This window comes from Cytobacillus spongiae (genome assembly GCF_021390075.1).
In genome coordinates this window covers 864042-921712 of sequence record NZ_CP089997.1, presented here as the reverse complement: position 1 = coordinate 921712, position 57671 = coordinate 864042, and the positions used below count along the sequence as shown (strand labels likewise).

Genomic DNA, 57671 nt, shown 5'->3' with positions numbered 1-57671 from the left:
AGACAGACAGCATTCGTTCCACTTTCACTCCTTCTGTATCTAATGGTACTAGGATCATAGATTGCTGTTCATAGCGTCCTACCTCTGTACTTGTTTTCCCCATGAATATGGAAACTTTACATCGAGGGTCGCCGGCTCCAGAAGACCACCATTTTCTCCCATTGATGATATAGTCATCCCCATCTATTTCTATACTCGCTTCTATATTTGTGGCATCAGCTGAAGCAACATTCGGTTCAGTCATTGAGAAACAGGAACGAATTTCTCCTTTTAGAAGAGGCTTTAGCCAGCGCTCTTTTTGCTCTTCTGTACCATAGCGAACGAGCACCTCCATATTGCCTGTATCAGGTGCATTGCAATTAAATACCTCTGGCCCGATTAGTGATCGTCCCATTATTTCACAAAGAGGCGCATACTCAACATTCGAAAGCCCCGCTCCATACTCACTCTCAGGTAAAAAAAGATTCCATAATCCTTCTGCCTTCGCTTTCTCCTTCAACTCTTCCAAAATTGGAGGAACGGTAGTCCAACGATTTTCTTGCTCGTTTAATTGTTGTTCATATAGTTTTTCATTGGGATACACTTGCTCTTCCATAAAGCTAGTCAGCTTTGTTTGCAGCTCCATAACCTTCGAAGAATACGAAAAGTTCAAATTGATCATCCCTTTCTCACTAACTAACCGGTTGGTATGTTACTTGTAATCTATTATACGATTAATTTTAGAATATTCAAATATTTACCTAATCATTCCGATTATTTTATGCGATTTACTATTTTTATAGAACTGGGTAGTCCTTAGGAGCGAACGCTCCTTTTTTGAGCGTTCGCTCCTAATCCTTGTGAATACGCTCGCTTCTTCCATTATTCGCTCGTATTGGACAAGAAATCGCTCATATTCGACAAAGTTTCGCTCCAATGGCCACGAATTTCGCTCATATTCAATTTATTTGATCCAATTCGTCACTAATAAGTTGAAATTATATGAAAATTCTAGTTAAAGATAAGTTAAAATGGTATTCAAAGGGATTATCTTTTTAACTGAAGGGAGCATGGACAATGAAGGAAAAAATATTAGTACCTATCGATGGTTCAGATTATTCTATGAAAGCTCTACAACATGCAATTGAGATAGCAAAAAAATTGAATGCAGAGCTACTTTTAATCAATGTCCAACCTAGTTTAGACACTCATAATGTAAAGCGTTTTTTATCAGCTGCTCAGGTGAGAGATTATCAAGAGGAAATGGCAGAGGAAGCTTTCAAACCTGCTGATCAATTACTAGAACGCAGTCAAGAAATAAATGTATCTAAAAAAATCTTAATTGGAGCTCCTTCTACCGAAATATGCACAGCTGCAAAAGAGGATTCTGCGACAAGTATCATCATGGGTTCAAGAGGATTAGGTGCTATAAAAAGAACTCTTCTTGGAAGTGTAAGCTACGGTGTTCTTCATGATTCACCTTGCCCAGTAACGATTGTTCCGTAAAAACCTACCAAAACGATACCAGCGAAACCTAGATGTATTCCGTGGATAAAACGCAAATCCCTTCCCGGCTCGCTCAAGGTCACTTGCATTTCGATAGGAGGTTAAGCTAAATGGATGTTGAACATTCCTCTTCCCTTCGTAATCAAGTGACTTACACTTATCTGCATTAGTAGGTACGGAACCAATAAAAAAACCAATTCAAAAGAATTGGCCTTTAGATAAGTGACATTAGGGTTCCACCTAAAGCTCCTGCGACTACGATTACCCATGGTGGGAGCTTCCAATAGACAAGCATGCTAAACAAAATAGCTGCAAATGCAAAGTCAATTGGTGCTAGAATAGAACTCGTCCATATCGGTTGATAAAAGGCGGAAATCAAAATTCCGACAACAGCTGCATTTACTCCTATTAATGCTCCTTTAATTTTAGGATTACGGCGTAATGAATCCCAAAATGGAAGTGTACCTAAAATTAATAGAAATGCCGGTAAGAAAATAGCAAATGTAGCTAATAAGCCGCCTTTCCATCCGTTAATGACTGCACCTAAATAGGCTGCAAATGTAAACAATGGTCCAGGAACAGCCTGAGCAGCTCCGTAACCGGCTAAAAATGCTTCCTCGCTCATCCACCCTGTAGGAACAAACTCACGTTCTAACAATGGAAGAACGACATGCCCCCCACCAAAAACAAGTGAGCCAGATCGATAAAAGCTATCCACCATCGCTACCCAGCTTAATGATGTCATCTCACGAACAATGGGTAATGCAAACAGCAAACCAAAGAATAAGGTTAAGCAAATGACTCCTGCCCGCTTCGAAATCGGAAAATGACTTTTATTGTCATCCACATCCTGTCCATTTCGATATAAATAAAATCCAATGAGACCAGCGACAAGAATAACCCCTACCTGTGAATAGGCTGTTTGCCAAAGTAAGGTAGCCACTAGAGCAAATAAAGCAATTGTCTTACGTTGAATATCCGGTGTCAGCTTTTGCGCCATACCTAAAATGGCATGGGCAACAACGGCAACAGCAACAATCTTTAATCCATGAATCCAGCCTGCATCACTTACATCAAGCCCTTGCAATACGAGTGCAAATAGAATAAGAGCTAATACTGAAGGAAGCGTAAATCCAATAAAGGAGATGATTCCTCCTAATATGCCTGCTCGCATGATTCCAATCCCCATACCAACCTGACTACTCGCTGGACCTGGAAGGAATTGACAAAGAGCAACTAAATCCGCATAGCTTTTTTCATCCATCCATTTACGTCTTCTCACATATTCCTCATGAAAATAACCTAAATGGGCAACCGGTCCACCGAATGACGTGAATCCTAGTCTAGTGGATACGAGCAATAGCTCAAATAATGTGCGTACATCTTTCTTCTGTTGTGACATACAGTCCCTACCTTTCGTAAATTTATTACCCCATTAAAGGATACTTGAATGGCTAGTGACTTTGCAATCACCAAGTTTTCATACAGAATCCCTTCCGTTATCATGTCTCTTATTTATCTTCATTTCTTTGGTGGTGAATGGCTTCTAGTACCTGAAACAGGTAAGAAAATGATTTAGATACTTCATTGCAACACCCTTAGATCTCTGTATATCTTTCTTGTAATAAAAAAAGGCTGTAGGCACCCTCGAAATTTTCGAGGGTATCTACAGTCTTATGCACCCAACTAATGTTTGCATTTTAGTTTATTGAAATAGAGATGTCAGAACTGTTTATAAAGACAACGGCTTAGTGGAAAACATGTGCTTACATTTCGAGACGCTCACTTTCTCATGACGTTCATCAAGCCTTCAATTCTGCCTTCAAACAGAAAACGTTGGATCTTTTTTTCATATGTGAGAAGTTTCAATTATACGATATCTTTTACACCTTCACGCTTCACCGAAAGGGCGATCAATAATCCAGTTAAAACGGCCAATCCCATATAACTTACCGGTACAACCCACTTGGGAATTCCCAAATTGATGATTTGGTTGATTAAATAGCTCACCGCAATGGACGTCATTGCATAAAGGAACGGAACTTGGACTCCAATTAATGCAATATAATTCGGTACAACTGTTGATACACTCATAGCCAACATGGCAATCACAATTCCTAAAACATAGATCGCAAATACGGTAAGGATAATGTATTGAAAAAAAGTAAGGTCGTACCAGAAATTTGGGCCGATAAATGACTGAATTGGAACCGGAAAGAACGTTGCCGTATGATTCATGGAATATAAACTAAAGTAGACACCCAACAGAACAGTGACAACCATAACCGTACTAATAATCCCCGCAAGCACCTTCTTTAAATAAACCTTCCTTCCTTCTTTAGCCGTATATTGCAAGTCTCTAACTCTTAAGATTCGATCTCTAATCATAAGCGGTGATACCATTACAGCCGCACTAATCACAATTACAATTGTCACGTTCATGATGAAATCTTTAAAGTTGGTAAACGCCACTTCTGGATAAACATGATGGCTCCCACTTGCCTTAATCTCTTCTAATCTCTTCTTTTGCTCAGAAGTAGCAGCACTTATTGTATTATTTATAATTAATTGTTGCAGATTATGAAAATCTTTTAAACTTTCGCGTTCTTGTAGTTCCCAAAACAGATCGATACTTTCTTCAAAAAAAAGTTTCCCATGTAGGTCTGAGTACACTTGATCCTCAAAATCCATTTGCTTGAATTGTTCATAGGTTGTTATATCGGCCTTCTTAAAGTCTTCCCTTGATTGTAAAATATGATCTGCCTCTTCTACCTGTTGTTCGTAGGTTTTCTTAAAATCAGCTATCTCTGTCTCGTCCATTTTTGCACCATATTTTTCAATCATTTCTATCCCTATTCGGTAGGAGTCCAATGCAGGGCGGCCGTTCGGAAAGTACCGAATATGAAAATCAATTAACAGAAAATACAAGATGACATTTACGAACGTAAGAACAAAAAGCATCTTCCAATTTAAAAATTTTTTAACTTCATTTATGATTATTTGCATGCAAATCTCCTTATACGATTGACTGGTTTTTAAACGTTCTCAAGCAAAGTGTACAAAGCATAACTAAAATGATTGTCCATGCGGAAACTGTAATAAGTTCATAATATTTGAATAACAACAATCCCTTACTTCCAAGAAACCATGTTTGTGGGTTCAATAAGAGAGTGGAGAGGTTGAACCCCGTAATATAGAGCAAATTTGAGCTTGCCGGCATAAACCCTTGAAGCAGATAGAGAATAATAAATACTCCGCCAAAAAGAAGAAATGTATAATAACTATTTTTGACGAATACAGCTATGACGAACGTAATCATGGAGATTAGCAGCAATGCGATATACATTAAAGCAATTCCCACAAGTAAATACGTCATAAACGACATGCTCCACCATGAGACATTCGGAAAGTTTCCTTCCCAGTTAAATGCACTACTAATTGAGCTCTTAAATAAATGGGAATAATCATACACGATAAAATAGCTTCCAAGCGTAAGGAACAATAGGATTGTCATAACTGTCATCGTCACGATGAGGGAAGCTACCAATTTATCTCCTAATAACCTCCTACCTCTTTTCGCTGAGTAGGTAACTAGCTGTGTTCGATTTTCAAACTCATAATTCACTACAAGTGCTGTAGCTAGGACAACTAATATAATTAATTCAATAACTAATCCTCTAAACACATCCTTGAATAATAGACTGTGCATATAATATTGCTTTCCTGAAAAAAACCATTGTGTATGCTCCCCATTGCTTTGCAAGTCTGCAAATCTCTCTGCAAACTTCGCGAATTGATTTCTTAACGTAACAGCTGCTTGTCCTTCTAGCTTATATCTAACTATTTCCGATTCAGCTATTTTTTCAATATTAATTTTTTCATAGGAAGGCTTGATGGCTTTCGCCGTCTCTGCATACATCTCTTTTAAATACAGCTCATGCATGAACAGCAATTCATTATCAGCGTATCGTTGTTCATCTTCATAGCTCAGCTCCGAGAAAAAATCGAACGCGCTTTCATATGTTTGTCCTGATTTCTTCTCCGTCATTTCATTTAGAACATATAGTTCCTCTTTGATATCGATTTCTAATGTTGAAAGGGATTCGCTAGTAATATGGCTTCCATACTTACTAGCAAGCTGGTTTGCTACATGCAATTCCTCTTTGAAACTGGAAGAGGAATAAATATTAAAGATATTATAGGCACTAAACAAAAGCAGCAATGCCAGGATGATAGGTGCAGTGAGTGCTTTTTTACACTCGTAAAAAAGGATCGTCTTCTTCATTCCGATTCAGCCAACAATTCATCACGATATTCATAAAGGAAAACATCCTCCAAATGAGGCATAACTTTAGTCCATTCTTCTTTTGGCTCTCCTTTGTGAACAAATCGAACAATCATCCTTCCCTGTTCCTGCTTTTCGGATAAAAGAACATGTTGACGACGGAACGCTTCTAAATTTTCATAGTTGAAGCTCGTTTCATATACATCCCCTTCAAGGGTATTGCAAATAGCTTCAACCGTTTCTTTATAAAGTAGCTGTTTATTTTTGATCATGATAATTTCATTGGCAATCGATTCAATATCGGAAACAATATGGGTAGAAATGATCACTAGTCTATCATGAGCAAGCTCTGTCAGCAGTTGCCTAAACCGTGCACGTTCCTTAGGATCAAGGCCCGCTGTTGGCTCATCTAGAATTAATACGTGCGGGTCATTTAATAATGCCTGGGCAATTCCCACTCTTTGAATCATCCCTCCTGAAAATTTCTTCAATTTTTTATTTGCGACATCTGATAGCGCTACTTTTTCCAGTAATTCATCTATTCTTTCAATTGCCTGTTTTTTGGGGATTCCTTTCAATGCTGCTAAATATAATAAATATTTTTTGGGTGTATCATTCTTGTAAAAGCCAAATTGTTGTGGCAAATAGCCTAATCGATCTCGGTACTCTTCGTCTAAGTCAATAATATTCATTCCGTTATATATAATTTCTCCCTTTGATGGAGAAATGAGTGTCACAAGCATCTTTATTAAGGTCGTCTTTCCAGCGCCATTTGGAGCTAATAGCCCATAAATCCCCTGATGAAATTCTAGGCTTACATTCTCTAATGCTGAGAAATCTCCATAATTCTTACTTACGTCTTTGACAGTTAACATCTTATTGAACTCCTTCCGATGGTTTAACATACATGATTTTTTTTAAATAGCTGACATAAAAAGCAAAACTAACTATGAATACAAACACATATACAGCAATCGGTAGCTTCACTAGAAAATCTTGATAAAAATGGTTGTCAAAGAAGTGAAAACCAATATTCAAAGCTACCCATGTTCCTGCCGCCATTGCGACAAATGGGAGAGACTTTTTTTTCATACAAATAAACAGGAAGAAAATCGAAAACAGGAATAGCGAAGTGAGAGAAATCATCAAGGCTCTTACAAAGCTTAAATCTGCATACATTCCAACAAGAAAAGTAATATAAATGATGTTGATTAATATGGATACTACGCTAAACATAAGCATGCGAAAGGCTGCGATTTGAAATATATGATATTTGCAAACCATCTCTACTTCATACGTACCAGCCTGAAATTTTTGGGCAAAAAAATAAACAGAAAGAGACAAATAAAGCAAGGGTGAAAACAAAAAGGTAAAGGCATATAGATCCTGTTCACGTACCACTTCCGTTTCCGAAATTCCGCTTGATAGAAACAATAGAATGGCTAAGCACGAAAGAATAATAGCGAATTCCCCTCTCCCCATCGGCAGGAAATTCCTCCATCCTACTTGTTTGTATATATGATATAAATACGTAGCAAAGGAGGGTCTTTGCTTCATACCTGCCTGTACAATTTGGGTTATTTCTAATTGAATGTTCTTTTCTTCTGGCATCGGAATGGTGAATTTCTCTTTACTCATCTTCCTGCTCCTTTATTTCTTTTTTTATCTTTTTAATGGCTGTGTAGTATTTTGTCTTAACTGTTGATAAAGGCATTTGGACAACTTCAGCAATTTCCGGCAGTGTATACTCAGCAAATAGCTTGAGCCGAACGACTTGCTGGGTGCTGCTTTCAAGCCTGTTGACAATGGATGCAATACGCTCTACATCCTCTTTGTATTCCAATTGGACAATCACATCCTCTTCATTCTCAAACTCATACCCTTCAATGGTTTCTGATTGTTGACTATATTGATATTGCTTAGACCTGTAGTAATCCACCAGCCGGTTGGAAGCAATTCGATAAAGCCAAGTTCGAAACGATGCTTTTTTTTCATCGAAACGGTTAATTGACTTAAGAACACTTATAAAAATTTCTTGTGTGATGTCTAACGATAGCTCTGCATCAAGCGTCTGCTTATAAACAAAGGCATAAATTTCCTTGTAGTAGCTTGAGATTAGCTTGTTTGCTGCTTCGCTGCTTGCTTTTTTTTTGACTTTTTTGATCCACTGCTGCTCCAGATTCATATCTTCACCACATATTCTCGATATTGCTTCTTCGTTAATATATTCGAAATTTAATTTTGAAAAGTTTGAGAGGAACGATAATTTTTTGAAAAAAATCGACATAATTCGAAACCTTTAACACATTAGTACGTATTAGTTGTGATCTATCCACTTTGGATTTATATTTAAATTATTAGCACAATTTTATTGGAGGATGAAGGATGTAGAATAGATGCATGATTTCTTATAAAAAATAGAAAACTTTTTGGAGGTTATGAAACCAATGTTTTTCCATCCAATGGATATTCTGATTTTTTTAGCATTAGGTGTTTCAATGTGGGCACAATTTAAAGTAAAGAGTAACTTTAATCAATGGTCTCAAGTGGCTACTCGCACAGGATTATCAGGAGCTGAGACTGCTCGAAAAATTCTTGATTCAAATGGTTTATACGATGTTCCGATAGAAGTCGTACGCGGCACGTTATCAGACCATTATGATCCAATGAAAAAAGTGGTTAGACTTTCTGAATCTGTCTATTACGGGCAATCCATTGCTTCCGTTTCTGTTGCAGCTCATGAAGTAGGTCACGCTATTCAGCATAAAGAGTCATATCAAGCATTAGTGCTTCGTCACAAAATTTTTCCGTTTGCCAATATTGCATCAGGGATCGCACCCTTTCTCTTCATAGGTGGAATCTTACTCCAGCAACTATCGTTAATCGGAGTTGGGATTGTATTTTTCTCAGCAGCTGTAGCTTTTCAATTAGTCACATTACCAGTTGAGTTCGATGCAAGCAGACGTGCAAAAACATTGATGCTTTCAGAAGGAATTTTATTTAACGATGAGGAACGCGGAGTGAATAAGGTATTAAATGCTGCTGCTTTAACATATGTTGCTGCTGCTTTAATGGCATTGTTTGAACTTATTAAATTCGTGATGATTTTCATGCAAGGTCAAGACGAAGACTAATTTACATTTTAAACCAGACATGTAGGAGGTGCAAAGTCTTACATTTATTTGTAGGACTACTCATTGCTAACAATCAACCTATTTCTAATTATTCTTTTAATCGCATTAACCGCATTCTTCGTTGCAACCGAGTTTGCTATTGTCAAGGTTCGTACATCAAGAATTGAGCAATTGGTAGTTGAAGGGAAAAAGGGTTCACTTGCTGCAAAGAAGGTCGTGTCCCATTTAGATGAGTATTTATCCGCCTGTCAGCTTGGAATTACTATTACAGCTTTAGGGCTTGGGTGGTTAGGTGAGCCAACTGTTGAAAAGCTGTTACACCCGTTATTTGAGTACTTTCATCTAAATGCAACGATAACGCATATTTTATCCTTTGGAATTGCCTTTGCTATCGTAACATTTTTACATGTAGTTGTCGGAGAGCTTGCACCGAAGACCATTGCAATTCAAAAAGCGGAAGCAGTTACCCTGTTATTTGCAACACCAATCATTTGGTTCTATCGAATTATGTATCCTTTCATTTGGCTTCTTAACGGTTCTGCTCGTGTAATTATTGGTGTATTCGGATTAAAACCGGCTTCTGACCATGAATTAGCACACTCTGAAGAGGAATTACGAATTCTTCTTTCCGAAAGCTATGAGAGTGGCGAGATTAATAAGAATGAACTAAAGTATGTGAACAACATCTTCGAATTTGATGAAAGAATTGCAAAGGAAATTATGGTACCGAGAACAGAAATCGTTACCGTCTCCATCGATGATCATTTTGAAGATATTCTTCATACAATCAAAGATGAACGTTACACTCGTTACCCAGTAGTTGATGGAGATAAAGACAACATTCTTGGATTTATTAATGTTAAGGAGCTATTAACTGTTGCTCTTCTAAAAGAAAACAGCGAACGGGAGTTACAGGTTAAAGACTTCATTAATCCAATTATTCGTGTCATTGAAACGATACCCATTCACGACTTGTTGATTAAAATGCAAAAGGAACGTAAGCATATTGCCATTTTAATGGATGAATATGGCGGTACTTCAGGCTTAGTCACAGTCGAGGATATCATTGAAGAAATCGTCGGGGAAATTCGTGACGAATTCGATGAAGATGAAGTCCCTGAAATCAGAAAGCTGAAAGACAACCATTATATCCTCGACGCAAAGCTTCTGATTACAGACGTAAATAAGCTTCTATTTACGGACTTATCTGATGAAGATATTGATACGATTGGCGGTTGGTTCCTATCTCATAACTTTGATGCTGAAGTCGGCTCTATTCTAGAAGCGGAAGGCTATCAATTTATTGTTCAGAAAATTGATGGTCACCAAATACAGTACCTAGAGGTTAAGAAATTATAATCTTAATATCCCTGCCCTCATCTTAATAGAGATGAGGGCTTTTATTTAATATTCAATTGCTATGTAGTTTTCGAAGTTGTGGAAGTGGTGTGACTAAGCCCGTGTTGGAGCGTTCGCTCACTTCAGTGAACTTTCGCTCGTTTTTTCTCATTTCCGCTCAAGTTCGACAAAGTATCGCTCCTATTGGACACGTTTTCGCTCGTGTAGAACAAACTTTCGCTCACTTCACTTTCATTTTCGCTCGTTCAACAAGTTTTGAAGCGTTTTTTCAAAAGAAAGGAGAGCCTATTTATTATGAATGACTCGTTACATATGAGCTTCCTATCTTGTATGAATATTTTTTGAATGACCACCTCCTCATAACTCTTCCATAGATACACACGATCCTTAGAATGGTCTTCCCCCCTCACCTTCTTCGCTGTTACTCGATTCTTTCTAGTCTGTTATAATGAAGCTACCATATAAAATGGTAGAGGAGCGAGTTTGTGATTGAATTTACTGGAGAACGAATCATCCCTGATCAGTTAAAGCCAACGAATATGTTATTGCTTGAGCATATTGCTCGTTATCAATTTAGCATTCGTCACATTGGAGGAAGCGTGCTTGATTTAGCTTGTGGGGCTGGCTTTGGATCACTCATATTAGCAAAGACTCGAAAGAAGAGATTCGAGAAAATTGTAGCAGTAGACAATGATGCAGCAACGATTGCTTATGCCCGAGGAAGGTATCATCATCCTTTAATTGAATATAAATGTGAAAACGCCGTTGACCCTTCTCTTCTAGAGAAAATCGGGACGTTTGATTCCATCGTGTCGTTTGAAACACTAGAGCATATCGAAGAGGAACAACAATTTCTAGATAACCTCTATCAGCTGTTGAAACCTGGTGGAACCTTAATCATTTCAACACCTTTTGGGAAAGGTCGTGGAGTTGAATGTGGCTCTCCTTTTCATGTTCATCAATTAACCGTAAATGAATTTCACGCTTTATTTCCACAATACATGGAAGCGAAATTCTATGTACAAGACGGGGTATTAATTGAACCACATAATGAAGAGTTTTCTTATCCGATTGGAATCGCCGTTTGTAAAAAATAAAGGGACGAAAGTAAAAAAGGCTGGGACATAAGTATTTCAGTCAATGGTATATCCGAACGATCAGGAGTTATCTCCTTTTACTAGTTCGGGTATTTTTGTTTGTGCGGAAAACAATTTTTTCCAAAAATAGTGGAATGGAGCGGAAGCCTCTCGACTACTAAGGGAAATAGAGGAAAAGCTGAGACACCAAAGCGCAGCGAGGGGGCTCAGCTTCCTCCCCGCGGAAAGCGAGTGTCTGCAGCGCAGGTGGAACGAACTTGTTTTTACAACCTACCTATTTTAAAAAAGTCATTGTTCGTCTTTGAGAAGGAGTCATATAGTTATGTCCCAGCCTCTTTTCTAAATCAACCAGCTTTCCCTTTGTGCTTGTTCCTTCATGAACGGTTTATGGCAAACATAAACAAAGGAACTTCCTTTCCAAGTTACTTATTGTATTACGGTTTCATACATATATTAATTATTCACAGCCATTCTTCCGAGTGCCCCATCCTCAACCAAGAGATCCTGTAGGTCATACATGGAGATTGGAAACATAGGAAATCCATAGACATATGGAGTTATTTCGTATAATTGAAAATAAATGACTAGTATTTTATCAGCAATATAAAAATTTTGATTCGGTCTAATTTCAGTAAAATCTCCTAGTGTTTGAATCTTCCTATCATTTATTTGATTCTTGATGATTTTCGATAGCCTTTTTACATAATCACTTCCCGGTCTAAATAAGCTTTCTATCGTACATTTCTGTTTCTTTTTCAGATCAAATGTAAGAGATTGAATGAGGGTCATTCCGTGGGCAGCTTGATTATGATACGTATAGTTGGTTAAGGATAAACTTAGCACTTGACGCTGATTATTTTTTATTTCATATGAGCCCAGCATTTCCTTTACCGTTGACGGCTCCTCTCCTGCTTGTTCATTAATTAGCTTTTGAGTTTGAGAAACAATATCACGATTGATTTGGTGTTCAAATATGATTTCTTTCATACCAAAAATATGCGGATAATATACATTTTCTCTAGTTCCATCACTAACCATTCTTGTTGAAACTGCAACTGGAAATGTCATCGTCATGATGAATCCTCCTTCATAATCGCTGTTCCACACATTGTATTCTATACAGAACAAGGTTATGAGGAGGACTTATTGTAACAAGTATGATAATGACTCTCTTGTTTTATTTTTTCATACGAATTAATAAAGCAGCTATAAATAGGATAACTGCAATTAATAGTGCGGTTCCAGTACCTATTGAAGTAAATAGACTTAAGAGAATAATGATTACCCCGAGTAAAATTAATGTATTTGCCATTTGAATCTCCTCCATTCATAAATTCACTAGCATTTTTGTTTTCTTACTTGAATCTCTTATTCCCCCATTCATATAAGCAATAAACTTTTATATGAAAAATAACACTCTTTTTCATTTGGATCATACATATTCTATCGTCACATGACACAAACTACTAGAAAAAAATGGGTGGAGGATTTTATGGCATTTGTTATTTTTTTCTTTATCTCATGGTTTGTCATCGCGCTATTTGCCGTTACGAAGAAAAGTCTTTCGTTGTCTGCGAATACATTTGTTTTTCTTGTTGTATTAATCTTTAGTGTAAATTTCACCTGGATAATCGTCGATGAATTTGAGTGGGTAACAGTAGCCGAGAAAGCTTTACCCTATACGGCATATCTACTAACTAGAACTATCATCGTCCCTTTTGTTCTGCTATTGCATGTGAATTTTTACAATAATGCGGGAAATACTTCAAAGAAGGTCATAGTTATATTGGCGGCTGTTATATCACTATTATTTGTCAGTGTCCTCTCTCGTTCTTTAGGTATTACAGAATACATGGAATGGAATTATGGATATAGTGCCCTTTATTATCTATTTTTGAACGGAGTGGCTATACTTACATCTAAGCTTTACAAGTGGCTCTCTAGGAATGAGGTGAGCTTCTCATGATGCTTTGGGAATCCTTTGATCAAAATGAAATCTATATACTACTCTTATTCTCTGTTGCCTTAGGAGCTTTTCTGTTGTTTAAAAAGATTCTTCCCAGGTATATCACAATATTATTTTTAACGTGGGGCTTTGCGAGCTCTCTCTTATTTGATTTCACCATTGGCGGAGGATTTCATGACTACTATAAAGTAAACGACTCCAATCATTACGAGCTCTTTGATTTAATCACTTACTTTTCCTTTTCGTTTTTCGGCTATTTCTTTGTGTATTTTTATGAGAAATTTGCTATACAAAAAGTTACATTTATCCCCTATATCCTAGGCTGGACAGTTATCGGTTTAACGATGGAAAAATTGTCAACTATTATGGGTGTCATCCATTACCAAGATGGATATAGTATTCAATTCTCTGTAGTCGTATTTTTAATTGTACAGACCACAACGGCCCTGTATTATGAGCTAGTTAAGCGGAATTCAATATCTCCTGAAGGCAATTAGCTAACATTTGTTTAGATGGAAAAGAGCTTCTTCGGAAGCTCTTTTCCACCACATTCTGTTCTGAGCTTTCTCTAGCAACAGGGTCAAAGCAAATTGAAACCCACAAACGAGATTAATGTCCCTAGGTTTACCTAAAGCCCAACATCAATCCTTAAACAGCTTTCGTGACTCTTCTGGAACAAACACAACTTCTTGGATTTTATGGTCAGATGTTAGGTTGAGTAGCACCATTTCACCATTACTAAATTTCAGTAACTCGTAGGTCTGGAAACTCGTAGCACTGCTCATTCGTTGATATACTTGGTTTAGCACTTGTTCTGATAGTTGGTGCTCTCTTCCATCAGCAATGTAAGGCGAAATAATCTTTATATTATTCGTTCGAGCCGCTTCTTTAAACTGGATGCCTACTTCAACTGGACCTACTTTAGCGAACAGCACCTGATGGATGAGTAAATAGCATGAAGTTAAGACAGATAGATAACACCAAGACGGTTTTTCTTCGATTCATGTTTCATCACCCAAACTCATTTTCCCATTTATACCCTATAATCAACAGATATTTCAGACTTCTACTTTATTGCTTGGCTAATTTCTTAAACTCCTGATATTGTTCAGCCGTAATGCTACTTCCAATTCTAGCCATCATAAAGTTGGTTTCATAGAGGGCAATATCAGGATCTGTTGTTTCAAATTCGATGAATTCTGCTGACTTTAGTACATTTTTCAGAATTCTGCTATAAGGAAGCGGATCTCCATCTGTCATTCCCAGATCCCAGTGCCAACAATACTCCAATGACACAATGATAGATTGTACCATTTCATCTTCCTCAAATAACCCTTGTATAAGCCTTTTTCCTAGTCCTAAATTTCGAAAGGAAGGTGCTACCTCCATCACACCTACCATTTTAAGGTAGGGGAGTTTATGCCAGCGCTCATCCTCTTCTGGTGGAAGAATAATGGTGTATCCTACAATATAGTGCCCGGAGACAGCTAGGGTCATCATTGCATTTCCCCTCTCGATCGCCTTAATCATAGCCATTTGCTGATTTTCTGCTGGACGAAATCGGTTTAATTGTTCATGAAACGGAATCGTTTGTAACCTTCCTTTCATCTCCATTTGATCTTTAATCAACTCTACTTTCATAGTTCATCCCCCATTTCCATGAGGCAGAAAAAAACCACCTCTCTAATAAGAGAGATGGAAGATACACAACGTAGATTCATTAGCAAACAGACCTGTCGTCCCGCCAACACACCTCGTTGCATCTTCCTAGCTCCCGAAGAAGATACGACACATAAATAAGGCAGGTCTCCTGACTTGTGTTTCCTCCTACTCTAAGCCCTTCCCATCAGAAGACAGTGGCATGCTTATTTCGTCAACACTTACAGTTGCGGGAACAGTCCTGGATTTTCACCAGCTTCCCTTTTAAGTCCAAGTGGACACCTTATCTACCGGTAATATCATTATTTCATGTTGATACATTCTTTAAAAATATTGAATTTCCTGCCTATGAATAGGACTTTATCTATTCTTTGCCATTCTGTAATTTTTTCACCGATAAAAAATGCTGATACGCTCTAATCCTTTTATTAAGCTGATAAATTAATGGCCATGATAAGAGAAGAATCAATAACGCATAGCCATAAAATGCAGCTTCAAAGATGATGGCCCATCCACCGAAGAACAAATTCCCCATTAAATATATGAATAAAATTAACAATGACGTAATCATGTATTTTGTAATAAATGGAATCTTGCTACTTGTAAGTACTTTTACATGAACCCAAACAGAAATCACACAAGAAACCATGGCAATCACCATACTAAAGAAATAGCTTTCTACGGATGAAAATAAATTTTCTCCCATTAGAAAAAGAACGATTGCTCGGATCACCATACCTAAAACAGCTGATATGATAATTGCTTCTATAAAATATTTTTTCATCGCATCTTACCTCATTCCTAAAAACTCTTTAAACGGTCCAACAAAGCTTTTGGAAACTTCCACTTCTTTTTTTGAATGAACAAATTTGAGAAGCAGTCTGCGATTGAACCAAGGAATTATTTTCGCAACGGAATCAATGTTAACGATAAAGGAACGGTTTACTTTAATAAACCGTTCATTTGGCAAACGTTCCTCCAGTTGATAGAGTTTTTCTTTTAAACGATATACCTCTTTTGCTGTATGACATAATACGGCAGAATCCACTGCTTCAAAGTACAATACTTGCTCATGGTCAATCACATAAAATTCCTCATTGTGACTTCCAATAATTTTTGATGTAGCTGAGGTAGGGGCGAATGGCTTTAGAATTTCACCTAGCCTGTTCAGATCGTTCGGGTCGAACACAATGCATGGTAAAAAACCGCTATGAAGTCCCTCCTCCACCATGTAAAGATCCGCTTCTCGATAGATTTCTATTCCATATGGTTTTAATCGATTGATTAATTCCTCACGAATTTCATTTCTGCAAACAAGACCTACTCGCATTATAACTCCTTAATGATTCAGCTTTTTTCTTCGCTCCAAGCGATGTATATATACGATGGTTAGAGCTAATATCAGTATAATACAGCCAACCAAATATTTCCCGAACAATGAGTAAAAGGTCGTCACACCTTCTGTCGGAACGTGCCCCCTCATGACCCAGTGGTCTGTTGAGAAATGGTCCATTTTCGTTAAAACCTGACCTTTGTAATCGGTAATCATCGACATACCATTAACGGTTTGCGTAACAACATTCGCCCCGTTCTCAATCCCTCTGAAGTTTCCAACGATCGTATGGTAGGGAGAAAGTTCTCTCCAATCAGCAGATGGAATAAACAAGATATCTACCTTAAGCTCTCCAATTTGATCAACCACTGCAGGAAAATCCTTATCCCAGCATATAATCCCCGAAAGCCGGCCATATTCCGTATCAACGGTGGTCAATTCCTTATTCCCCATGACCGTATTTTCTACCGCATTGCCCCCATATTTATAATGCTCTAATGCTACATCTCCTTCAGGGTTAATGATATATAAGACATTTTCATTCGGTTCTTCCTCCGCTGTGAATATATAGGGAACGGTTAAAATGTAGACCTGATACTTCCTTGCAACCTTTTTTAGCTTATCTAAATACATGGATGTCTGTGATTCATCTATAACGATGACACCCTCTGAATGATGAATAATTTTGGCACCTGATTTTGCCTCAGCAACCGTCAATTCTAGCAGCCCATCCATTCGCTCTTCCGCTTTTTCAACAAAATCACTCATGTCCTTTTTGTGTAAAGTAAAGATTTCTAATACATCAGAGTCCGTTCGATCCACCGTATGAATTCCTGATACAGCAACCGTTTCTTCATGCTGATGGATATACATTCGCAAACCGCCTAAGGTAACAATGAGGGCAAGTGCTGTCACACTAATGATGGCCACTCTTCTTCGTTTGGTAAAATCCAAACTTACCCAATAAATAATGGATGCTACCCATGTAATGAGAAAGGTAATTCCTGTAACCCCTATAAAGGACGCAAACTGAGCAATTGGCAACATATCATGCTGCGAATAGCCTAACACCCCAAAGGTGCCATACGGATTAAAATATACATTTGTAAAGTCTAATAGGGAGTAAGTACAGGGTAAAATGAAGGTTGCTAGAAAAGAACGGGCTTTTGAAAAGTAAATTTTTTGCCACACGAACGGAATGGCATAAAGAAACCCTGCTGCCGCTGGAATGAATTCAAACATTGGAATCGGGAGTTCTGGAAGCATCTTATGAAAGCTCAATTGATTACTCAATGCTGTGACCAAACTTAACGAGATCCAAGCCAACTTCCAACTCATGTCTTTTATAGCAAATAAGAATAACACTGGGAAAATCCACGCAGCTGGTGCGATCAGAAACTTTCCATTACTGAGCACCATAAAGACCCCACCTAACAAAAGTAAATAGATTGGATTCAACTTTTTCAACATCATCTCTCCTCTCGCTTTGTTACCATAAGTATAGGAGGTATTAATGAAATCTACCTGAAGATTTGCGTAGAAAGGACAGATTTGAAGGTGAGTAGTACAGAATTAGCAAGGATGGAATTTTATCCAATAATCGGAAAAGGGTAAGCACAAAGAAAAAAGTGATCATCCTGAAATTAACTGGACAATCACTCTATCAATAGACAATTAGTTACTCTTTTCCATTACAGCAAAATAATTTTCTTCCGCATCCGCAAAGTTAAAGACTCTTCCAGATGGCATTGTAACAATATCCCCTACCTTAACATTCTTACTTGATAGCTCTTTATGAAACTTCTCAAGGTTGTCAGTAAAAAACATAAGAGATGGAGTACCTAGGTTCAAGCCAGGTGACATTTTCGCAACGAAATCTTTGTTATGAAGAATCATACTTGTTTGTGCAATACCGCTAGGGGTGATCTCTATCCATCTCATCCCTTGGCCATTGTTTTCCTCAGAAATGACCTCAAATCCAACCTTTTCCGTCCAAAACCTAACAGCCTCATCTTGATCATGAACATATAACATAATTTGTCCTACTTGATTAATCATTGAACACATCTCTCCTCTATAGGGAATGATGTATAGTATTCGTCGGTTGCTGGGTAAAATCCTCTCTAAATCAATCAAAATTCCTCATGTGTACCAAATTTTGGTGTTGTTCATTACCCCTCACTTCCATTAGTCACGTCAGTTGGTTTAATTGGTATAGGGGCATATAGCTTTTGACCGATTATCGATTGAATGATGAGAATCAGACCTCCTACGACCCAATACAACGGAAGAGCTGCTGGTGCACTAAAGGAAAATATCACGATCATAATGGGGGATAGTAACCCCATTATCTTCATTTGTTGCTGCTGATCTACAGTCATATTCTTTTGTGAAACCTTAAATTGGAGATAGTAGACAAGCCCTGCAATCGCAGTAACCCATATATCAGGTTGTCCTAAACTAAACCATAAAAACGAATGGGTGGAAATCTCTTGTGACCCTCTTATGGCATAAAACAAGCCCATTAATATCGGCATTTGAATCAGAATGGGCAAACATCCCACATTCAACGGATTTACTCCATGCTTTTGATAAAGTTGTAGCATTTCTTGTTGAAGCTGTTGTTGTTCCTGTTTATCCTGCACTTGTTTAAGCTTCGTTTGAATTTGTTCCATTTCTGGCTTTAATCCTTCCATTTTCGACTTCATTTGTTGCTGATTTTTATACTGTTTTAACATAAAAGGCATTAAAACAAGACGAATCAAAATCGTAATGATAATTATGGCCACTCCATAATTATCATTGAATAATTCAGCAATTCCATGAATGGCTACAACGAATGGATTGACAAAATAAGTGTAAAAGAAGCTTCCTTCACTTGTTTGCTGTTGGCAGCCTGTTAAAACAATCATCATTACCTGTAATAAGGAAATGATAAATAATGCTTTTGTTTTTTTCATCTCGTATCTACTCCTAATCCTATTATTTATGAGGAAATGAGTAGTAGATACGGGCCTTCTATATCGGGATCAGTGTATTGATACTTTTTAATCGTCTTATGAATCCACCGTATGGTATGGTTTATATAAAGATGTGCATTTAGGACAAGCTTTACATTGGTCTGATGACTGCCTTCCATCGTAAAGCACGTACTTGTAAGTTGATTTCTTGTACTAAGCGGGAAAAAGCTAACTAGCAGAACCCCTAGAAGCAAACTACCATAAAAAGTATAGATGCTAGAAAAATTGGATAGCTCTACAATTAAATCCAACAAACGAAATCACCTCAATCTGTCCTGACAATACATCAACTATAAACAAACAATCATAAAAGAACAATATATATCCAGAGGAAGGGGTAGCAAAATAAGGAAGCTTCATAGTCGTATCATTTGATTATGTGGTGGAAATATATCGATTACTTCCAGGAAGCTTTTTGATTTCATTCCATGCACGAATCGCCTCTTGACGACTTCTTCCTTTATTTTTGGGGTCAGCAAAAAAATCGTGAATAAACTGATTATACTCAAATTGCGGGCCGATGTTTTTCTTATAGGCAGCATCTTTCTTCCGTTTCTCTTCTTCATGCCAAGCTGCAACTACCTCACGATAGGTTTTACCAACATTGTTTTTTAAATAGGTTTGGATAAACGTAGAAAAATGAAATTTAGGAATGACTGTCTTAAAGAAAGCACGTACAGTTTGACTACACCGATGATTTTCGGTAATAACCGTATCTAAACTAAGTGTAGTTTCAGCTTCTACCTTCTGAAGTGCCCTTGTTCTTCTAATTGGAGATAAGGTTTCACCTGTTTGAAGAAATACTTCAATCCGGTGAGCGATCTCAACTTTTGCACCTGAGGCACTTATCCCATTTACACGACAAAAAGATTGTAACTCTTCCTTTAGCCAATAATAGTCTCGAAAGCTCTCTAGACTCATACCTCTTGTTAATGTGGGTCTCAATCCTACCACCTCCTTGTTTCTCATACCCCATTATAGAACGAATGTTCTTGTTTGTAAAATATATACAAAACAAAAGCAGCCTCAAATCAGACTGCTTTCCTTAACACCTATAAATACTTTCGATGAACCCCTTTTCCATCATACGTGTATAGCATTCTTCTGTTTTCAATCTTCGTTTCTAGATGAACCGGACGGCCCCAAAGCTGATTGATATAGGGAAGTACCTTTTCTAAGTACTTTACATCCAGCTCGATTCCTTCATACCCATGTAATAAATAGAGCTCCCCGTTCTTTAAATAATCTCCTTCAGCTACTGTTAAGTACGGAAATCCTCCATTTACGCGCATGCTGACGAGCTGATCGCGTACTTGCTCCCACTGCTTATCAATGACCTTATAGTCTCTTCCTTGCTTCTGGAATAAATACATATCCTCTCTTGTCACGAGGTCCTTTGTTAAATAATTTCGTAAAAAGGAAATATCAGATTCAATTTCACGCACCTCAAACATCTTCTCCCGGCCAGACCCTGGCATAACCCCCCGCTTCTTCATCTCTTCTGTTGGATGGTTATACCGCTCTTCAATATCCTCGAACACCTTTAAACCTAAATAATACGGATTAATACTCGTGCGCGATGGCTGAACAACCCCTGCATTCAACTTCGCAAACTCCAATGCTTCACCAGACGTTAAATCCATTTCACGGAGAATTCGTTGATGCCAGTAGGAAGCCCAGCCTTCATTCATGATTTTCGTCTCAAGCTGTGGCCAGAAGTAGAGCATTTCCTCCCGCATCATCGTGAGGATATCACGTTGCCAATCGGCCAGCTCACGGCTATAGCTTTCAATAAAGAGCAACAAGTCCTTTTCAGGCTGTGGAGGGAATTTTTTCTTCCCTTTTTTTGGTTTGTCGTCCTTCTTTCGATTTCGTTCATCCAAATTCCATAGATCGTCGTAGGGTGAGGTTGGCGCCGTTTCCTCTTCGTATTCTACATCATCCATAGACCAGGCAAGCTTCGGTCGCATCAGGGATGGATCGATATGCTCTTGGATTGCAAGGACGGCATCAAGGAAGGACTCTACCTCTTTCTTTCCATGCTCGATTTCATAAGCACGAACTCTTTCTGCAGTTGCTGACATGCTTTCTACCATATCTCGCTTTGTGTTTTGAAATCGGACATTGTTTTTAAAGAAATCACAATGGGCTAATACGTGAGCCACTATCAGCTTATTTTGAATTAAGGTGTTAGAATCTAATAAAAAGGCATAGCAAGGATTGGAGTTAATCACGAGTTCGTAAATTTTGGATAAGCCGAGGTCATAATGAAGCTTCATCTTATGAAACTGTTTTCCAAAGCTCCAATGGGAAAAGCGAGTGGGCATTCCATAAGCACCAAATGTATAGATAATATCAGCAGGGCACACTTCATAACGCATCGGATAGAAATCTAGACCAAACCCAGAAGCAATCTCGGTGATTTCTTCTATTGCATATTCTAGAGCTTTTTGCTCGCTCTCTCTCATCTGCCTCTCCCCCTTTCATCTCTTATCACAATGTATGATAAAAAAAGATAGGAAATGACGAGAGAGGGATGTCCTATTTTTTCAAAAACAGCTCTTTTGCTTGGTAAGCTAGATAAATTCCTACAAATTGATTGCTATTCCATTCTGCTTCAAATGTAGATAACGGGGGGCTTGTTTCTTCTACTAAAGGACAAATCTCTATAGTCATAGCAGGCTTTTGATACGTCGTAATAAACCAGTCAGTAAACCCACCACCCACTGCTTTCTTTGGTGGATCTCCTAGCTTATAACCAGTAAGCTGTGAGACCCCTTCAGCTATTTTCCGGTCGCGCTCAATATTATCTCCATTTCGATAGTTCCAATAAATCTCTTGTCCAGACGAATGATACGCGATGGCCATTTCAGGCTGTATGCGTTCTGTAAATTGAACGATTGCCCTGATTTCCTTCGCTTCAATCGGTCTTTTTCCTTTAAAAAATTGATACGAATGGAAACGTGGTTTCTCCGGTAGCTCTTCCCAACCTGCTGGGTATTGGCGGTTCAGATCTACACCTACACCGTTTGCCTTCCATCTTGTAAAATCAGCCAGGTTTTCATTCATCATCGTAAGGCGCTTTCGATGAAAATAGGGAAACTTATCGATGAAGCCTTGTTGAATGGTTACTCCATCAGGGTTTAACATTGGCACAACCCAAAGAGACACATCATTAAATATAGCAGTTGAATACTCCCCAATTAATTGATTGTGTTTCTTTGCACTGAGATAATCCTCTGCCATTTTCATCAACAGGGATGAGGTAATCCACTCTCTTCCATGATGTGAACCAATCAACAGCACATTTTGGGGACCGTTCCCAATTCGAAAAGCATAAACCTTCCTACCAAAATGTGTTTGGCCAATCGTTTCTATCTCTAGCTGATAGTTGGCACGTAGCTGCCAAAGGTCTTTCTGAAGCAATTGATATGTATAGGGTTGGTTGGTTTCCACTATTGGTTGTATTTGTTCTGCAAATGCCGTTGTCACAACAATTAACATTACAACTAGGGAACAAATGATTTTCTTCATAAAAGCTCCTTTAATAATTCGTTTGCACCCTAATTGTTCCTTAGATTGAATGTGCTTATACAGGTAAATGCTGAAAATCCCGTCAAATCAAAAACACCAACATTTGCTGAGAAACTTTTCGTGAGAATGTCATACACTATTATCAACTCCTTAAAAGGAGGAGAGTTCAGATGAACAAAGTGGATTATGACAGAGCATTGTATTACACCCATCGGTCTGAATGGGATAACCTATTGATTCTCATGGTCCGAACAGAGGATCAATTTTTATCGAAGAAAATAGAGCATTTCCTACACGCCTACAACTTTGAAAATGACTACAAAGTAATTGAGCTGCAGCTATATTCTTTACTACGCTACATTGACCATGCCAATGAAATTTCCGAGCAGGAAGTATTAGATGCAACAGCAACATCCTTTATGTAAAGAGAATTCCACCATATAAAAACACGGCTCTTTATTGAGCCGTGTTTCTTACATATGTGATTGCTTTCTTATTAAGTGCCATCTTACTACAAATAACAACACCAACAGAGAGTATCATGAAAGAAAAAAGAATGTAAAACGCTATTTGAATGTCACCATTACCTGCGAGCTTTGTAAAAACAGCAAGTAAGACGATTCGAAGTCCAAGGCCAATTGTTCGAAATAAGCTATCGACTCTTCCAATTAGTTGATTTGGGATTTCATCCATCATATATGAATTTCGAGCCACTCTTGTTCCTGCATTTCCGAAAGCTAGTAGCATCGTGAGAATTAAGTAAATCGGCACTGATTCAACAAAACTAATCCAGGTAATCCCTACTGTATAGAGGAAAACGGTCGATATGATTATAGCCATATTTCCTCGTTTAGCAGCAAGCATGGGAATGACGACTCCAGCCAATACTGCCCCCACACCATAAAGCATACTTTGCATTCCATAAACCCCTGCATCAACTTTTAGAACGCTATTCAAATGTATCGGAAATAAATAATTCGTTAGCATAACACCGATAAAAGGCATAATAGAAGCCATGAGGAAGAAAAATAAGCTAGGCTTTGTTTTCATATAATGAATACCTTCCTTAAGCTTCTTAAAGAACGCCCCCCCTCGCTGCTCTACATTTGCAGTTTGCTCATACGGAATGCGGATGAATAGTAGCAAGCCACATAAATACGTTAGGGCATCAAAAAACAGGAGCCATTGCAAGTCTACCTTTGAAATCAGTATTGCAGCTATCGCACCTGCTAACATACTTGAAAGCTGGCCTTGAATTTCCATCGCACCATTTAACGCTCGGTAGGTGGAAGGGTCAAATATTTCTTGATTAAAAGCAAAAATTGCTGGGTAAAATAACGTGTAATACAAGGTACCTATTCCATATAAGATCATATAGTGCCATCCTTGATACTCTACGCCTGTGAATCCAATTAGGGCAAAAAAAAGAATGACAACCAGTCCCATTAACTCTGCTAATAATAAAATTCGCTTTCTAGAATACTTATCAACGATATGCCCAATTGATGGGGCAATAAGAAAGCTAATCATTGTCATTACAATAGCTACATAGCCAAAAGTAGAGGCTCCACTTGGAGTTGAAACAAGAAGCCATGGGATAGCAATCATTGTGATCCCAGACCCAATCGAAGAAAGGATATTGGCCGTAAGAATGAAATAGAAGCGACGATCTCGGTACAATCCACTCATAATATTCCCCTATTACCCCTTCATTACTTGATACGCATTCATATAACGTGTTAATTCTTCCATCATTTGCTTTACTAAATGAGCAGACTCTTCATTTAAGCCATCATTTTCATAATCAAAGCAGTGTGGATCTAATACAACCTGCTTAGGAATGGCATTTGCATATACGCCCCTTACCACCGTACGCATACTATTGAGGGCATTCATTCCACCTTTTCCTCCGCCAGCAACAGCTAATAATGCAACCGGTTTGTGGCTGAATTGCTCACTACTGAGAAAATCAAACATATTTTTCAGTGCTCCGCTCATCGCGTTGTGGTATTCAGGTGTAGCAATAATTACCCCGTCAGCTTCCTTAACCGTTTGTCGAAGAGATTGGATAGCAGAAAGTTGAGCTTGCTCCTCTTCTCCGTTATAGAGAGGAATGGTTCCATCACTTAGATCAATCAAGTGAGCGCCATATGTTCTCGCAATGGCACTGGTCGCAATCCCCGTTCTTCCTTTTTTTCTTGGGCTTCCATTAACTACAATTACATTCATATATTTTTCTCTCCTTTATGTTTTCTATAGTTTTATTATAAGGAGAGATCATACCGTTTAAATCGTCGCTTCGCTTGAACTTTCCCTACGAAATTGGTCTACCCTCCGAACACAAATTCTACGACCAAAGTTGTAGGTTAGATGAGTTGGTTTCGAACAGCGAACAAAGCTGCTTGTGTACGATCGGCAAGTCCTAGCTTAGATAGCACATTCGACACGTGTGTTTTGACCGTTTTTTCCGTTATGAAAAGTGAGGTAGCAATTTCTTTATTGCTTTTACCCTTCGCAATCTCCTGCAACACTTCAAGCTCCCTTTTCGTTAATTCATCTATTGGATTTTTTTCTACTTTATGCTTGCTCGTTAAATGCGTGAGGAGGTGAGAGGTTGCTTTTGGATGCAATTGGTTGTCACCTGCCATCAGCCCTCTAATCGATCGAACGAGCTCATCTGGCTCTACATCTTTTAATTGATAGCCTGAAGCCCCAGCTTCAATGGCCGGTATAACATGATCTTGATCAGAAAAGCTTGTTAAAATCATGACTTTTATTTGAGGATACCTAGCTTTAATTTTTTCAGTTGCTTCAATTCCGTTCATCACTGGCATATCTAGGTCCATTAAGACTAAATCAGGCTGAAGCTCTCCTGCCATTTGAACAGCTTCATTCCCGTCTTTGGCTTCTCCCACAATCTGAATTCCCGCCTGTGTTTTTAAAAAGAAAACAAGTCCTCTTCGTACCACGTGATGGTCATCTGCAATTAATAGTTGAATCGTCATCCCACTTCCTCCTTAGACCGGAATCGTAATCTGAATCTTGGTGCCCTTGCCTGGTGCGCTTTCGAGATCGAACTGCCCATTTAGTAATTCCGTTCGATCCTTCATACTTCTTAAGCCTAACGATGGGAGCTCCTGCTGATCATCATAATGAAACCCACATCCTTGGTCCTTAATGGTAAAAACTAGCGTATTATTGACGATTTTAAACTGAATGGATACATTGGTTTGCTGTGAGTGCTTTTTACAGTTAGCTAGCGCCTCTTGGCCAATTCTCCAAAGTGTCTCCTCGACTTTACAAGGCAAACAAATCACACCCATTACATCGGTGGACACATTTAAACCAAGCATGGCCCCATACCCCTTTAACGCACTTGAAATTCCATTTTCAAGTCCTTTCGGACGAAGCTGCCAAATGAGCGCACGCATTTCACTTAGAGCATCCTGGGCCAGGTCTTGAATATAATCAAATGTTTCTTTTACCTCAAGATCTGCGACCATTTCCTTCCCCCCTCGAGCTGTTAAGCTGACGGAAAAAAGCAATTGATTCACCGAATCATGTAAGTCACGGGCTAGTCGATTTCTCTCTGCTGTTAATGCATTCTCTTGTTCCCGTTGCGTTAAGTTAATTCGCTTAATCGCCGTACCAACTTGAAATGCAACGGCTTCTAGAAGGTCCAGCTCCTCAGTTGAAAAGTGAGTTTTAAAAGGAGAGCCAATATTCAGCAATCCGAACTTTTCCTTGCCCGCACGAAGTGGAACAGTTGCATGATGGGTTAAATGGTTCGTTTCTCCTCTGCTTTCAGCAATCACGTCCTCAATTCGCTTGCACTCAATAATGTTAGTTGCTTTCTCCAGACGGCCATCATTATAGCGATCAATGCACCAGCAATCCCCTTCGCACATAACTTCACAGCTATTTTCCCTTAAAGCAGGAGGCAATGCCTCATATGCTGCTAGCCGAAATTTCAGTGAATCATCGATTAAAAAAATCCAACCAGTTTTCATTCCCGTAACATGCAATAGCTTTCTTAACACTTCTGAAAGCATGTGATGCAAATCTGTTCCCTCATTCAACAGCTCTGCGATTTCCTTTAAGATTTGTATTTCTGAAAGCCGCTCTCCCTTCAAAGAAACCAATCCTCCAACCCTTTTTTCCTAATTATATCGTTTTTCAGACTATTTGACGTTAGAAAAAAGACGGAGAGAATCTCCGACTAAAGTTTGAGAAAAAAGGAGCGCAACCATAAAAACTAATAACAGCTTTACTAGCGAATAGATGGAAATTTCTGATATGATCTACTGGGTATCATAACTTTCCACCACTCTTTTCTATGTAAAAGCACCCCTTCAATCACAACAAAATGGCTATAAATCCCCATTAAAAAAGAGACCAACCTATTATTGCTGGCCTCTTCCTTCACACTAATTATTTACTTGCCACACCATTCATTTTCTCTTCCACCGTTTTCATAAACTCAGCTTCAAGGGCAGATAGTTTTTCATGGCTTTCTGTTAAGCTTGAGCTATTTACCCCAAAATAGAACTTAATTTTCGGTTCTGTACCTGATGGGCGTAAGCATACCCATGACCCATCCTCGAACACATATTTTAGAACATTTGATTTCGGAAGGCTGATGTTTTCTTCTTTGCCATCTGCAGTCATGCGAAGGCCTAGCAAGTAATCCTCTGCAACCGCTACCCGTAAATCACCTAACTTCTTTAATGGCTCATTACGGAAGGAGGCTAGTGTTTGTTGAATTTTCTCTGCCCCTTCCTTCCCTTTTAATGTTAGCGAGCGAAGGCCTTCTTGATAATATCCATATTCCTCAAATAGATCCAAGAGTGCATCATACAAGGATTTCCCTTGCTTTTCATAGGAAGCACATACTTCAGTCGCTAAAATAGCTGCTTGAACAGCATCTTTATCCCTAGCAAAATCACCGATTAAATATCCATAGCTTTCTTCATAACCAAACAAGAAGGTATGCTCTCCCGTTGCTTCGTAATCTTTGATTTTTTCCGAAATAAATTTAAAACCTGTTAATACATTCTCAGTCTTCACACCAAAAGAGGATGCCACTTTGCTTCCTAATTCTGAGGTCACAATCGTTTTGAGCATCATCCCATTGCTTGGAAGTGTTCCTTTTCGCTGCTTTTCCGATAATATGTAATGAAGTAATAACGCACCTGTTTGATTTCCGGTTAAAACAACGTACTCCCCTTCATGGTTTTGTACTGCTATCCCTAACCGATCTGCATCAGGATCTGTCGCTATCAACAAATTTGCATTCACTTTTTTCCCATCACGAATGGCTAGCTCAAATGCCGCATGCTCTTCAGGATTTGGACTCTTGACCGTTGAAAACTCTGGATCTGGATGCTCCTGCTCCGCTACGACCTCTACATGGCGGTAATTTAAGGCTTCTAACGCATTTCGAACTGGCTTATTGGCCGTTCCATGTAGGGGAGTGAAGACAACATGTATCTTGGAATCCTCTGCAAGCTCTTTATTTTCACAAATAGTTAAAAGCTGTGTTTGATAGGCTCTGTCAATTTCTTTCCCAATCATTTGAATCAATCCGCTATCTCGAAGCTCGACCTCTTCTTTCACCTCAAGAGTCAGTTCGTTTTCAATCTCATTTACCTTGCCGATGACAATATCTGCACTTGCTGGCGGTAGCTGACCACCGTCATCACCGTATACTTTATAGCCGTTATATTCAGGAGGATTATGACTCGCTGTAATCACAATGCCTGAATACGCATGTAAATAACGAACCGCAAACGACAGCTCAGGAGTTGGTCTTAACTCGTCAAATACATATGTTTGAATACCACGAGTAGCCAACGTTTTCGCTGCTTCCATCGCGAATTCCCTTGACATGTGACGAGAATCATAAGCGATGACAACCCCTCGATTTTTCGCAACCAAGCCCTTCGATTCAATAAAAGCAGCCAATCCAGCTGAAGCTTTTCGCACAGTGTAAATGTTCATGCGATTTGATCCAACACCAAGCTCCCCACGCATTCCACCTGTACCAAATTCAAGATCTTTATAAAAAGCTTCTTCTAGACCTTTTTCATCCTTCATCAATTCATGTAGTTCATTTCGTAAATTCTGTTCTAATCCTTCAAATTGAATCCATTTTTCTGCTTTCGTTTTCCAGTTCATGGAGCAATCTCCTCCCACAATATGATCCACTTAATAATTTCTTTTTAAAGAAGAACTCTCCTTCAAAAATTGTACTCTTTATTATGACAAAAATCGCTTCGCTTTTCTATTTTTTCCTCGAGTGATCAAAATCATGAATATGTTGTTTGGTAATCATTCTCTCCTATACGAAAGCCTCTTTCCGCTTGTTCAACGACATAACGGAATTCATCTACCAATGATCCTCCCTTAGACCACTCTCTCAATTCCCCCAATCGCTTCCACAATTATTTAATCTATTCATGTACATGGATAGATAGAAGTTCAAAAAGATAAAATTATTATCTAACTAGACTAGGTATCTGGCATGGCTTGAGTGCCTTTGAAAGAGACTTTCGACCGAAATTATCTAAATGCTTTGTTAATGGTTCTTTACTAAATTTAAGAAACTGTAAATGTATGTAAAATATTGGAAGAGCTAGTGCAAATTGTGGCTGGCTTTTTGTATGATAGGACTGTAATTCATTTTGAACCAATCAAGGAGGCAGTGAAAAATGAAGAATTTAAAGCAATGGTTAATGGCGTTAATAGCCGCATTTATGTTCGTAGGAGTTGCCACAGGTTGTTCAAACGAGGATGATGCAGAAGATACAAATAACACAGAAGAAAATGAAACAGAAGGTACTGAGGAAGAAAGCGGAGAATGAAAATATTGGAAAAAGAGGTGATGGGAATCACCTCTTTTATTTCTTATATTGTATGGAATAGATATCCTGGCGACGATCCTTTAGTTGACGTACGGTCCCATCTTGTCTTTGTCTCCTTAAAATCTCTAAATCTACATCTCCTATTAACACCATTTCAATATTTGGATTTGTTTCTCCAACAATTCCATCCCTTGCAAACTCAAAATCAGATGGAGCGAAAATTCCTGATTGAGCATACTGAATATCCATGTTCTCCGTTTGTGGAAGATTTCCTACTGTACCCGATATAACAGTATAAATTTGATTTTCAACTGCACGCGCCTGTGCACAATATCTTACACGTAAGTATCCTTGTCGATCCTCTGTACAGAATGGGGTAAAGATAATTTTAGCCCCTTTATCTGTTGCAATTCGAGCAAGCTCTGGGAACTCGATATCATAGCAAATTTGGATAGCAATTTTTCCACAATCGGTATCAAAGACCTTTACTTGATCTCCTGGACTTATCCCCCACCACTTTCGCTCATTTGGTGTAATGTGTAGCTTATATTGTTTTTCAATTGTACCGTCCCGGCGGAATAAATAAGCAATGTTATAGATTTTCTCATCTTCTTCTTTTACAAAATGAGAGCCTCCAATAATATTGACATTGTAACGCACTGCTAAATCTGTAAACAATTCAATGTATGGCTCTGTGTACTCGGTTAATCTCCTAATAGCCATACTTGGGGACTTTTCATTTAAAAAAGACATAAGCTGTGTGGTAAATATTTCAGGGAATACGGCAAAATCAGCACCAGCATCCGATGCGACATCAGTAAAATATTCAACTTGGTTGGCAAAGTCCTCGAACGAATTAATCTGCCTCATCATATATTGAACAACACAAATACGCACTGGATAGCTTGTTTTATAAAAACGCTTTGAGGTTGGCTTGTAGTCCACGTTGTTCCATTCCATTAAGGTTGCATATTTGATGGATTGAACATCATCAGGCAAATAGTTTGGGTTGATCCGCATAAGTGAAAATCCATTTAACAGTTGGAACGACAGTACAGGATCATAGATTTTATGCAGGGTAACTTGACTTACATACTCCCTTGGAGCCATTTCCTCTGCATATTTATGGTAGTTCGGAATGCGGCCACCAATAATAATACTCTTTAAATTCAGGTGGCGGACGAGTTCTTTGCGTGCTTCGTATAAGCGTTGCCCAATTTTCATGCGACGATAATCAGGATGAACCATAATCTCGATTCCGTATAGATTATAGCCATCAGGATTATGATTAGTAATATAGCCTTCGTCTGTTACATCATCCCATGTATGACGATCATCATACTCATCGAAGTTAATAATTAAGCTTGAGCATGAACCGATTATTTCTCCATCATATTCTGCAACAAATTGTCCTTCAGAGAATACATCTAAATGACTTTCTAATTGATCGTACTTCCATGGAACCATTCCTGGAAAACAAACGTTCTGTAGCGAGATAATCCGGTTGATGTCTTCCTTTCTAGTATTTCGAATTATCATCTTCTTCTCAAATCTTGAAAGATCGAGCTTTGTCATAAGTTCCCTCAACTCCTTAACCTACATACTGACTCTTTTCTATATAATAGAATACACTCTTTAATCTAGCATACCCTAACGAATCATAGCGTAATTTTAATAGTTACCCGTATTTATACAAAATAAAACAAATAAAAAAAATTCAGCTACAAAAGATTGTGAAATAGGTAACGTTTGTGACCAATTTCATTTACAGCTCATTCATTTACATCTATAATCTCATTAGATGAACGATTTGAGGAGAGAGAAATGAAAAATAATAAAGATCATCGAGAGACATATTTATTTGTTGCTTGGGCTGCATCTGTCATTGCGATGTTTGGCAGTCTGTATTTTTCAGAGTTTCGCCAATACGAGCCATGTGAGCTTTGTTGGTATCAACGGATCGTTATGTATCCGTTCGTCGTCATTCTCGGATTAGGTGTGATTCGAAAGGATTATCGGATTTCCCTTTATACGATGCTTCTATCATTAATAGGTGGTGGAATCTCGCTATACCATTATCTCATTCAGAAGGTCAGCTTCTTTGCAGACAATGTTCCATCTTGCGGCCGAGTTCCATGTACAGGACAATATATTAATTGGTTTGGATTTGTTTCCATTCCATTCTTAGCACTCGTTGCCTTTGTCATCATCTTCATTTGTAGCTTCATCGTTTGGAAAAAAACAAAGGAGGAAATGTAACTTGAAAAAAGTCATCATTTTTTTAGCACTAATTATTGCTTTATTCGTGGCAGTTGGCGTCCTAACAAAGATGCAAAATGAGGAAAAAGTGTCTGGGGATAACGTATATGGAAAAGATTCCCTCCATCCAGCAACAGTTGATCAGCTAGAAGATCCTAACTATCAAAACATCATATTACCTGATGAGCTTGAGAAAAGACTCGATAACAATGAAGATGTGACGGTATACTTCTTCAGTCCTACTTGTTCACACTGTCAGCGCACTACACCAATTGTTTCCCCTCTTTCAGAAGAAATGGGTATTGACCTCGTTCAATACAATTTATTAGAGTTTGATCAAGGCTGGGAGCAATACGGTGTTTCTGAAACACCTACAATTGTCCAGTATCGTGATGGAAAAGAAATAGCTCGTATAGTCGGTTTCCATGAAAAAGCAGAATTTACCACTTGGTTTAATGAGAATAGTAAGTAATGAAAAAACCACGAAGCGATTCCCGAATCGTTTCGTGGTTTTTAACTGTGTACACTAAATTCATCTTATCAATTAGATGCTGGCCTCTCATTACACTAATAGCTCATTTGCTGCTTTTGTGTAGATGCTTAGCACGTTTTCATCATTTTTTTCACCCGAGAATTGTTGGAAATTAAAGGGGAAGGATAAGCCAAAATCAGTTAGAATCCGGACATTTTTACGAAAAATAGGCTCATATTTCAACTGTGGCTCGGAAGATTCTAGAATGGAGATCAGTGTTTGTAAGCTTGTTATCACTTGAAAAGCTTCCTTCAATGTTCCAAAATATTCATAGTGTCTTGTAGAAGTATGTAACACCTGTAACTGTTCAAATTCCATTATATCATCGTCCGAAAAATAGAGTGGAAACACATTTGTATAGAAATATTGGACTAGTTCTCGGATCCTTTTCTCTTGACTAGGAGTTGATGCATATACTACTTTCACTGAAAACCCACCTTTATCGATCCTATTCGCAACATATAGAATAAGGATAACATATTTTTACTGGATAATACGTGGTAATTATACCCATGAAATAGGGGATATTTTCTATTATATAGGCCTCTAACAATAAGTATATGTAGTTTCTTCCAACAAAAACATGTCTTTCTAACTAAGGATAAGCCAGCTATCTGACATTTATTATGAAAGCAGGAGATCAACACATGAAAACACAAGTTAAAGGAAATCGGTTTGACATCACTCTTCCAATGGAGTGGGATGGTCTCACAATTGAAAACCTATTAAAAGAGGTTTGGGGGGCACCAAAGAAGCATGTTCATGCACTCAGAATGGATAAAGCGATTACTGTTAACGGGGAATTTATCCCTTGGAAAGAACCTATAAAAGCAGGGGATACGTTACAATTGAGGCTGTTTTCAGATGAAAGCTTTGGTGTAACGCCTGCCTATTTTCCAATAGACGTGCTGTATGAAGACGAATTTGTCATTGTGATGAATAAACCAGCACACATGGACACACATCCAAATACAAAGGATCAAACAGATACATTGGCAAATGCCGTTGCATTTCATTTACAAGCAAAAGGAGAAAATAGGCAAGTTCAGCATATTCATCGATTGGATCGGGATACAACAGGAGCTATCCTTTTTGCAAAACAGCCTATTGCTGGCGCAATCTTAGACCAAATGCTTGAAAATCGAGTGATTAAGAGAACCTATGTTGCACTCGTCCAAGGTTTACTTACAAAGAAAAAAGGGACGATTTCAACCCCTATCGGCAGAGACAGACATCACCCTACTAGACGGAGAACTTCTCCAACTGGACAAGAAGCTATAACCCATTTCGAAGTTCTGAATCAGGATACTAAAAAACAAATCACCCTAATTAAATGCATGCTTGATACTGGCCGAACTCACCAAATTCGCGTTCATCTGAGCTCTTTGGGACATCCTCTAGTTGGTGATTTACTTTATGGGGGAAAGCTCTTTACTCCAAGGCAAGCATTACATGCAGTAAAGCTTGAATTTCTTCACCCTTTTACTAGAGAGAAGATTACTTGCTATGCACCGTTCCTAGATGAACCAGCCATCTTTAGTGTAGATCCCTACTCTATTTAAAAAAGCAGAGCGGGAAAATTCCTGCCTAAAAAAGAGAAACAGGCATCGAAAAAATTAAGTAGTTCAGTTTTTGTGGAGAAACATTTAAAATAGCACACTAATTAACAGACCAAATCTCATATGATTTGGTCTGTTGTTTTTTTCTTATATATCGATGTTTATTGGATAAAAACGCTTGAATCCGCATTTGAAATCGCACCTTAAATAACATAGTGACAATAGCTGTTGTCTACGTGATAATTACTATATTATTTAGTATGCCAATTGCTATGTTGATTATTATTTACTAAGTAGGCAATAGTAATTTTATGTTAAAATAAACGTAGAGTTTGTGAAGGAAAGTTCTTCTAACGGAGCAGATAATTGAATTGAATAAAGAAGATTGAAAGGAAAGTAATTTACAAGAAAAGGGAGGTATAAAAGGTGGACTTGTCACTCTGGATAACTATTGGTTTTATAATAATCGGATTTGTTGTTCTCACTTCTATGAAAAAAGGTATGGAAAGTAAGCTCGCTTTTATAACAGCAAATATGGAGGACGAGGAAAACTCAACAAAAGCTAAATCCATAATTTGGTGGATAATGAGTACCACAGCTTGGGGAATAATGAGTATGATTCTTATTGTTTGGTGGTTTCATAATCACTTTGGATAACTGTTGGTTTCAAATGTACTTAAACAAACGGGTGGTTTAGTTGAAAAAGACGATATAAAAAACAGAACGCTTGGGTGTTTAATCCCAAGCGTTTTTTGTATGCTTTTTGTACTGTTATTTATGGTGATAAAGTGAGTGAGATTTAATGTGATAATTCAACTGTTATTTAACATTTTCTCCACAGTATCGGAACTACTTAGGAAAAGATGCCTTTTTCTTTTTTTATTGTAATCCTGCTTTTACCCAAGAAGCAATTTGAGCAGTACGCTTGGCTTGGTGTTTAACCGCTGCTTCTACATCTTCTTTAAAGTTTCCGTCTTGGTCTACGGTTACAGATGTCCCGTATGGGTTTCCTCCAGCGGCAAATATAGATGGATCTGTATATCCTGGGGCAGCAATGATCGCACCCCAATGCATCATCGTTGTGTATAGGTGGTGAATCGTTTGTTCATGGCCACCATGAAGATTGCTAGTGGAAGCCATGGCACTAACTACTTTATTTGCTAACTTCCCTTGGAACCATAGACCTCCTGTCGTGTCTAAAAATTGTTTCATTTGTGAAGGTAGACTTCCAAAACGAGTCGGAACACTAAATATAATGGCATCGGCCCACTCAAGATCATTTAATGCAACAACTGGTACATCCTTCGTGTCTTCTACGTGTGCTTTCCATGCTGGATTCCCTTCAATTGCTGATTGTGGTGCAAGTTCTTCTACTTTTAATACCTTTACGTTTGCACCAGCTTCTTTTGCTCCTTCTGCTGCCATGTTCGCAAGCTGATAGTTCGTTCCTGTTGAGCTATAATAAATAATTGCTAAATTTACATTTTCCATTATACATCTCTCCTTATTATGGTAAGTCAATCAACATCAAGCGGCTATTCGAATTTGCTTTTATATGGACGGTCTCTGTCTCCGTTATTCGTGCAGAATCACGCTTGGCTAATTCAAAGTCTTCATTTATCTTCAAATTCCCTTCAATCGTAAACAGAAACACTTTTCTTCCTGGCTTTTGTTCAAATTGAATGATCTTTCCTTCCTCTAGATCAGATAAGTAGATCGTTAAGTCTTGATGGATGTGAGCAATCCCTTCTTTCGATTGCTTTGAAACTACCGGTAACAGTTTGTTTTTCAATGCATCCATATCAAAGCTTGTTTTTTCATATGAGGGCTCTATTCCATTCGACTCAGGTATGAACCATAGCTGAAGAAGATTAACTTCTTCTGTGCTAGATGGATTCACCTCAGAATGGAATACACCTGTACCTGCTGACATTCGCTGAATTTCTCCAAAGGTCGTTGTAGCTGTTTGACCTGTGCTATCCTCGTGCTTTAATTGGCCTTCGAGAACAATTGAGACGATTTCCATTTCTTTATGAGGATGTGTGCCAAACCCTCTATTAGGTGCAATAAAATCATCATTTAAGACTCTCATCGGCCCAAAGTTCATGTTTGTTGGATCATAATATTCTGCAAATGAAAAGCTGAAGCTCGTTTTCAACCAACCATGATCGGCCGAAAAACGTTTTTCAGCAGGATAAACTGTAATCACTACATTCACTCCTTTCCTACCTTATTTCCTATTTTCATTCATTTAAAACTATATCTCGAAGTTAATTATTTTGAATTCGAGATATAATACAAAAAAATATCTTTAATTCGAGATAATTATAAAACCTTTATTACTATTCGTCAAGCGAACTTGCTCTATTTTTTTTAGAAGTGCTTTAAATGAATAAAAGCGACCGTACCGTACCAATTAAGTCAACGGTCGCTTTACGTTAGAGAAATGAAATATATGCCTTTGTTAGTTTCTCGGTTAAAAATCAAAATCGTCTGGGTCTGCTCCGAAACGTTGGTTTACATTTAAACGATTGATTGCCTCCATCTCCTTCGGATTCAATTCAAAATCAAAAATATTTGCATTTTCTACTAATCTCGATGGTGTAACAGACTTTGGAATAATGATGACGTCATTTTGCAAATGCCAACGTAGAATAATTTGGGCAGAAGATTTTTCATACTTTGTCGCTAGTTCATTTAATGTCAGGTTGTCTAATATACGCCCTCTTGCAATAGGTGACCATGCCTCTATTTGAATTTGCTGCTCACTGCAAAAGCTTCTAAGCTCAACTTGTGAAAGCAAAGGATGGAGCTCGACCTGATTGACCATTGGCTTGATTTCTGACTGCTTCATTAGATCCTCTAGATGGTGAATTTGAAAATTACTAACGCCAATTGCTTTGACACGGCCATCAAGGTATAGCTTCTCTAACGCTCTCCAAGTGTCGTGATATTTCTCCTTCACCGGCCAATGAATAAGATACAAATCTACATATTCTAGAGCAAGCTTCCCCATGCTATCCTCAAATGCCTTTAAGGTCGATTCATACCCTTGATCGCTATTCCACACTTTGGTTGTAATAAATAGTTCTTCTCTTGGAACGGAACTCTTTCTAATCGCTTTTCCAACCCCTTCTTCATTTTTATAAAGTGCCGCTGTGTCAATTAAGCGATAGCCAATTTCCAATGCAGACGTTACCGTGTCGCAAACTTCTTTCCCTTCTTCTACTTTGTATACGCCTAATCCAAACTGAGGCATTTCCACCCCATTATGTAAATTTACTTTGTCGTATAGACTTTTCTTCATATCTAACACCTCCACTTGCATAGTTGTTTTCCATTCTAGTGTATCATCCCGATTCCAATATACTCCAATAGAAATACCTAGACCATCGAAAGAGCGCCTCCAAATTAGGGGCGCTCCATTTATATAAAGCGGCTAAAAGCCGTTGTTTTCGCTGTTGCTAATTTGTTCCCGCGAAAAATTTGTCCTAAACCGCTTGCGTGGTAAGATTTTTTATAAGGTTGTTTTCGAATACCATGTTGCATTTGTAACATGAGCAGTTTTCCGTTCCAGGATACTCGCGTGCGGTGAGTATCCTCAGCTTCTCCTGTGGATCCTCATCTGCCCGACTGCTCCGGCAGGCGTTTCGCATCCTTCTGCTTTAGACTGCTTTCGGATGAAGAAGGTAATCTAACCTTGTATTAAAAAATCTCCCATAGAAGAACACTCATTCTTCATGAGTACTTCCTTCATCCACTTGTAAAAAGTCGTATCCTTTTCCATTTGAATTTCTTCTTCATTCTATGCTAACACCCATTTTTTTGTTCATATCTACTAGATTTCGGATTGCTCGTTGGAATTTGTATGAATGGGATTAAGACCCCATTGGCATTCTCATGAGGTCAATGAAATGCGGTTTTTTATTGATCTTGGCATTTGCCATACTGACATCTGCAATATGCTGATAGAACTCACTGAAATACTCCTTATGGATTGCTTGATTCATTTAGACGTTTGAATCCAACTAGATGCTTCGATTTCCGTGGGTGTGCGGGCCGACTAATGCGTTGCAGGGTCACATGTCCAGCTAATCCCGAAGAAGGGTTAAGCAAATCCGGTTCTAATCAACCTAGAGCTACTAAAACCAAAATACAAAAAGAGACCTCAGCAAAAAAAAACCGTGAACAAGCTTGATTCACATCGAGTTTGTTCACGGTCAAATAATGTTTCTCCGTACTATTATTATTTTTTAACTACTGCATGACCCCCAAATTCATTTCGAAGGGCAGCAACTACTTTACCTGTAAAGGTGTCATCCTCCAATGAGCGGTAGCGCATCATTAGAGATAAAGCGATAACAGGTGCGGCTGCTTGTAGATCTAGAGCCGTTTCTACAGTCCATTTCCCTTCTCCCGAAGAGTGCATAACTCCTTTGATGCCATCTAGCTTCGCATCTTTTGAAAAAGCATTCTCCGTTAGTTCCATTAACCAAGAGCGAATGACTGAACCGTTATTCCATACCTTAGCCACTTTTTCGTAATCATAGTCGAATGGACTTTTTTCAAGAATTTCAAAGCCTTCTGCAATTGCTTGCATCATCCCGTACTCAATTCCATTATGAACCATTTTCAAGAAGTGGCCACTCCCTGTTCTACCAGCATACAAATATCCATTATCAACCGTAATGTCCTTGAAAATTGGTTCAATCAAGCGGAATACCTCTTCGTCTCCACCAATCATTGTGCATGCACCGTTTCGTGCACCTTCCATTCCACCACTTGTCCCGCAATCAAAGAAATAGATTCCCTTTTCTTTTAATGTTTGCTCACGACGAAGGGTATCTTTGTAATTTGAATTTCCACCGTCTATTAAAATGTCACCTGACTCTAAGTAGCTTGAAACCTCTTCAACTACCGCTTCTGTAATATCTCCTGCAGGTACCATTAACCAAATGATTCTAGGTGTAGGCAATCCTTGCACAAGCTTTTCAATTGTAGAAACTCCAATTATCCCGTCTGCTGTCACTTTCTCAACTAAATTTGTATCTTTATCAAAAGCCACAACCTCGTGTCCATGCTTCTTTAAGTTTAATGAGAGGTTATATCCCATTTTTCCTAGTCCGATCATTCCAATATTCATAATGTCCTCCTCAAGGATGAAAAAAATTTTCATATATATGCTCATTATACAAAATTTTTTTCCGTAAATGATCGTTTTCAAAAAAAAATTTTTCGTTATACTAGAAATAAAGAAAATTATTTTCGTGAGGTGCCATCATGAATTATGAACAGCTTCACTGTTTAGCACGGATTAAAACACATTATGTTCATTTAAGCGATAAGGAAAAACGGATAGCTGATTATATCGCTAACGATCCCGAAAAGATTGTTCATTGCTCCATTAATCAAGTAGCTGACGATCTAGAAGTAGCGGACTCTACCGTCTTTCGCTTTTGCAAGCGCTTAGGATTTAAGGGCTTTCAGGCCATGAAAATTGCGTTAGCTGCTGAAATTGTGACGCCAATGAAGGATATTCATGAGCACATTAATGAAGAAGATGATATACAGACCGTTACAGAAAAGGTATTCCGGTCAAATATCAAAACACTTGAGGATACATTAAAAATTACTGGTGACTTTGAAACTGCCGTTAAAGCCATACTTGCTTCCGATAAAGTAGAGTTCTTCGGAAGTGGAGGATCTAGTATTATAGCGATGGATGCATATCACAAGTTTATCCGCTCTGGAATTCCTGTTCAGGCTAATAGTGATACACATATTCAACTGATGTCAGCTTCTCAATTATCCTCGAAGGATTTGGCCATACTGATCTCCCATTCTGGGTCAACGAAGGATTTGTTACAAGTATTGGATTTATTAAAAGAAAACCATGTCCAAACGATTGCTATTACGAATTATGCTAAATCTCCACTGAGCCAAAGAGCTGATATCTCCTTATTTACTGTAGCTGAAGAAACAATCTACCGTTCTGAAGCCTTGTCATCAAGGATTGCTCAATTAACCATTATCGATGCTTTGTTTGTTAATGTGATGATGGCTCGGGAAGAGACAGCAAAGGAAAGTCTGCAAAAAATTCGCCAAGCCATCTCTTTGAAACGGATGTAAGCAGGTCGAAAGATTTGGCCTGCTTTTCCTATACACTTCTCCTCCTTATTAAATGGTAGGGAAGCTTTCGCTGTTTTCTCTGACCGCTTCCATTTAAATCATCAAGAAAAAGCTCAAATGCCTCCCTCCCCATTTCTTTTACCGGAAGGTCCATTGTCGATAATTCCAACCCTTCTGAAAGAGGGTGATTATCAAAACTTAAAAGAGCCAAATCTTTTGGGATTCGTATACCTAGCTTTTTAGATTGAGTTAATATTCCAGCAGCTACTTGATCGCTTGAAACAAGTAATGCAGTTGGTTTGTCCTTTAATTGGAAGATTTCGTGAGCAACCCTTCGTCCGTCCTCTATAAAGGTACATTGATGAAATACCCAATCCTCATTCACTTTTACATTTAAACGCTCCATGCCATCATGAAAGGCTTGAATTCTAAGCTGGCTATTCGTCCCTGTCAGCCTTCCTAAACAATACCCTATTTTCGTATGACCTTTCTCTGCTAAAAATAATAGTCCATCTAAAAAAGCTTGGTAATGGTCAATGTACACAGAAGAATGCCAGTCTTCTCCTAGGTTTTCACACAGAATGATAGGACCTTCTTCAGAGAATTTCTCAAGAAACGAAACATCACTGGAGCGTGACGTAATGATCATGCCATCTACCTGTTTCGTTTTCAATTTTTCTAGAGCATCCAGTTCCTTTGTGAAATCATAGTTCGTTTGAAACAGGTTTAAGCTATAAGAATGAGATAATGCAGCATCGGCAATCCCTTCTAAAATCGAACTAAAGTAAGGATGATTCACATAAGGCAGCATGACGCCAATCATATGTGTTCTTCCTTTTGAAAGATGTACCGCATTACTGTTTTTCGTGTAATTTAACCTCTCAACGGCTTCTATAACGGCGTCACGCTTTTCTTTTTTTACATAAGGGTGATTGTTTAACACTCTCGATACAGTTGTCACCGATACACCAGCAAGCCTTGCAATTTCTCGAATATTCCCCACCTGAGTTCATCCTTTGTTATTCAAAATGACTATTTTCAAAAACTTCTTGCTATGAAACGCGTTTCATACTTTACATTTCATATAGAAACAAAATACAAGGAGTGTTGACTATGTTAGGGTTTATTTTACTCTTATTTATGTGCTTAGTCATCGTTTTTGGAGCTATGCTAGCAATTCCATCTAACTCAGATGAGCTGGAGTCCTTTGATGACTTTTTCTTTAATTGAGGAAACGAATCCTCCTCATAACGAAAGGGATCCCGAGTATGTTCTCTCGATCCCTTTTATCGTCATGCCTTTTCTAACAACTGATTCGTTACTTCTCTTATAAGCTTCGGCAATACATGAAAGGTATACGGCTTATACACTCGTTCTGTCCACTTATGACCACCTTTTCCGTAGACACCAATATTAATGGAAGGTATATTCAATTCCTTCATTTCAATTAGAGGAAGGGGGAAAAGCTGATTCATCCCTGGAAAGTTATGGTTTAATGCATCCATGTCTTCTTTTGTTCCATTAAATGATAGAAAGCTACCATCTGATAAATAAGGAAAATATTTTCTTATTTTATACTCTTCACCCATTCGAGCCATAACGGATTCAACCACCTGCTGGATTCTCATGCCTTTAGTAGTAGAAGACGAAACGTAGTTCGATGGAAGAAATGGTGGAGCAAAGAACAATATGACCCTTGGCTTTTTCTCGGGATCTAGAAAATGCAAGCCTTCTACGATTCGAAAAGCCACCATGCGCTCATCTTCGGTCACATCCCGTTTTTGCAGTTCTTCCTGAATATACCCGTCTGTATCAATCCCTTTCCCCTTTAGCTCATTTACATAATCTTCTATGGTTGTCACTTTAACATGCCAGTCTAATTCTCTTTCCGGAAGCCCATTTGTTAGTCGGAACTGAATATAGGTTTGCTTAAGGCGTTCCTGAATATTTTCACAGACCATATTTGCAATCTCTGATAATTGATTCAGCACCTCTTTCGGAGACTTTTCATAGATAAAATAATTGAAATAGAGCTTGCAGCTGACCGCAGTTTGAACATCATAGCTTTTTTTATCATCCCTTAAATGTAGACAGCTTGGCGGAAGGACAAGCTCATCAGCAACTTTTTCAACCAAATCAAAGTTCTGAGAAATGGCTGAATTGAGCTCAGAGGCTACTAAGGTAGGATCTACTCCAGAGAGACTATCCCCTACATGTGCTTCCCTTCCTGCGATATAAAAACTAGGCAAAAGCTTCCCTGCAACTCCTGTGTAAATATATTTATTCGTATCACCATCAAATAATGGGGTAATAAAATCATTATTCACAGCAGAAACATAATGTAAGTTTTTTTCATTTTTTAACCGCATGAGTTCATGTAATGCCGAACGAACTCCAGCATGCTGCCCCTCTTCATCAGGATTAAACATGACCAACAAGTTGCCATTCAACTCATCTGCATGCTCTGTATAATATAGAAGGTTAACAAGGTGGATTGCGACACCGCTTTGCATATCCAATGCCCCTCTTCCAAACAACCAATCACCTGATTGAGCATCACTTCTCAATTCTTCATCTCCATCATATTTCGAGAAAAACTCTTCAAGCCTTTTTGGATTATGTGCGAATTCTTCTATGTTTCCATAATCCTCTACTCCTACTGTATCAATATGAGCATGATAAATTATCGTATTCCGATGGTTTGGACTCTTTTCAAAGAACGCAAAGACATTCTTTCTGCGTGCACTATCAAAAGGGATGTCTTGTGTCCATACATGTAACGGATTTTCCTTAAAATAAGGAAAGGTTTGTAGCAAATGATAAATAAAGTCCGCCTTTTGCACTTCTCCATTACTTTGATTGTAGCTTTTTATTTTGACAAGCTCTTCCGTTAATCGTTCAGCCTGCTCCTCTAAGCTTAAAGAAAACAACTCAGACAACATGGTTAAGCCCTCCCTCTATATCTAATCTGAGTCTACCTTTTGATTTATGAAAATTCAAACGTTTCTTTATCTAACGTTTCATTATGGAAAACTGTGCTTATTCAATAACTCTATGAGAATATTTCTTTTTTAAATAAATAATTGGTTTTTAGTCGAAGTAACCAACACTTCTTTCCACCAGCTGATAAAATACCATCTTAAAAAACAATCGTAAATTCAAAATTTCTCTCTTGAATTTTAGATTAAAAACGAATATTATATTATTTGTGTTTAAAAATTGTTCGTATTTTCGGAGGGTTCTCTCATGTATAAGTATTTTAAATTACAGGAAAATCAAACTAACCCAAAAACAGAAATGATTGCAGGGATTACAACCTTTTTAACGATGGTGTACATCGTCATTGTAAACCCGGTGATATTAGCAGATGCTGGGGTACCGTTTGACCAAGTATTTACGGCAACAATCATCGCATCTGTTATTGGAACGTTGTGGATGGCACTATTCGCCAATTATCCAATCGCAATCGCACCTGGTATGGGGCTTAACGCATATTTCGCTTATTCAGTTGTTGGAACACATGGAAACATTGATTATGTGACTGCTTTTGCTGCAGTATTTATCGCTGGTGTTATTTTCATCATTTTATCGCTAACACCATTTCGTAAAAAATTAATTGAAGCCATCCCAGAAAACTTAAAGCATGGTATTACAGCTGGGATTGGGTTGTTTATAGCTTTTATCGGCTTACGTCTAACTGGAATTATTACTGATCACCCTACCAATTTAGTCGGGTTAGGGGACTTGCATTCCCCATCTGCCATTCTTGCTCTTATTGGCCTTGCAATTACCTTGGTTCTGATGACTCTACGTGTGAACGGAGCCATGTTCTTTGGAATGATCGCAACAGGATTCATCGCCTTTTTTACAGGACAGCTTTCGTTTGACCAAGGTTTCGTGTCCATGCCTTCCCTTCCTGAAGGCTTCATGGTCTTAAACCCGATCACTGCCATTTCAGATGTGATCCAGCATAGCTTATATGCCGTTGTGTTCTCTTTCTTACTCGTAACCATCTTTGATACAACTGGAACAATGATTGGTGTCGCACAGCAAGCAGGACTTATGAAAGGCAAAACGATGCCACGTGCTCGTGAAGCACTATTATCTGATTCAATTGCGACAACTGTTGGGGCAATGTTCGGAACAAGTCCAACTTCGGCTTACATCGAATCATCTGCAGGGGTAGCTGCAGGAGGACGTACAGGATTAACATCATTAACAGTAGCCATCCTATTTATCGTATCGGCCTTTTTTGGACCGCTCGTTAGCGCTGTTTCTGGACTAGCTGCCATTACAGCACCTGCACTTATTATCGTTGGAAGCTTAATGATGAGTAGCATATCTCATATTGAATGGGGCGAGCTTGATGAAGCGTTCCCAGCGTTCTTAATTATTCTAAGCATGCCACTAACATCTAGTATTGCTACTGGTATTGCCCTTGGATTCATTTCTTATCCGCTTATGAAAATTGTTAAAGGGAAATGGAAGGATGTTCATCCGCTTGTTTACCTTTTCGCTGTATTATTCTTCTATCAATTGGCTTTCTTGCCGCATTAAAGATAAAAAGAATGCTCAATTATTGAGCAACCCTAAGCGTATAGACAAAAGGCATCGCTCGTTGCCTTTTGTCTTTTTATTTTGTAGAAGGAAATAATTGATTTTTTGATACTGGCGCATGCACGGAAAAGTCGAGATACAGAACGGAGCTTAGCTAGGGAAACTGCTAGGCTAGGCCCCCCCCCACAAAAGACGTCCTTCAGAAGTAGAACTCGCCACATTCTTTTTTGAAGATAAACCATTTTCTGAAAAGATGAACTTTTATCAGCATTTGGCAATGCAAGCGTTTTCTCACCTAAAATTTGTAAATAATAGACTGGATTTCCATTGTTTATATAGTGTTAATGTCATATGCTAAAAGTCGTGTACTTTCGTGAATATATACTAAATATGGGTGGTTATTACATTGTTTGAGAAATACAGGAAAAGAATTCATAGGTGTAATGATTTAGAACTACTTCAAGAAGAAGCTGCAGCCATATTAAGAATAATGAATTCCTACCCATCACACTCGAAGGAATTTTCGGAGCTATTATACCGACTAAAGTTGCTATCACTACGAAGCAGAACACTAATAAAAATCAGAGAGGAACAGGACAGCATATGAAAAAAAGCTTGCTAGCACAATTATTGACATTATTTTTAAGCATCCTACTATTAGCCGGCTCTACGATTGCCTTTTTCACATATAACCGTAGTGTTGATCTTACAGTTGAGCAATCTACTCAGAATAGTAGAGAAATCGTCTCAAGGATTGACGATATGTTAAACCTCTTTACTGAGGACCTTGAGAAAACGATTAACCTACTAGCCAATCAAACAGAAGTACTTCAATATAAAAAGGAAGATGGAAGTCTCGAAATAGAGACTCTATTCTCTAAATACCATCATTCAAATGAAGCTTTACTGAACAGCTATTTAGCTACTACCAACAAGGATTTTGTCCTTTATCCGAAATCAGGGTTGCCTGAAGATTACGATCCTACAAAAAAAGAGTGGTTTAGTAAAGCTGTAAATGCTGAAGGTCAAATCGTATGGCAGGAGCCTTATACAGATGCTGCTACAGGTAAGACTGTTATTAGTGCCCTAAAGGCAGTTAGAGCAAACGGACAGTTAATTGGCGTCGTCGGAATTGATGTCGATGTAGATCAATTCTTTGAGCTTGTAAAGGATGGAAAAATCGGGGATACAGGAATAACTTCTATTTTTGATAATAGCGGGAAAATCCTCACACATGCAGACCCTAAAATGGTTGGGAAAGATATTTCAAAAGAAAATTTCTACAAAGAAATGAAGAAGCAGGGAAAAAAAGGAACCGTACATTATACATATAATAAAGTAGAAAAAATTATGGTGTTTACTACAAACGAAAAAATGGGATGGAATGTAGTTGGAACTGTTCCAAAGGAAGAGTTTATCAATAAAAGTAAAGTCCTAATCTTTCCTATTGTCGTATCACTTATTATTGTCTCCTTAATCGCTACCCTCATTACATATCTCTATGTCAAAAGAACAGTAAGGCCATTAAAAGAGCTCCGATCAGCAATGCAGGAGATGGAGAATGGGAACCTGACGATTTCTCTTTCCAACAAACGGATAGATGAAATTGGCCAAGTAGCTGACAGTTTCCTAAAAATGGTTATTGTCATGAAGAGCTTAATTCAACAAGTTCAAAATACATCAATGAGGGTAAGTGAAAGCGCCCATACTCTTGCAACAAGTTCAGAGGAAAATACAGCCGCAGCCAATGAAGTAGCTATCACCATGGGACAAATTGCATCTGGTGTAGGTGAACAATCTGAGCTAATCGAGCAAAACACAAGATCGTTCCAATTCTTTGCTGAAAAGATAGACTTGATTGAAACGGAAAGCTTAAAGATATTGAAGGAATCGAAACAAATGACAGACGTATCACAGTCTGGATTAGCACATGTATCTCACCTTGAACAGCAATCGGATCGCTCTCTTCAATTAAATGACGACATGGTAAAAGTGGTAAGTAAGCTAAATGATCGTTCAGCAGAAATTAGTAGTATTGTTCAAGTTATTTCTGATATTGCCGGCCAAACGAACCTACTCGCATTAAATGCAGCTATCGAAGCTGCTAGAGCTTCCGAGCACGGTAAAGGCTTCGCAGTTGTTGCAGACGAAGTGAAAAAGCTAGCTCATCAAACGGAAGATGCCCTAGAGGAAATCAGTCGAATCATCGGAAAAATGCAAGCTGAAACAGGCGATTCTGTCAAAATGATGGAGCAAGCCAATAAAGCCATTCTTGAACAGACGAAGGCAGTCAATGAAACGGAAAGCGCCTTCCATGTCATTCACGACGCAATTGGTAAAAACAATTCACTTATTGAAGGAATTGTTGCTTCCATTCATGACATTGCCTCTCAGCAGGAAGGCATGCTACAAAATATGGAGCAAATAACCTCTATTAGTCAGGAAACAGCAGCAGGGACTGAAGAGATATCCGCATCCATCGAAGAACAAACCTCCTCAATGGAGCAGCTTAACCACATGGCTGATGACATGCAGCAATCCGCTAACTCGATGCTACATGAAGTGAAGAAATTTACTATCTAATCCATATGCCTTTGCCCATTGGGCGAGGGCATATTTTGTTTGTATAGTAATAGGGTGCGAACTTTCTAACTAGTTCGCACCCCTTAATTCACTGTATGGAATAAAATTAGATTTTGAAAGTGTTCATCTCTTCGTTTAGGATTTTGGCTATGCTAGCTAGTTCAGCTGCATTCTTTGCTAATTCAGCTACTGTTGCTGATTGCTCCTCTGATGCGGCGGCTACCTCTTCCGCAGATGCAGCAGATTGTTCAATAATAGCTGAAGCATCTTGAATTGATTCAAGTACATGTGATGTATTATCTTTGATTTTGTCAAAGATCAATTTCATTTCAGATGTGTGGTATTGTGTTTTCAACACAGTATCCACTATCTGCTCCAACACCAATTTCTTTCGCTCGATAATCTTATTTTGGTTTTCAAGGGCTGCTACTTTTTGGTCCATTGCTTTGATTGTAATTTGAGTTTCATTTTGAATTCCTTCTATAAGCTCTGTAATTTGCTTTGCTGACCTAGAGGATTCTTCTGCAAGCTTTCGTACTTCATCCGCTACAACAGCGAAGCCTTTGCCATGTTCCCCAGCTCGTGCTGCTTCAATTGCAGCATTTAGCGCCAATAGATTTGTTTGATCAGAGATATTCGAAATAACTGTAATGATGGAGCTGATTTCTTGAGATTGATTTCCAAGACGGTTGATTGATTCGGCAGCAATCGCCACTGTTTGTTCAACTGTACTTAATTGATTGACCAATTCATTCATTGCATTTTTTCCTTCTTGAGCCACTTCTGTAGAAGCACTTGATAGCTCAATTGTATGCCTTAAAGTCTGATCACCATTACTAACTAGTCGGTTTGTGTCTTCCACCATATCTAAGATGATTTTTACACTTTCGGATTGCTTTGTTGCACCATTTGCTACTTCATGAATAGATGTGGCTATTTGCTCAGATGTATGGTCGGTTTGTTCAGAACTCGAGGATAGCTCTTGTGAAGTGGCAGAAACCTTATTTGCTCCTTCCATAACAACAGCTACTGTAGAATTCATTTTTAATGTAATCTTTTCAAATACATATGCAAGCTGCCCAATCTCATCTTTTCGCAACAACATCTTTTCAGGTACCTTATGTGTGAAATCTCCTTCTGCCACCTTCTCACCTAAACGAACAGAATAAAGGATTGGCTTTGTAATCGTTTTCACAAATAGATATACAATGACTGATGCTCCAATTATTGATAAGAGCAATATGAAGATGATGCTAGCCGTAGTAGATGCAATCGTCTCATCAATAAATTTCTGTGATGCTCCGACATACCACATTCCAATATTTTTCCCGCTTGTGTCTTTGATTGGCATATAAGCAGCCTGATATAAATGACCTGCCACATCTGCTTCCCCATAGAAGTTCTCTCCCTTTGATAAGACTTGAGAAATGACTTCTTCAGAAGCCTGTGTACCAACAGCTCGCTTTCCGTCTTTTTTCACATTCGTTGACACGCGAGTATCGTTTGCAAAAATAGTAACTGTCCCACCGGTTATTTCAGCTATTGAATCAACAATTTCAAAATTGTCGTTAATCTTGGTTTTGCCTTTGTATAGAACACCATCCTCTAGCTTCCATTCTCCAATATATTTGGAATCAATATACCCGTAGCTAAGCTCTAAATCTGATTTGGCCTTATCAATTGCCACATATTTGATTTCAGATTCAATCTTCTTGTTAACACTAAGTGCAATTATGAGGCTCGTAATGATTAGTACGATAATCATTAATAGATTTATTTTCACACCTAGCTTAGCGTTTCTTAACAATTCAATTCCTCCATTCCTTACATAGTAACATCCCCAAACTAATTCTATTTTTTGCTATTTCATAGAGCAATAGACTTAGGAAAAACGACATAAATATGTAACAAATGGAGGGTCGGTTCACCTACACTCACCTCTTTACCTATTAAATTTATCATTTTCCTTTATCTTACTGTCATTATTCATCTATGTACATACATTGTAATTTTATGTTCACTACCTTGCAATAATCACTAGCATGTAATATTATATAGTGGTGTAATTACCAAATATTTATTAATTAGGATAAAATGACCTATTTTAATCCCTGTATAGATTTGGCAAAAATATTGTTAATTCCATTTCCAAAAATGTACATAAATGGTATGATTCGTTTTGGACTCATTTTATATGTCATTTTAGCTTAGAGAGGAGAAATTTTGATGAACTGGATTACCAAATGGTCTTTTGGGAATAAAGCAGCTGTTTCTTTAATGTCAGTGCTAGTGTTAGTAATAGGTGTAATCAGCTATTTTACCCTACCAATGGAATTCCTTCCTTCTGCTGATAACCCGCAGGTGACAGTAGTTGTGATGGGCCAAGGAACAGATGCAAGCACGATGGAAACGGAGGTAACCACTCCTATTGAGCGAAGTGTTTCTGGAGTGAAAGGAAAAAATACAATTTACTCAACAACAGGTGATGGTTTCTCAAAGGTGGATCTTTTCTTTGAAGCCGGAACAGACATGAAACAAGCGAAACAAGAAGTGCAAGAAGCCATTAACAACATTGCTCTTCCTCAAAATGTATCAAAGCCTTCTATTGTTCAGCTTAATACTTCCATGATTCCAATTTCCAACATCGGCGTTACGTTCAATGATGGGATTACTTCAGAAAACTTAGAATTCGCCGAAAATAAAATCGAACCATTATACAAAGACATTAAAGGAGTATCAAATATACAATTCTATGGTACAGAAGCATCCTATGTATCTATCCAAATAGACAATGATAAAATGGCTGAAAAGCAGATATCACTTCAAAGTGTAATGGGGATTCTTCAAGGACAAAATACCGCATTAGCTCTAGGCGAACAAGTCATTGATGGTGAAACTAGTAACATTAAGGTCAAAGGAGATCTTACAAGTTTAGATAAAGTGAAAGGCCTCATCATTGCACCTAATGTAACTTTGGCTGACATTGCCTCAATCGAAGAAACAAAGCCTGTAAATAACATTACTAATTTTAATGGGAAAGAAAGCTTACAGCTCTCCATCTCGAAAGATGGCAATTCAAATGCCGTAACGGTTAGTAAGGAAATTGAAAAAGTAACAAAAGAAATCAATGAAAAATACGACAACGTTGAATTAACGGTTTTCTTATCCTCAGCAGACATGGTAGAAACCTCTGTTCATGCAATGGTGAAAGAGGTTTTGCTAGGTGCAATATTCGCAACGATTGTAATTATGATTTTCTTACGTAATATAAGATCCACCTTTATTACAATTGTATCAATACCGCTCTCTCTATGCTTCACTCTATTCCTGCTTTCTTTATCAGGAGTTACATTAAATATCCTTACCCTTGGTGGTGTAGCGGTTGCTGTTGGTCGTTTGGTCGATGATAGTATTGTAGTAATCGAGAATATCTTCCGAAAAATGCAAAAGGAAAAATTCTCTATTGCTATGGTGATTGAAGCAACTAAAGAGGTTGGGAAGGCAATTACAGCTTCGACGCTTACAACAGTAGCTGTGTTTTTACCAATCGGATTAGTGGGTAGTGGATTACAAGAGTTTCTATTACCATTTGCTTTAACCGTTACTTACTCCCTTCTTGCCTCTTTAGTCGTTGCCATTACGGTTGTACCGATAATGAGCGGAAGTCTACTTAAGAAAACCAAGCTTCCTGAGCATAAGCCGGCTGTTCGTTTCACAAAATTAGTTACTTGGTCGTTAAACCATAAGTGGATTGTGTTATCTATTGCCTCCTTCTTATTCGTCGGTTCTATTGGAACGTATTTTATGATGCCTAAGGGAGCAGTTGACAACTCATCAGCTGACTATGTAGGGGTAACCTTAAGTTATCCGAACAATACACCGATTGAACTAGTAAAAGAAAAAGCCCTAGAGTTAGAAAAGACCGCTTTAGAACTGAAGGAATCCGAATTTGTGGCTGTTCAGTTAGGAAATTCGGCAGAGGGTGCTCAATTCGGTCAGGTCGGTTCTCCTACCGAGGCCCATGTTACGATTTTATTAAAGGATAAAAAAGACACCGACAACGTTATGAACAAGCTTGAAAGTGAACAAGAAAACTATTCGGGAGCTGAATATACTGTAGCATCTGGTTCCTTTATGATGGGGAGCTCCAGCACGAATATTACAATCGATGTAATTGGAGATCAATTGAACGATTTAGTGGATAGCGCAAATTCAATTAAGGAAGGAATCCAGAACATCGATGGCATTGAAGAGGTCACAACGAACCAAGAAGAAACCAAAACGGTTTACTCCTTAACGGTTGATCCAACGAAAGGAAATACTGAGCAAGTTGCTCAACAAATAGGTGTAATGTTGAACAGAACTCCAATTGGAACCGTTAACCTGAACGATAAGGATACAATTGTTTATCTTGAGCCGTTACTAGATGTGGATTCCCCTAAAGATATTAAAGATATACCAATAATGACTGAAGCAGGCATGGTCCCTGTATCAACCATTGCATCATTAAATAAAGATGAAAAGCCAACTAACCAATTTCATAAAGATGGGGAAACGTATGTTCAAGTGACAGCAGCAGTCGACCCACAAAAATTATCGGAAGTGGCAAAAGAAATCAACGTACAGATTTTTGGGGATCAGAAAGAAGAAAAAGGGTTAAAATTCCCTGAAAATGTTGAAGTATTCGTTGGTGGAGCAAGTACACAGCAAGCGGAAGAATTTACAGATTTATTTATGACGATGCTCATCTCTGTAGGGCTTGTTTTCCTAATTATGGTCATCACATTTAAAACGATCAGAGCCCCAATTGCAATCCTGTTCTCACTACCTCTTGCTGCAATTGGAGCCGTTCTCGGTTTAGTGGTTAGCGGAATTCCAGTCGACCTAACGGCACTACTTGGAGCATTAATGTTAATTGGTATTGTTGTAACAAATGCGATTGTTCTATTAGACCGCGTTAAGCAAAATGAAGAAAAAATGATCATTCGGGATGCCATTGTTGAAGCATCAGCTACAAGAATGCGCCCAATCATTATGACAGCAGTGGCAACGATTTGCGCAATGCTCCCTCTATTATTCAAACAGGCAGAAGCGGGGAGCCTTGTTTCGCAAAGCTTAGCAGTTGTTGTAATCGGTGGGTTAGCGGTGGCAACATTACTAACGCTAATAGTCATCCCATGCATATACGAACTTCTTCATTTTAAAAAGGCTAAAAAACAAAGATTAAAGCAACAACAAGAAAAAAATAGAGAGATAGCCATATAAAAAAGGGGAAACGGACTTTGTATAGTCCGTTTCCCTTTTTTATGGATTAAGCAACATCTGTACCTGTTGAAGCAATCCAAATTTTAAACCATTGCTGTCTAGTCATTTGAATTTTTGTTGCTTCTACAGCAGCTTTAATTCTATTGTAATTGCCTGATCCTGCAATTGGAATCATACGGGCCGGGTGGTTTAGCAGCCAAGCATACATCACTTGATCAAGCTCTATCCCTCCTAATTCCTTTCCAACTTCCTCTAAAGTCTTTCTCAAACGAAGCGATTTTTCATCATGCGCTTGGAAGATTTGACCTCCCGCTAACGGGGACCAAGCCATAGGCGCTACTCGGTTTTCTAAGCATTGTTCAATCGTTCCATCTTCAAATGCATGTAAGTGGCTAACTGAAATCTCCACTTGATTCGTAACAAGTGGGAAATCCAGATAGCTGCTAAGCATTCTAAATTGGGAAGGTGTAAAGTTTGAAACACCGAAGTGTTTCACCTTTCCTTCTGTTTTTAACCTAGTAAATGCTTCTGCCACTTCTTCAGGGTTCATAAATGGGTCTGGTCTATGAATAAGTAGAACATCAATATAATCCGTCTTTAAGCGGCTTAACGAATTTTCAACACTTTTTAGAATATGTGCTTGACTCGTATCATAGTGCTTTACTTTATGCTCTGGATGCTTATCGGACAAGAGCTTAATACCACATTTTGTAACAATTTCCATCTTTTCACGCAACCTAGGGTTTAATTGAAGAGCTTCTCCAAATAGACCTTCACAGGAATAGTTTCCGTAAATATCCGCATGATCAAACGTCGTAATCCCTAGCTCAAGACACGCTTCAATCAGCTTTAGCGTTTCTTCGCTATTCATATTCCAATCCGCTAAACGCCATAGTCCATGGACAATGGGTGAAAAGGATAATTCATCAGTTAATTTCACCTTCTGCATATTTATCACCTTTTTTCGATAGATTCACTATGAAATTTATAGGAAAATTTTATAAATTGCAAGCAAGATTACTTTCCCAAAATAATTATTGTATTGCATGCAAATGTTAGGAAGTTTGTAGTCATTATGATACGAATGGATGAAAGCGTTTACCTACTAAGGAATAAAAGTTGTACTAGTGAAAAGAAATACCAATCTTTTGATTGAAAAGTCAGCTGATATTATTATACAAATTTTCACTTGTTACACAATCTATTTGCAAGGGTGGAACATCAGTTAGGTGGTGGCTATGGCGCCCAGTAGACTATCAGTCTCCATTTGCCAAATCTCGGTATCGGAATGTCACGTTAAAATAGGCAGGCACCAATTATCTATTACAATCCCTATCTCAATGGAAGGATTCTCCAAGGAAAATTCTATCCAACTGATATCAATACTCATCCGCTCCCATTAGAAAAAGCAGTGTGTGAAAATGACAAATATTAGTTAGAAAGAAGGGGACTCCATTTTGAAGCCTAATAAGATAAAACCCCCATCCAGATGATGACTGGATGGGAGTTTCTAGCGAGTGCTTTGCTTTCTTCTTTGACGTAGAATGTGGTTGGTGTTTTCGGGCTCTTCGGTGGAATTTTATCCATTAGTAGTCCTAACTTTTCCTGGATTCAGACTACTCTAGCGTTTTTCCTCTTCTCCTGTCAAAAACCTGCAAGACTCTTTCACTCGACAACAATACTACCTATTCCTTGTCTTCTTCCACGCCCTCACTATTTGCATCTTCAGGTATCAGGATCTGCCCCATTTTCCCAATTTTCAACAGTGTTTGCATAATCGTTTTTGAGAGTTTGCTTGGTTTGTATGGTTTGATAAAGTACTCTTTGGCACCTAGTGCATACCCTTTTTCTTTTTCATCTAGTGCGGAAGAAATAATGATGGGGATATTTTTGTACTTCTCTTCCTTTTTCATACGAGTCATAATATCCCATCCATCAATTTCCTGCTCGTCTAACATAATGTCCAATACAATTGCATCTGGAACGTCATTTTCAAGAAACTGAATGGTTTCTTTTCCTGATTTGGTATGGCACACTCGAAAACCGCTGTCTTCAAGCTCTTGTTGTATTAATTCTGCTAAGCTTTGGTCATCCTCCACCAATAGGATTAAATACTTATCCTGTGAATCAGAACCATTAGCTGAAATGAGCTTTGATGATGTCACGCCAATCTTTGGTAAAGTAACGGTAAACGTACTGCCTATGCCATACTGAGACACTACAGAAATCTCGCCTCCATGTGACTTTACAATTTCTTGGACGATTGCAAGACCGAGCCCTGTCCCGCCAATTCGTCTGCGGTCAGAATTATCTACTCGATAGAATTTATTAAACAGCTTTTCCATCGCATCTGGCGGAATGCCTAGCCCCTCATCTGTCACATCAATTTTGACGTTTTCATTTTCGATGTACGTTTGAATAGCAACCTTCCCGCCATCTGGAGAATACTTGATTGCATTATTGATTAGATTCGTAAACACTTGTTCTAGCTTTGCGCTATCTCCAAGTATCGATTCGTTTTCGATTTGATTTTCAAAAACTAGTTCATGATTCGTCGTATTCACTTGTTGGGCATCCATCACTTTTTCAATAATTGGACCTAGTTGGATAAATTTTTTCTCATATGTTTGCTTCCCAGCTTCCATTCGTTGAAGGTCTAAAAAGTCGTTAATTAAGGCGGTTAGCCTTTTCGCTTCACCATAAATAGTCGTCAGATATTTCTTTTGCTTTTCTGGTTTCAGTTCCCGATTTAGAATCAACTCTGTGAAGCCAAGGATACTAGCTAATGGTGTTCTTAGTTCATGGCTTACCGTGCTGACAAACTCTGACTTCATTTGATCTACTTCAAATTCTTTAGTGATATCACGGTGCACGAAAATGGTACCTACTCGTTCAATACCTTGGAACAATGCTGTGCAGTATACTTTTACGACGGTATTTTCCGCTTTCTTCTTATAGGTGAATGCATACTCACCGGATAGATCGAGCATATTCTTCGCCTTAGTCACAAATTCATCGAACCCTTGTTCATCTTCAATAAAGTCTTTCATAAAGCTTGTCCATTTGGTCCATGTCAATCCTTCTAAATGGCCTAGGTTTTCTTTGCATTCAAACATTTGGCAAAGCTGATTGTTTACCTGTACGATTGTTCCTTCAGAGTCGATTAATTGAATCCCTTCATTGACCGAATTTAATATATCCTGGTTTAAACGGCGGTTTTTATCCGATCTTTCATAGATATTAATCTTATCAAGCGACATTCCCACTTGTTTGGCTAACGATACATATTCATCTGAATATCTTTCTAAAAACGGATCACCAAAACGACTATAAACCATCGTCGCCATCACTTCATTAGCCGATGACAGAACTGGGATAAATATATCGTAGCAATAGCCTCTTTCTTCGTGGAAACCTTTTTCACTTACATCGATCTCTCGTTTAATTGAAAATGGTTTTTTCTCCTTTAGTAATCGTTCATTGATTCCATTGTCAATATATTTGCGATACTGGTCTACCCCAACAGTAGATACGCCGAAAGCTGCATAGGCATCTTCATGGATTAACGTAATCATCCCTCTATCTGCGTTAATTAAGCCACTCATATTGATGACAATACTTTCTAGTACTTCTTTTTTATCTAAGGATGTTGAAATTTTATTGATTAGCGTATTTCTTCTTCCTAATTCTTCTTCATTTCTTCTTAATATTTCTAAAGCTTCTTCAAGTTCTTCTTGCTGAGCTTGTAATTCTTCGTTGTGAGCGAGAAGGTCTTGCTCCTTTTCTTGAATACTAGCAATCATTTGTTTAAAAGCAACCGCTAGTGCCCCAAGTTCATCTTCACGCTCACTGTCTACCTTAATGACCGCTTCATTTCCTTTAGCAATTTCATTTGCCGCATAGGCAAACTCAGCAAGAGGTTGCCCAATTTGAATAAGCATTAGACGTATCATGCGAAATAGCACGATTAAGATGGTAAAAATAAATACTATCAATCCTAATTGAATCCAGCGTTGTTTCTGTGTCAGTTGTAGGACTTTCTCATCCAACTGATCGTTGATTCCGATTAAATATTGCCGTGAATTTTCTTGAAAATTGATGATGTTCGCAGTCGTTCCCGAATTGGCAATATTCGATATTTCACTCTTTTTACCAGAATCCATTAATTCGAGAGCGACTGGAAGCTGTTCAATAAAGTAATAATTGGTGAACTCTAGTAGTTCTTCTCCATATGCTTTATCTCCATCCGTTATAACAAGTTTATTAAAGTCTGATATTAGCTTCCTTATTTTTGGCTGCTGTTCTAACGCATTATCTCGAAGATCTGGATTATCAAATGCGATATATCCTCTAATATCTGAAAAAACGGTATTATATCTGTCATTAATCTCTCTAATTATTTCCTCACGGTTTACAAGCTCGGCTCTTTCTTTATAATACGTACGATTAATTTGCTCCATTGTAAGAAAGATTGCAGCAGTGCCTAGAATAAAGAATATGATAAAGAAGCCCATCAAGGCAATGAACCGCCTTGACAAGCCCTTTTTGAAATATAGGTTAAGCTTGCTCATGGAGAATCTCCTCAACTCGCTCAATTAATTGAAAGGGACTAAATGGTTTTTCCATAAAAAAATCGGCTCCCGCTTCCAGTACACGATCAATTTCATGCTTTTGACTTTTCGCTGAGAGCATTAAGATTTTAACATTCGATTGATACTCCTCACCTCTCAGCTTTTGGATGACCTCTAGCCCTGTTAAGCCCGGCATCATATAATCCAAAATAAGCAAGTCATAATCATTTTCTTCTATTAACTTTAATGCTTCTTCCCCATCCTCTGCTTCATCTACGATATACTCTTCTTCCTCCAATGTATCAACAATAAGCATCCGTAGAATTTCTTCATCTTCTGCAATTAGGATTCTATTCATCCTTCTTCCCCCTTCAATGCTTCAGAAGCAAATATTTCTTTCATCATGTAATAGGATTTTTTCAACCGCTCGTGATAGCGCGGAGTTTCCCACATGTCCCAAGAATATAGCTTCGTATCTATT

At 38.3% G+C, this 57671-nt stretch carries 54 protein-coding genes and 1 riboswitch (2 of these 55 cut by a window edge); of the genes, 16 read left to right on the top strand and 38 right to left on the bottom strand.

What is annotated here, in order from left to right:
- Positions 1-652, bottom strand: partial view of an acyl-CoA dehydrogenase family protein gene (locus LS684_RS04835; protein ID WP_233810444.1) — the 5' portion only. Its footprint begins 557 nt before the window's first position; 652 of the gene's 1209 nt are visible here — the first part of the coding sequence; it begins with the start codon at positions 650-652; its stop codon lies off the left edge, out of view.
- Positions 653-1056: 404 nt separating this feature from the next.
- On the opposite strand from LS684_RS04835, the gene LS684_RS04830 reads away from it, so the two are divergent.
- The gene (locus LS684_RS04830; RefSeq protein ID WP_233810442.1) at positions 1057-1485 is read left to right on the top strand and encodes a universal stress protein; all 429 of its coding nucleotides are present in this window, start codon (positions 1057-1059) and stop codon (positions 1483-1485) included.
- A gap of 214 nt (positions 1486-1699) precedes the next feature.
- On the opposite strand, the gene LS684_RS04825 is transcribed toward LS684_RS04830, so the two are convergent.
- From LS684_RS04825 to LS684_RS04800, 6 genes are all read right to left on the bottom strand, one after another.
- Positions 1700-2887 (bottom strand): chromate transporter, encoded by a 1188-nt coding sequence (locus tag LS684_RS04825; RefSeq protein ID WP_233810440.1) that lies wholly within the window; start codon positions 2885-2887, stop codon positions 1700-1702.
- A gap of 467 nt (positions 2888-3354) precedes the next feature.
- On the bottom strand, positions 3355-4491 hold the full coding sequence (locus LS684_RS04820) for a hypothetical protein (protein WP_233810438.1): 1137 nt from the start codon (positions 4489-4491) through the stop codon (positions 3355-3357).
- A gap of 10 nt (positions 4492-4501) precedes the next feature.
- Positions 4502-5770, bottom strand: a complete 1269-nt coding sequence (locus tag LS684_RS04815) for a hypothetical protein (protein WP_233810436.1) — start codon at positions 5768-5770, stop codon at positions 4502-4504.
- Entirely contained in the window at positions 5767-6645 is an 879-nt protein-coding gene (locus LS684_RS04810) for an ABC transporter ATP-binding protein (protein WP_233810434.1), read from the bottom strand. The genes LS684_RS04815 and LS684_RS04810 overlap by 4 nt, the downstream gene beginning before the upstream one ends.
- Position 6646: 1 nt before the next feature.
- The gene (locus LS684_RS04805) at positions 6647-7408 is read right to left on the bottom strand and encodes a hypothetical protein (protein WP_233810432.1); all 762 of its coding nucleotides are present in this window, start codon (positions 7406-7408) and stop codon (positions 6647-6649) included.
- A complete protein-coding gene (locus LS684_RS04800) occupies positions 7401-7955 on the bottom strand; it encodes an RNA polymerase sigma factor (RefSeq protein ID WP_233810430.1) in 555 nt (184 codons plus the stop codon). The genes LS684_RS04805 and LS684_RS04800 overlap by 8 nt, the downstream gene beginning before the upstream one ends.
- 262 nt (positions 7956-8217) lie before the next feature.
- Between LS684_RS04800 and LS684_RS04795 the strand changes: the two genes are divergently transcribed.
- The 3 genes from LS684_RS04795 (at position 8218) to LS684_RS04785 (ending at position 11360) form a co-directional block, all read left to right on the top strand.
- Entirely contained in the window at positions 8218-8904 is a 687-nt protein-coding gene (locus LS684_RS04795) for a zinc metallopeptidase (protein WP_233811543.1), read from the top strand.
- A 63-nt stretch (positions 8905-8967) separates the two neighbouring features.
- Positions 8968-10263 (top strand): hemolysin family protein, encoded by a 1296-nt coding sequence (locus LS684_RS04790; RefSeq protein WP_233810428.1) that lies wholly within the window; start codon positions 8968-8970, stop codon positions 10261-10263.
- 485 nt (positions 10264-10748) lie between these two features.
- Positions 10749-11360, top strand: a complete 612-nt coding sequence (locus LS684_RS04785) for a class I SAM-dependent methyltransferase (RefSeq protein WP_233810426.1) — start codon at positions 10749-10751, stop codon at positions 11358-11360.
- Positions 11361-11813: 453 nt separating this feature from the next.
- On the opposite strand, the gene LS684_RS04780 is transcribed toward LS684_RS04785, so the two are convergent.
- Together LS684_RS04780 and LS684_RS24095 are read right to left on the bottom strand one after the other, a co-directional pair.
- The gene (locus tag LS684_RS04780; protein ID WP_233810424.1) at positions 11814-12434 is read right to left on the bottom strand and encodes a DUF3298 and DUF4163 domain-containing protein; all 621 of its coding nucleotides are present in this window, start codon (positions 12432-12434) and stop codon (positions 11814-11816) included.
- A gap of 103 nt (positions 12435-12537) precedes the next feature.
- Complete coding sequence (locus LS684_RS24095; protein ID WP_267930370.1) at positions 12538-12672, bottom strand: hypothetical protein; 135 nt, start codon at positions 12670-12672, stop codon at positions 12538-12540.
- 180 nt (positions 12673-12852) lie between these two features.
- Between LS684_RS24095 and LS684_RS04775 the strand changes: the two genes are divergently transcribed.
- Both LS684_RS04775 and LS684_RS04770 read left to right on the top strand, forming a co-directional pair.
- On the top strand, positions 12853-13326 hold the full coding sequence (locus tag LS684_RS04775; protein ID WP_233810422.1) for a hypothetical protein: 474 nt from the start codon (positions 12853-12855) through the stop codon (positions 13324-13326).
- Positions 13323-13823, top strand: a complete 501-nt coding sequence (locus LS684_RS04770; protein WP_233810420.1) for a hypothetical protein — start codon at positions 13323-13325, stop codon at positions 13821-13823. The genes LS684_RS04775 and LS684_RS04770 overlap by 4 nt, the downstream gene beginning before the upstream one ends.
- Positions 13824-14397: 574 nt before the next feature.
- Here the strand turns inward: LS684_RS04770 and LS684_RS04765 are convergent.
- The 10 genes from LS684_RS04765 to LS684_RS04720 all read right to left on the bottom strand — a co-directional run bounded on the left by LS684_RS04765 (position 14398) and on the right by LS684_RS04720 (position 22872).
- Positions 14398-14967 carry a GNAT family N-acetyltransferase gene (locus LS684_RS04765; protein WP_233810418.1) on the bottom strand — a complete coding sequence of 190 codons (570 nt, stop codon included), beginning with the start codon at positions 14965-14967 and terminating at the stop codon, positions 14398-14400.
- Between the two features lie 142 nt (positions 14968-15109).
- A riboswitch (cobalamin riboswitch) is annotated at positions 15110-15286 on the bottom strand.
- 63 nt (positions 15287-15349) lie between these two features.
- Positions 15350-15769, bottom strand: a complete 420-nt coding sequence (locus LS684_RS04760; protein WP_233810416.1) for a hypothetical protein — start codon at positions 15767-15769, stop codon at positions 15350-15352.
- Positions 15770-15775: 6 nt separating this feature from the next.
- Entirely contained in the window at positions 15776-16315 is a 540-nt protein-coding gene (locus LS684_RS04755) for a LytTR family DNA-binding domain-containing protein (protein ID WP_233810414.1), read from the bottom strand.
- Positions 16316-16324: 9 nt separating this feature from the next.
- A complete protein-coding gene (locus LS684_RS04750; protein ID WP_233810412.1) occupies positions 16325-17737 on the bottom strand; it encodes a nitrilase-related carbon-nitrogen hydrolase in 1413 nt (470 codons plus the stop codon).
- 255 nt (positions 17738-17992) lie between these two features.
- Complete coding sequence (locus LS684_RS04745) at positions 17993-18376, bottom strand: VOC family protein (protein ID WP_233810410.1); 384 nt, start codon at positions 18374-18376, stop codon at positions 17993-17995.
- A gap of 113 nt (positions 18377-18489) precedes the next feature.
- On the bottom strand, positions 18490-19278 hold the full coding sequence (gene yidC / locus LS684_RS04740; protein WP_233810408.1) for a membrane protein insertase YidC: 789 nt from the start codon (positions 19276-19278) through the stop codon (positions 18490-18492).
- A 26-nt stretch (positions 19279-19304) separates the two neighbouring features.
- Positions 19305-19589 carry a hypothetical protein gene (locus tag LS684_RS04735; protein WP_233810406.1) on the bottom strand — a complete coding sequence of 95 codons (285 nt, stop codon included), beginning with the start codon at positions 19587-19589 and terminating at the stop codon, positions 19305-19307.
- A 124-nt stretch (positions 19590-19713) separates the two neighbouring features.
- Complete coding sequence (locus tag LS684_RS04730) at positions 19714-20283, bottom strand: DUF6434 domain-containing protein (protein ID WP_233810404.1); 570 nt, start codon at positions 20281-20283, stop codon at positions 19714-19716.
- Between the two features lie 107 nt (positions 20284-20390).
- On the bottom strand, positions 20391-21806 hold the full coding sequence (locus LS684_RS04725; RefSeq protein ID WP_233810402.1) for a SpoVR family protein: 1416 nt from the start codon (positions 21804-21806) through the stop codon (positions 20391-20393).
- Between the two features lie 73 nt (positions 21807-21879).
- Positions 21880-22872 (bottom strand): M14 family zinc carboxypeptidase, encoded by a 993-nt coding sequence (locus LS684_RS04720; protein ID WP_233810400.1) that lies wholly within the window; start codon positions 22870-22872, stop codon positions 21880-21882.
- A 170-nt stretch (positions 22873-23042) separates the two neighbouring features.
- Between LS684_RS04720 and LS684_RS04715 the strand changes: the two genes are divergently transcribed.
- The gene (locus LS684_RS04715; protein WP_233810398.1) at positions 23043-23297 is read left to right on the top strand and encodes a YhdB family protein; all 255 of its coding nucleotides are present in this window, start codon (positions 23043-23045) and stop codon (positions 23295-23297) included.
- Positions 23298-23328: 31 nt separating this feature from the next.
- Here the strand turns inward: LS684_RS04715 and LS684_RS04710 are convergent, their stop codons facing one another.
- The 5 genes from LS684_RS04710 to LS684_RS04690 all read right to left on the bottom strand — a co-directional run bounded on the left by LS684_RS04710 (position 23329) and on the right by LS684_RS04690 (position 29049).
- Entirely contained in the window at positions 23329-24561 is a 1233-nt protein-coding gene (locus LS684_RS04710) for an MFS transporter (protein WP_233810396.1), read from the bottom strand.
- A 12-nt stretch (positions 24562-24573) separates the two neighbouring features.
- Positions 24574-25101, bottom strand: a complete 528-nt coding sequence (locus LS684_RS04705) for an NADPH-dependent FMN reductase (protein ID WP_233810394.1) — start codon at positions 25099-25101, stop codon at positions 24574-24576.
- Between the two features lie 137 nt (positions 25102-25238).
- Complete coding sequence (locus tag LS684_RS04700; protein ID WP_233810392.1) at positions 25239-25877, bottom strand: response regulator; 639 nt, start codon at positions 25875-25877, stop codon at positions 25239-25241.
- Between the two features lie 12 nt (positions 25878-25889).
- Positions 25890-27005, bottom strand: coding sequence for a GAF domain-containing sensor histidine kinase (locus LS684_RS04695; protein ID WP_233810390.1), 1116 nt, complete (start codon positions 27003-27005; stop codon positions 25890-25892).
- Positions 27006-27303: 298 nt separating this feature from the next.
- Positions 27304-29049: a phospho-sugar mutase gene (locus tag LS684_RS04690; RefSeq protein WP_233810388.1), complete on the bottom strand. Its 1746-nt coding sequence runs from the start codon at positions 29047-29049 to the stop codon at positions 27304-27306.
- 533 nt (positions 29050-29582) lie between these two features.
- Between LS684_RS04690 and LS684_RS04685 the strand changes: the two genes are divergently transcribed.
- A complete protein-coding gene (locus LS684_RS04685; protein WP_233810386.1) occupies positions 29583-29735 on the top strand; it encodes a hypothetical protein in 153 nt (50 codons plus the stop codon).
- A 36-nt stretch (positions 29736-29771) separates the two neighbouring features.
- On the opposite strand, the gene LS684_RS04680 is transcribed toward LS684_RS04685, so the two are convergent.
- A complete protein-coding gene (locus LS684_RS04680) occupies positions 29772-31310 on the bottom strand; it encodes a bifunctional GNAT family N-acetyltransferase/carbon-nitrogen hydrolase family protein (RefSeq protein WP_233810384.1) in 1539 nt (512 codons plus the stop codon).
- A gap of 249 nt (positions 31311-31559) precedes the next feature.
- On the opposite strand from LS684_RS04680, the gene LS684_RS04675 reads away from it, so the two are divergent.
- Together LS684_RS04675 and LS684_RS04670 are read left to right on the top strand one after the other, a co-directional pair.
- Positions 31560-31994, top strand: a complete 435-nt coding sequence (locus LS684_RS04675; RefSeq protein ID WP_233810382.1) for a disulfide oxidoreductase — start codon at positions 31560-31562, stop codon at positions 31992-31994.
- 1 nt (position 31995) lies between these two features.
- Positions 31996-32466: a thioredoxin family protein gene (locus LS684_RS04670; RefSeq protein WP_233810380.1), complete on the top strand. Its 471-nt coding sequence runs from the start codon at positions 31996-31998 to the stop codon at positions 32464-32466.
- Between the two features lie 90 nt (positions 32467-32556).
- On the opposite strand, the gene LS684_RS04665 is transcribed toward LS684_RS04670, so the two are convergent.
- Positions 32557-32952 (bottom strand): YhcU family protein, encoded by a 396-nt coding sequence (locus LS684_RS04665; protein ID WP_233810378.1) that lies wholly within the window; start codon positions 32950-32952, stop codon positions 32557-32559.
- A gap of 221 nt (positions 32953-33173) precedes the next feature.
- On the opposite strand from LS684_RS04665, the gene LS684_RS04660 reads away from it, so the two are divergent.
- Together LS684_RS04660 and LS684_RS04655 are read left to right on the top strand one after the other, a co-directional pair.
- Positions 33174-34088, top strand: coding sequence for an RluA family pseudouridine synthase (locus tag LS684_RS04660; protein WP_233810376.1), 915 nt, complete (start codon positions 33174-33176; stop codon positions 34086-34088).
- 423 nt (positions 34089-34511) lie between these two features.
- Positions 34512-34742: a hypothetical protein gene (locus tag LS684_RS04655; protein ID WP_233810374.1), complete on the top strand. Its 231-nt coding sequence runs from the start codon at positions 34512-34514 to the stop codon at positions 34740-34742.
- A 222-nt stretch (positions 34743-34964) separates the two neighbouring features.
- Here LS684_RS04655 and wrbA read toward each other — a convergent pair whose 3' ends face one another.
- From wrbA to gnd, 5 genes are all read right to left on the bottom strand, one after another.
- Positions 34965-35576, bottom strand: a complete 612-nt coding sequence (gene wrbA / locus LS684_RS04650) for an NAD(P)H:quinone oxidoreductase (protein ID WP_233810372.1) — start codon at positions 35574-35576, stop codon at positions 34965-34967.
- Between the two features lie 16 nt (positions 35577-35592).
- Positions 35593-36294, bottom strand: coding sequence for a pirin family protein (locus tag LS684_RS04645; RefSeq protein WP_233810370.1), 702 nt, complete (start codon positions 36292-36294; stop codon positions 35593-35595).
- A 267-nt stretch (positions 36295-36561) separates the two neighbouring features.
- On the bottom strand, positions 36562-37392 hold the full coding sequence (locus LS684_RS04640) for an aldo/keto reductase (protein ID WP_233810368.1): 831 nt from the start codon (positions 37390-37392) through the stop codon (positions 36562-36564).
- Between the two features lie 571 nt (positions 37393-37963).
- The gene (locus LS684_RS24090) at positions 37964-38095 is read right to left on the bottom strand and encodes a hypothetical protein (protein WP_267930368.1); all 132 of its coding nucleotides are present in this window, start codon (positions 38093-38095) and stop codon (positions 37964-37966) included.
- A 236-nt stretch (positions 38096-38331) separates the two neighbouring features.
- Positions 38332-39228, bottom strand: coding sequence for a phosphogluconate dehydrogenase (NAD(+)-dependent, decarboxylating) (gene gnd, locus LS684_RS04635; RefSeq protein WP_233810366.1), 897 nt, complete (start codon positions 39226-39228; stop codon positions 38332-38334).
- A gap of 137 nt (positions 39229-39365) precedes the next feature.
- Here gnd and LS684_RS04630 point away from each other — a divergent pair, with 137 nt between their 5' ends.
- On the top strand, positions 39366-40214 hold the full coding sequence (locus LS684_RS04630; RefSeq protein WP_233810364.1) for a MurR/RpiR family transcriptional regulator: 849 nt from the start codon (positions 39366-39368) through the stop codon (positions 40212-40214).
- 28 nt (positions 40215-40242) lie between these two features.
- Here the strand turns inward: LS684_RS04630 and LS684_RS04625 are convergent, their stop codons facing one another.
- Together LS684_RS04625 and LS684_RS04620 are read right to left on the bottom strand one after the other, a co-directional pair.
- Complete coding sequence (locus LS684_RS04625) at positions 40243-41217, bottom strand: LacI family DNA-binding transcriptional regulator (protein ID WP_233810362.1); 975 nt, start codon at positions 41215-41217, stop codon at positions 40243-40245.
- A 289-nt stretch (positions 41218-41506) separates the two neighbouring features.
- Positions 41507-43156, bottom strand: coding sequence for a M20/M25/M40 family metallo-hydrolase (locus LS684_RS04620; protein ID WP_233810360.1), 1650 nt, complete (start codon positions 43154-43156; stop codon positions 41507-41509).
- Between the two features lie 304 nt (positions 43157-43460).
- Here LS684_RS04620 and LS684_RS04615 point away from each other — a divergent pair, with 304 nt between their 5' ends.
- Positions 43461-44771 (top strand): NCS2 family permease, encoded by a 1311-nt coding sequence (locus LS684_RS04615; RefSeq protein ID WP_233810358.1) that lies wholly within the window; start codon positions 43461-43463, stop codon positions 44769-44771.
- A 603-nt stretch (positions 44772-45374) separates the two neighbouring features.
- Entirely contained in the window at positions 45375-47354 is a 1980-nt protein-coding gene (locus tag LS684_RS04610; protein WP_233810356.1) for a methyl-accepting chemotaxis protein, read from the top strand.
- 106 nt (positions 47355-47460) lie between these two features.
- Here the strand turns inward: LS684_RS04610 and LS684_RS04605 are convergent, their stop codons facing one another.
- Positions 47461-49161, bottom strand: coding sequence for a methyl-accepting chemotaxis protein (locus tag LS684_RS04605; RefSeq protein ID WP_233810354.1), 1701 nt, complete (start codon positions 49159-49161; stop codon positions 47461-47463).
- 419 nt (positions 49162-49580) lie between these two features.
- Here LS684_RS04605 and LS684_RS04600 point away from each other — a divergent pair, with 419 nt between their 5' ends.
- Positions 49581-52619: an efflux RND transporter permease subunit gene (locus LS684_RS04600; RefSeq protein WP_233810352.1), complete on the top strand. Its 3039-nt coding sequence runs from the start codon at positions 49581-49583 to the stop codon at positions 52617-52619.
- Between the two features lie 46 nt (positions 52620-52665).
- On the opposite strand, the gene LS684_RS04595 is transcribed toward LS684_RS04600, so the two are convergent.
- From LS684_RS04595 to LS684_RS04580, 4 genes are all read right to left on the bottom strand, one after another.
- Positions 52666-53568: an aldo/keto reductase gene (locus tag LS684_RS04595; protein ID WP_233810350.1), complete on the bottom strand. Its 903-nt coding sequence runs from the start codon at positions 53566-53568 to the stop codon at positions 52666-52668.
- 736 nt (positions 53569-54304) lie between these two features.
- Positions 54305-57190: an ATP-binding protein gene (locus LS684_RS04590; protein WP_233810348.1), complete on the bottom strand. Its 2886-nt coding sequence runs from the start codon at positions 57188-57190 to the stop codon at positions 54305-54307.
- Complete coding sequence (locus LS684_RS04585; protein WP_233810346.1) at positions 57177-57548, bottom strand: response regulator transcription factor; 372 nt, start codon at positions 57546-57548, stop codon at positions 57177-57179. The genes LS684_RS04590 and LS684_RS04585 overlap by 14 nt, the downstream gene beginning before the upstream one ends.
- Positions 57545-57671, bottom strand: the 3' portion of a protein-coding gene (locus LS684_RS04580; protein WP_233810344.1) for a hypothetical protein. The gene runs 3128 nt beyond the window's last position; 127 of the gene's 3255 nt are visible here — the last part of the coding sequence; its start codon lies beyond the right edge, outside the window; its stop codon occupies positions 57545-57547. Before LS684_RS04580 ends, LS684_RS04585 begins: the two co-directional genes overlap by 4 nt.

Bases quoted from the DNA above. Each gene is read 5' to 3' on its own strand.
- LS684_RS04830 (WP_233810442.1), top strand. From the start codon at position 1,057: ATGAAGGAAAAAATATTAGTACCTATCGATGGTTCAGATTATTCTATG.
- LS684_RS04825 (WP_233810440.1), bottom strand. From the start codon at position 2,887: ATGTCACAACAGAAGAAAGATGTACGCACATTATTTGAGCTATTGCTC.
- LS684_RS04820 (WP_233810438.1), bottom strand. From the start codon at position 4,491: ATGCAAATAATCATAAATGAAGTTAAAAAATTTTTAAATTGGAAGATG.
- LS684_RS04815 (WP_233810436.1), bottom strand. From the start codon at position 5,770: ATGAAGAAGACGATCCTTTTTTACGAGTGTAAAAAAGCACTCACTGCA.
- LS684_RS04810 (WP_233810434.1), bottom strand. From the start codon at position 6,645: ATGTTAACTGTCAAAGACGTAAGTAAGAATTATGGAGATTTCTCAGCA.
- LS684_RS04805 (WP_233810432.1), bottom strand. From the start codon at position 7,408: ATGAGTAAAGAGAAATTCACCATTCCGATGCCAGAAGAAAAGAACATT.
- LS684_RS04800 (WP_233810430.1), bottom strand. From the start codon at position 7,955: ATGAATCTGGAGCAGCAGTGGATCAAAAAAGTCAAAAAAAAAGCAAGC.
- LS684_RS04795 (WP_233811543.1), top strand. From the start codon at position 8,218: ATGTTTTTCCATCCAATGGATATTCTGATTTTTTTAGCATTAGGTGTT.
- LS684_RS04780 (WP_233810424.1), bottom strand. From the start codon at position 12,434: ATGACGATGACATTTCCAGTTGCAGTTTCAACAAGAATGGTTAGTGAT.
- LS684_RS24095 (WP_267930370.1), bottom strand. From the start codon at position 12,672: ATGGCAAATACATTAATTTTACTCGGGGTAATCATTATTCTCTTAAGT.
- LS684_RS04775 (WP_233810422.1), top strand. From the start codon at position 12,853: ATGGCATTTGTTATTTTTTTCTTTATCTCATGGTTTGTCATCGCGCTA.
- LS684_RS04770 (WP_233810420.1), top strand. From the start codon at position 13,323: ATGATGCTTTGGGAATCCTTTGATCAAAATGAAATCTATATACTACTC.
- LS684_RS04765 (WP_233810418.1), bottom strand. From the start codon at position 14,967: ATGAAAGTAGAGTTGATTAAAGATCAAATGGAGATGAAAGGAAGGTTA.
- LS684_RS04760 (WP_233810416.1), bottom strand. From the start codon at position 15,769: ATGAAAAAATATTTTATAGAAGCAATTATCATATCAGCTGTTTTAGGT.
- LS684_RS04755 (WP_233810414.1), bottom strand. From the start codon at position 16,315: ATGCGAGTAGGTCTTGTTTGCAGAAATGAAATTCGTGAGGAATTAATC.
- LS684_RS04750 (WP_233810412.1), bottom strand. From the start codon at position 17,737: ATGGTGCTCAGTAATGGAAAGTTTCTGATCGCACCAGCTGCGTGGATT.
- LS684_RS04745 (WP_233810410.1), bottom strand. From the start codon at position 18,376: ATGATTAATCAAGTAGGACAAATTATGTTATATGTTCATGATCAAGAT.
- yidC (WP_233810408.1), bottom strand. From the start codon at position 19,278: ATGAAAAAAACAAAAGCATTATTTATCATTTCCTTATTACAGGTAATG.
- LS684_RS04725 (WP_233810402.1), bottom strand. From the start codon at position 21,806: ATGAGAGAGAGCGAGCAAAAAGCTCTAGAATATGCAATAGAAGAAATC.
- LS684_RS04720 (WP_233810400.1), bottom strand. From the start codon at position 22,872: ATGAAGAAAATCATTTGTTCCCTAGTTGTAATGTTAATTGTTGTGACA.
- LS684_RS04715 (WP_233810398.1), top strand. From the start codon at position 23,043: ATGAACAAAGTGGATTATGACAGAGCATTGTATTACACCCATCGGTCT.
- LS684_RS04710 (WP_233810396.1), bottom strand. From the start codon at position 24,561: ATGAGTGGATTGTACCGAGATCGTCGCTTCTATTTCATTCTTACGGCC.
- LS684_RS04705 (WP_233810394.1), bottom strand. From the start codon at position 25,101: ATGAATGTAATTGTAGTTAATGGAAGCCCAAGAAAAAAAGGAAGAACG.
- LS684_RS04700 (WP_233810392.1), bottom strand. From the start codon at position 25,877: ATGACGATTCAACTATTAATTGCAGATGACCATCACGTGGTACGAAGA.
- LS684_RS04690 (WP_233810388.1), bottom strand. From the start codon at position 29,049: ATGAACTGGAAAACGAAAGCAGAAAAATGGATTCAATTTGAAGGATTA.
- LS684_RS04685 (WP_233810386.1), top strand. From the start codon at position 29,583: ATGAAGAATTTAAAGCAATGGTTAATGGCGTTAATAGCCGCATTTATG.
- LS684_RS04680 (WP_233810384.1), bottom strand. From the start codon at position 31,310: ATGACAAAGCTCGATCTTTCAAGATTTGAGAAGAAGATGATAATTCGA.
- LS684_RS04675 (WP_233810382.1), top strand. From the start codon at position 31,560: ATGAAAAATAATAAAGATCATCGAGAGACATATTTATTTGTTGCTTGG.
- LS684_RS04660 (WP_233810376.1), top strand. From the start codon at position 33,174: ATGAAAACACAAGTTAAAGGAAATCGGTTTGACATCACTCTTCCAATG.
- wrbA (WP_233810372.1), bottom strand. From the start codon at position 35,576: ATGGAAAATGTAAATTTAGCAATTATTTATTATAGCTCAACAGGAACG.
- LS684_RS04640 (WP_233810368.1), bottom strand. From the start codon at position 37,392: ATGAAGAAAAGTCTATACGACAAAGTAAATTTACATAATGGGGTGGAA.
- LS684_RS24090 (WP_267930368.1), bottom strand. From the start codon at position 38,095: ATGAATCAAGCAATCCATAAGGAGTATTTCAGTGAGTTCTATCAGCAT.
- gnd (WP_233810366.1), bottom strand. From the start codon at position 39,228: ATGAATATTGGAATGATCGGACTAGGAAAAATGGGATATAACCTCTCA.
- LS684_RS04630 (WP_233810364.1), top strand. From the start codon at position 39,366: ATGAATTATGAACAGCTTCACTGTTTAGCACGGATTAAAACACATTAT.
- LS684_RS04620 (WP_233810360.1), bottom strand. From the start codon at position 43,156: ATGTTGTCTGAGTTGTTTTCTTTAAGCTTAGAGGAGCAGGCTGAACGA.
- LS684_RS04615 (WP_233810358.1), top strand. From the start codon at position 43,461: ATGTATAAGTATTTTAAATTACAGGAAAATCAAACTAACCCAAAAACA.
- LS684_RS04610 (WP_233810356.1), top strand. From the start codon at position 45,375: ATGAAAAAAAGCTTGCTAGCACAATTATTGACATTATTTTTAAGCATC.
- LS684_RS04600 (WP_233810352.1), top strand. From the start codon at position 49,581: ATGAACTGGATTACCAAATGGTCTTTTGGGAATAAAGCAGCTGTTTCT.
- LS684_RS04595 (WP_233810350.1), bottom strand. From the start codon at position 53,568: ATGCAGAAGGTGAAATTAACTGATGAATTATCCTTTTCACCCATTGTC.
- LS684_RS04590 (WP_233810348.1), bottom strand. From the start codon at position 57,190: ATGAGCAAGCTTAACCTATATTTCAAAAAGGGCTTGTCAAGGCGGTTC.
- LS684_RS04585 (WP_233810346.1), bottom strand. From the start codon at position 57,548: ATGAATAGAATCCTAATTGCAGAAGATGAAGAAATTCTACGGATGCTT.